This window comes from Streptomyces sp. NPDC032721, assembly GCF_055579625.1.
In genome coordinates, this window is sequence record NZ_JBVIMX010000004.1 from 208,925 (window position 1) to 266,595 (window position 57,671).

At 70.6% G+C, this 57,671-nt stretch carries 47 protein-coding genes and 1 tRNA gene (2 of these 48 running past the window's edge); 19 read left to right on the forward strand and 29 right to left on the reverse strand.

Going from position 1 to position 57,671, the window contains the following annotated elements:
• A protein-coding gene (locus ACZ5PB_RS11190; protein ID WP_468689901.1) for a recombinase family protein crosses the window boundary here: on the reverse strand, positions 1 to 813 show its 5' portion. Its footprint begins 750 nt before the window's first position; the window shows 813 of its 1,563 coding nt (coding positions 1–813); its start codon is at positions 811 to 813; its stop codon lies beyond the left edge, outside the window.
• Positions 814 to 890: 77 nt separating this feature from the next.
• On the opposite strand from ACZ5PB_RS11190, the gene ACZ5PB_RS11195 reads away from it, so the two are divergent.
• Positions 891 to 1,019, forward strand: coding sequence for a hypothetical protein (locus ACZ5PB_RS11195; protein ID WP_468690291.1), 129 nt, complete (start codon positions 891 to 893; stop codon positions 1,017 to 1,019).
• Between the two features lie 153 nt (positions 1,020 to 1,172).
• Here ACZ5PB_RS11195 and ACZ5PB_RS11200 read toward each other — a convergent pair whose 3' ends face one another.
• The 3 genes from ACZ5PB_RS11200 to ACZ5PB_RS11210 all read right to left on the reverse strand — a co-directional run bounded on the left by ACZ5PB_RS11200 (position 1,173) and on the right by ACZ5PB_RS11210 (position 4,944).
• Complete coding sequence (locus ACZ5PB_RS11200) at positions 1,173 to 1,997, reverse strand: hypothetical protein (RefSeq protein WP_468689903.1); 825 nt, start codon at positions 1,995 to 1,997, stop codon at positions 1,173 to 1,175.
• A 182-nt stretch (positions 1,998 to 2,179) separates the two neighbouring features.
• The gene (locus tag ACZ5PB_RS11205) at positions 2,180 to 3,607 is read right to left on the reverse strand and encodes a metallophosphoesterase (protein ID WP_468690280.1); all 1,428 of its coding nucleotides are present in this window, start codon (positions 3,605 to 3,607) and stop codon (positions 2,180 to 2,182) included.
• 215 nt (positions 3,608 to 3,822) lie between these two features.
• Positions 3,823 to 4,944, reverse strand: coding sequence for a LacI family DNA-binding transcriptional regulator (locus ACZ5PB_RS11210; RefSeq protein WP_468689905.1), 1,122 nt, complete (start codon positions 4,942 to 4,944; stop codon positions 3,823 to 3,825).
• Between the two features lie 383 nt (positions 4,945 to 5,327).
• On the opposite strand from ACZ5PB_RS11210, the gene hisC reads away from it, so the two are divergent.
• The 5 genes from hisC to ACZ5PB_RS11235 all read left to right on the forward strand — a co-directional run bounded on the left by hisC (position 5,328) and on the right by ACZ5PB_RS11235 (position 14,564).
• On the forward strand, positions 5,328 to 6,416 hold the full coding sequence (gene hisC, locus ACZ5PB_RS11215) for a histidinol-phosphate transaminase (RefSeq protein WP_468689907.1): 1,089 nt from the start codon (positions 5,328 to 5,330) through the stop codon (positions 6,414 to 6,416).
• A 215-nt stretch (positions 6,417 to 6,631) separates the two neighbouring features.
• Positions 6,632 to 8,140: a cytochrome ubiquinol oxidase subunit I gene (locus tag ACZ5PB_RS11220; protein WP_468689909.1), complete on the forward strand. Its 1,509-nt coding sequence runs from the start codon at positions 6,632 to 6,634 to the stop codon at positions 8,138 to 8,140.
• Positions 8,141 to 8,156: 16 nt separating this feature from the next.
• Entirely contained in the window at positions 8,157 to 9,158 is a 1,002-nt protein-coding gene (cydB, locus tag ACZ5PB_RS11225) for a cytochrome d ubiquinol oxidase subunit II (protein ID WP_468689911.1), read from the forward strand.
• Positions 9,159 to 9,218: 60 nt separating this feature from the next.
• Positions 9,219 to 12,770: a thiol reductant ABC exporter subunit CydD gene (gene cydD / locus ACZ5PB_RS11230; protein WP_468689912.1), complete on the forward strand. Its 3,552-nt coding sequence runs from the start codon at positions 9,219 to 9,221 to the stop codon at positions 12,768 to 12,770.
• Between the two features lie 66 nt (positions 12,771 to 12,836).
• Positions 12,837 to 14,564 (forward strand): GAF domain-containing sensor histidine kinase, encoded by a 1,728-nt coding sequence (locus ACZ5PB_RS11235; protein WP_468689914.1) that lies wholly within the window; start codon positions 12,837 to 12,839, stop codon positions 14,562 to 14,564.
• Positions 14,565 to 14,656: 92 nt separating this feature from the next.
• Here the strand turns inward: ACZ5PB_RS11235 and ACZ5PB_RS11240 are convergent, their stop codons facing one another.
• A complete protein-coding gene (locus tag ACZ5PB_RS11240) occupies positions 14,657 to 15,562 on the reverse strand; it encodes an HAD family hydrolase (RefSeq protein ID WP_468689916.1) in 906 nt (301 codons plus the stop codon).
• Positions 15,563 to 15,830: 268 nt separating this feature from the next.
• Here ACZ5PB_RS11240 and ACZ5PB_RS11245 point away from each other — a divergent pair, with 268 nt between their 5' ends.
• Positions 15,831 to 17,777, forward strand: coding sequence for an HSP90 family protein (locus ACZ5PB_RS11245; protein ID WP_468689919.1), 1,947 nt, complete (start codon positions 15,831 to 15,833; stop codon positions 17,775 to 17,777).
• On the forward strand, positions 17,774 to 20,890 hold the full coding sequence (locus tag ACZ5PB_RS11250; RefSeq protein ID WP_468689921.1) for a tetratricopeptide repeat protein: 3,117 nt from the start codon (positions 17,774 to 17,776) through the stop codon (positions 20,888 to 20,890). The genes ACZ5PB_RS11245 and ACZ5PB_RS11250 overlap by 4 nt, the downstream gene beginning before the upstream one ends.
• A gap of 151 nt (positions 20,891 to 21,041) precedes the next feature.
• Here the strand turns inward: ACZ5PB_RS11250 and ACZ5PB_RS11255 are convergent, their stop codons facing one another.
• The 6 genes from ACZ5PB_RS11255 to ACZ5PB_RS11280 form a co-directional block, all read right to left on the reverse strand.
• Positions 21,042 to 21,947, reverse strand: a complete 906-nt coding sequence (locus ACZ5PB_RS11255) for an LLM class flavin-dependent oxidoreductase (protein ID WP_468689922.1) — start codon at positions 21,945 to 21,947, stop codon at positions 21,042 to 21,044.
• Positions 21,948 to 21,970: 23 nt separating this feature from the next.
• Positions 21,971 to 22,534 (reverse strand): RNA 2'-phosphotransferase, encoded by a 564-nt coding sequence (locus ACZ5PB_RS11260; protein ID WP_468689924.1) that lies wholly within the window; start codon positions 22,532 to 22,534, stop codon positions 21,971 to 21,973.
• Between the two features lie 135 nt (positions 22,535 to 22,669).
• Positions 22,670 to 23,686 (reverse strand): MerR family transcriptional regulator, encoded by a 1,017-nt coding sequence (locus ACZ5PB_RS11265; RefSeq protein WP_468690281.1) that lies wholly within the window; start codon positions 23,684 to 23,686, stop codon positions 22,670 to 22,672.
• 28 nt (positions 23,687 to 23,714) lie between these two features.
• Positions 23,715 to 24,647 carry a metal-dependent hydrolase gene (locus ACZ5PB_RS11270; RefSeq protein ID WP_468690283.1) on the reverse strand — a complete coding sequence of 311 codons (933 nt, stop codon included), beginning with the start codon at positions 24,645 to 24,647 and terminating at the stop codon, positions 23,715 to 23,717.
• Positions 24,648 to 24,664: 17 nt separating this feature from the next.
• Positions 24,665 to 26,446, reverse strand: coding sequence for an SDR family oxidoreductase (locus tag ACZ5PB_RS11275; RefSeq protein ID WP_468690284.1), 1,782 nt, complete (start codon positions 26,444 to 26,446; stop codon positions 24,665 to 24,667).
• A gap of 2 nt (positions 26,447 to 26,448) precedes the next feature.
• Positions 26,449 to 27,297, reverse strand: a complete 849-nt coding sequence (locus tag ACZ5PB_RS11280) for a M24 family metallopeptidase (RefSeq protein WP_468689926.1) — start codon at positions 27,295 to 27,297, stop codon at positions 26,449 to 26,451.
• 274 nt (positions 27,298 to 27,571) lie between these two features.
• Between ACZ5PB_RS11280 and ACZ5PB_RS11285 the strand changes: the two genes are divergently transcribed.
• Genes ACZ5PB_RS11285 through ACZ5PB_RS11300 form a run of 4 tightly spaced genes read left to right on the forward strand, consistent with a single transcriptional unit; the run spans position 27,572 to position 31,126 of the window.
• A complete protein-coding gene (locus tag ACZ5PB_RS11285; protein WP_468689928.1) occupies positions 27,572 to 28,591 on the forward strand; it encodes an ABC transporter ATP-binding protein in 1,020 nt (339 codons plus the stop codon).
• Positions 28,581 to 29,483 (forward strand): ABC transporter permease, encoded by a 903-nt coding sequence (locus ACZ5PB_RS11290; protein WP_468689930.1) that lies wholly within the window; start codon positions 28,581 to 28,583, stop codon positions 29,481 to 29,483. The genes ACZ5PB_RS11285 and ACZ5PB_RS11290 overlap by 11 nt, the downstream gene beginning before the upstream one ends.
• Positions 29,480 to 30,391 carry an ABC transporter ATP-binding protein gene (locus ACZ5PB_RS11295; RefSeq protein WP_468689932.1) on the forward strand — a complete coding sequence of 304 codons (912 nt, stop codon included), beginning with the start codon at positions 29,480 to 29,482 and terminating at the stop codon, positions 30,389 to 30,391. The genes ACZ5PB_RS11290 and ACZ5PB_RS11295 overlap by 4 nt, the downstream gene beginning before the upstream one ends.
• A 15-nt stretch (positions 30,392 to 30,406) precedes the next feature.
• Positions 30,407 to 31,126, forward strand: a complete 720-nt coding sequence (locus ACZ5PB_RS11300; RefSeq protein WP_468689934.1) for an ABC transporter permease — start codon at positions 30,407 to 30,409, stop codon at positions 31,124 to 31,126.
• A gap of 168 nt (positions 31,127 to 31,294) precedes the next feature.
• Here ACZ5PB_RS11300 and ACZ5PB_RS11305 read toward each other — a convergent pair whose 3' ends face one another.
• The 11 genes from ACZ5PB_RS11305 to ACZ5PB_RS11355 all read right to left on the reverse strand — a co-directional run bounded on the left by ACZ5PB_RS11305 (position 31,295) and on the right by ACZ5PB_RS11355 (position 43,556).
• Positions 31,295 to 32,566 (reverse strand): CynX/NimT family MFS transporter, encoded by a 1,272-nt coding sequence (locus ACZ5PB_RS11305; RefSeq protein WP_468689936.1) that lies wholly within the window; start codon positions 32,564 to 32,566, stop codon positions 31,295 to 31,297.
• Between the two features lie 76 nt (positions 32,567 to 32,642).
• Positions 32,643 to 33,317: a FadR/GntR family transcriptional regulator gene (locus ACZ5PB_RS11310; RefSeq protein ID WP_468689938.1), complete on the reverse strand. Its 675-nt coding sequence runs from the start codon at positions 33,315 to 33,317 to the stop codon at positions 32,643 to 32,645.
• A 159-nt stretch (positions 33,318 to 33,476) separates the two neighbouring features.
• Entirely contained in the window at positions 33,477 to 34,328 is an 852-nt protein-coding gene (locus ACZ5PB_RS11315) for an HAD family hydrolase (protein WP_468689939.1), read from the reverse strand.
• Complete coding sequence (gene serS, locus ACZ5PB_RS11320; protein ID WP_468689941.1) at positions 34,325 to 35,602, reverse strand: serine--tRNA ligase; 1,278 nt, start codon at positions 35,600 to 35,602, stop codon at positions 34,325 to 34,327. The genes ACZ5PB_RS11315 and serS overlap by 4 nt, the downstream gene beginning before the upstream one ends.
• 561 nt (positions 35,603 to 36,163) lie before the next feature.
• A complete protein-coding gene (gene pheA / locus ACZ5PB_RS11325; protein WP_468689943.1) occupies positions 36,164 to 37,099 on the reverse strand; it encodes a prephenate dehydratase in 936 nt (311 codons plus the stop codon).
• Positions 37,100 to 37,155: 56 nt separating this feature from the next.
• Complete coding sequence (efeB, locus tag ACZ5PB_RS11330; protein ID WP_468689945.1) at positions 37,156 to 38,472, reverse strand: iron uptake transporter deferrochelatase/peroxidase subunit; 1,317 nt, start codon at positions 38,470 to 38,472, stop codon at positions 37,156 to 37,158.
• Between the two features lie 5 nt (positions 38,473 to 38,477).
• Positions 38,478 to 40,487 (reverse strand): copper resistance CopC/CopD family protein, encoded by a 2,010-nt coding sequence (locus tag ACZ5PB_RS11335; protein WP_468689947.1) that lies wholly within the window; start codon positions 40,485 to 40,487, stop codon positions 38,478 to 38,480.
• Positions 40,488 to 40,504: 17 nt separating this feature from the next.
• The gene (locus ACZ5PB_RS11340; protein ID WP_468689948.1) at positions 40,505 to 41,047 is read right to left on the reverse strand and encodes a copper chaperone PCu(A)C; all 543 of its coding nucleotides are present in this window, start codon (positions 41,045 to 41,047) and stop codon (positions 40,505 to 40,507) included.
• Positions 41,044 to 41,706 (reverse strand): SCO family protein, encoded by a 663-nt coding sequence (locus tag ACZ5PB_RS11345; RefSeq protein WP_468689950.1) that lies wholly within the window; start codon positions 41,704 to 41,706, stop codon positions 41,044 to 41,046. Before ACZ5PB_RS11345 ends, ACZ5PB_RS11340 begins: the two co-directional genes overlap by 4 nt.
• 28 nt (positions 41,707 to 41,734) lie before the next feature.
• Complete coding sequence (locus ACZ5PB_RS11350) at positions 41,735 to 42,538, reverse strand: YcnI family copper-binding membrane protein (RefSeq protein WP_468689951.1); 804 nt, start codon at positions 42,536 to 42,538, stop codon at positions 41,735 to 41,737.
• Positions 42,539 to 42,662: 124 nt separating this feature from the next.
• Entirely contained in the window at positions 42,663 to 43,556 is an 894-nt protein-coding gene (locus tag ACZ5PB_RS11355; protein WP_468689953.1) for a hypothetical protein, read from the reverse strand.
• A 261-nt stretch (positions 43,557 to 43,817) separates the two neighbouring features.
• Here ACZ5PB_RS11355 and ACZ5PB_RS11360 point away from each other — a divergent pair, with 261 nt between their 5' ends.
• Positions 43,818 to 44,279: an ATP-binding protein gene (locus ACZ5PB_RS11360; RefSeq protein WP_468689955.1), complete on the forward strand. Its 462-nt coding sequence runs from the start codon at positions 43,818 to 43,820 to the stop codon at positions 44,277 to 44,279.
• Positions 44,280 to 44,319: 40 nt separating this feature from the next.
• Here ACZ5PB_RS11360 and ACZ5PB_RS11365 read toward each other — a convergent pair whose 3' ends face one another.
• Positions 44,320 to 45,816, reverse strand: coding sequence for an aminopeptidase P family protein (locus ACZ5PB_RS11365; protein ID WP_468689957.1), 1,497 nt, complete (start codon positions 45,814 to 45,816; stop codon positions 44,320 to 44,322).
• Positions 45,817 to 45,978: 162 nt separating this feature from the next.
• Positions 45,979 to 47,442: a PP2C family protein-serine/threonine phosphatase gene (locus ACZ5PB_RS11370; RefSeq protein WP_468689959.1), complete on the reverse strand. Its 1,464-nt coding sequence runs from the start codon at positions 47,440 to 47,442 to the stop codon at positions 45,979 to 45,981.
• 520 nt (positions 47,443 to 47,962) lie between these two features.
• Here ACZ5PB_RS11370 and ACZ5PB_RS11375 point away from each other — a divergent pair.
• Both ACZ5PB_RS11375 and ACZ5PB_RS11380 read left to right on the forward strand, forming a co-directional pair.
• Entirely contained in the window at positions 47,963 to 48,652 is a 690-nt protein-coding gene (locus ACZ5PB_RS11375) for a bifunctional DNA primase/polymerase (RefSeq protein WP_468689961.1), read from the forward strand.
• A 244-nt stretch (positions 48,653 to 48,896) separates the two neighbouring features.
• Positions 48,897 to 49,439 (forward strand): hypothetical protein, encoded by a 543-nt coding sequence (locus ACZ5PB_RS11380; RefSeq protein WP_468689963.1) that lies wholly within the window; start codon positions 48,897 to 48,899, stop codon positions 49,437 to 49,439.
• A gap of 255 nt (positions 49,440 to 49,694) precedes the next feature.
• On the opposite strand, the gene ACZ5PB_RS11385 is transcribed toward ACZ5PB_RS11380, so the two are convergent.
• The 3 genes from ACZ5PB_RS11385 to ACZ5PB_RS11395 form a co-directional block, all read right to left on the reverse strand.
• A complete protein-coding gene (locus ACZ5PB_RS11385; RefSeq protein WP_468689965.1) occupies positions 49,695 to 50,663 on the reverse strand; it encodes a DUF5926 family protein in 969 nt (322 codons plus the stop codon).
• Positions 50,664 to 50,782: 119 nt separating this feature from the next.
• Positions 50,783 to 51,385: an ATP-binding protein gene (locus ACZ5PB_RS11390; protein ID WP_468689966.1), complete on the reverse strand. Its 603-nt coding sequence runs from the start codon at positions 51,383 to 51,385 to the stop codon at positions 50,783 to 50,785.
• 53 nt (positions 51,386 to 51,438) lie between these two features.
• Positions 51,439 to 52,272 (reverse strand): glycerophosphodiester phosphodiesterase, encoded by an 834-nt coding sequence (locus ACZ5PB_RS11395; RefSeq protein ID WP_468689968.1) that lies wholly within the window; start codon positions 52,270 to 52,272, stop codon positions 51,439 to 51,441.
• A 256-nt stretch (positions 52,273 to 52,528) separates the two neighbouring features.
• Here ACZ5PB_RS11395 and ACZ5PB_RS11400 point away from each other — a divergent pair, with 256 nt between their 5' ends.
• Positions 52,529 to 54,118 (forward strand): S1C family serine protease, encoded by a 1,590-nt coding sequence (locus ACZ5PB_RS11400; protein WP_468689970.1) that lies wholly within the window; start codon positions 52,529 to 52,531, stop codon positions 54,116 to 54,118.
• Between the two features lie 139 nt (positions 54,119 to 54,257).
• Positions 54,258 to 54,344: transfer RNA gene (locus tag ACZ5PB_RS11405), tRNA-Ser, on the forward strand.
• Between the two features lie 1,064 nt (positions 54,345 to 55,408).
• Here the strand turns inward: ACZ5PB_RS11405 and ACZ5PB_RS11410 are convergent.
• Positions 55,409 to 56,137, reverse strand: coding sequence for a GntR family transcriptional regulator (locus ACZ5PB_RS11410; RefSeq protein WP_468689972.1), 729 nt, complete (start codon positions 56,135 to 56,137; stop codon positions 55,409 to 55,411).
• A gap of 127 nt (positions 56,138 to 56,264) precedes the next feature.
• Here ACZ5PB_RS11410 and ACZ5PB_RS11415 point away from each other — a divergent pair, with 127 nt between their 5' ends.
• The gene (locus tag ACZ5PB_RS11415; RefSeq protein WP_468689973.1) at positions 56,265 to 56,594 is read left to right on the forward strand and encodes an SCO3933 family regulatory protein; all 330 of its coding nucleotides are present in this window, start codon (positions 56,265 to 56,267) and stop codon (positions 56,592 to 56,594) included.
• Here the strand turns inward: ACZ5PB_RS11415 and ACZ5PB_RS11420 are convergent.
• Entirely contained in the window at positions 56,578 to 56,799 is a 222-nt protein-coding gene (locus ACZ5PB_RS11420) for a hypothetical protein (protein WP_468690292.1), read from the reverse strand. The genes ACZ5PB_RS11415 and ACZ5PB_RS11420 overlap by 17 nt on opposite strands.
• Here ACZ5PB_RS11420 and ACZ5PB_RS11425 point away from each other — a divergent pair.
• Positions 56,705 to 57,671, forward strand: partial view of an FtsK/SpoIIIE domain-containing protein gene (locus ACZ5PB_RS11425; RefSeq protein ID WP_468690285.1) — the 5' portion only. It continues 272 nt past the right edge of the window; the window shows 967 of its 1,239 coding nt (coding positions 1–967); its start codon is at positions 56,705 to 56,707; its stop codon lies off the right edge, out of view. The genes ACZ5PB_RS11420 and ACZ5PB_RS11425 overlap by 95 nt on opposite strands.

Consider the following 57,671-nt stretch of genomic DNA (forward strand, 5'->3'; position numbering starts at 1 on the left):
GATCTCGCGGTATCCGCAGAGTCGGGCGTTCAGCAGGACTTGTTTCACGGTCGCGTACTGGACCGGGTTCCCCTTGGCGGTCACGAACTCCGCCTTCTTCCATTCCGCGGTGACCTCACTGATGGAAGCACCGGCGATCACGTCCGTCACCGCTCGCCTGATGGCGTCTGCTTCCCTGGGCCGGAGGGTGACCTTGTCGTCATCCCAGCCGAACGGTCGCCATGCGGAAACCGACTGTCCTCGGATCGCCCGGTTGTGGTGGCTGGTCCTGCTCCGCCTCTGCTTCTTCCTCGTCTCGGCTAGTGACATGGCGACACCCACCAGTCCCTTCACCTCGAACCCCTCGGCGTAAAGGTCCTGGGGCCCGTTGGAGTCGTAGTAGACGCGGTCAGGGTGCCCCGTGAAGGCTCGGAGGTAGCGTTCCCAGTCGCCTGGGCGTCGGTAAAGCCGGTCGTCGTTGATCGCCATCACGCCATGGACGGGGTATCCCTCGGGTGTGCGTCCTGCGGTGAGGTCCACCAGCATCTGTTCGAAGTCATCCCGGATGACCTCTTCCTTGCTGGCGCTCTTGTCGTTGTCCGTATACCGGTAGACGACAAGCCAGTTCAGGTTCTTGGCCTTCGTGGTCAGCTCGCGGTGCTGGTCCTCGATGCCGTGCGCGTCCTTTGCGCGGCCGTCGAATGAGATACGGGCGTAGCAGACGACGCACTTCAACGTGGGATCGGTGGCAAGCATCGCCTGGACCTCGGCGACGCTTGGCAGTTCGGCCGGCATGCCCCTCAGGCTGCTGACGAGTTCTTCGCGGGTGCCCATGTGTCCCCCTTGGTCGGCTCCCTGACGCAAATCGGGGAGCAACCTAGCATGTGTGTCATCTAGCAATGTTCTGCTCGATGAAGATCTCGCAGGACATCCGGCGCGAACACGGCGGCACCCCGGAGGAGATCGAGGCAGGAATGGCGGAGAAGTCCAAGGAATTCGCCGCAGCCGGAAACCGGGTCTACCTCCCGATCGCGGACTAACGCTGCGAGGACTAGCGCTGCGAGGACTCGCGCTGCGCGGACCAGCACTGCGCGGACTGGCCCTGCGGGGTCCGGCCCCAGGGGCGCCGGGTCCGGCCGACGTACTCATGTCGGCCGGACCCCTCCCAGGTACGTCCGGCCGCCTGCCGCCGTCTACTCCGGCTTGTGCTCCGGGCCGCCGTAGTCGGGGCTGGAGAAGTCCGGGCTGGAGAAGCTGGGGCGGGTGGGGTGGCCGTTGTGGCTGTTGTTTTCGCTGGGGCTGCTGAAGTCCGGGCGGGAGTAGCCGAGGCCGGGGATGCGGCCGGGCTGGGGGCGTGGTTCTGGGGCGGGGGCCGGGGGCTGGGTGAGGGCTTCGCGGAGGAAGGGGAGGATGCCCCGTTCGAGGAGGGCGTGCTTCCAGGCTTCCCTGGCGCGGTCGATCTCCTCGGTGCTGTTGTCGTGGTGGCTGACGGGGACGGCGGTCGAGCCGTTGCGCAGGGCGGTGAAGAGCAGTCCGATCGCCGCGCACAGGAGGCCCGCCGCGGTCAGTGCGCCGAAGACCCAGCCCGCGGTCAACAGGGCTTCGGCCGCCGCCGGTTCGGGCTTGAGCATCCTCAGCAGATAGCCGATGAGCAGCAGCACCACCGCCGCGATGCCGGCCAGTACGGGGGTGAGGACGGCGACGACGGCGACCGCGCCCGCGCCCGTAGTCTCCGCGTTCTCCCCCATGCCCGGCGGGAGCAGGGCTCCGGCCACGGGCAGGGTGGGGGTGCGCAGCTCGCCGCGCACCTTGACGTAGTGGTCGTACTCGGCCGAGGCGTGGCCGGCGATTATCTCTCTGGCGTTAAGCGCGGCGGTGCGCAACTGCTCGCTGTTCAGGCGCTGTTCCAGTACGGCGATATCCGGGCGTTCGTGCGCGGTGCGCAGTGCATCGTCGAGGGTCCGCTCGAACTCCGGGCGGTCCTCGGCCAGCAGGTGCGGAGCGCTGTTCATGTGCATCCCCCGATGCTCCGTAGGGCCGGGTTGCCCGCTTCGGTGGGGCAGTTGGGCGGAAACGGAGGAGAGCCTGCTACGGATAACCCGATGGTAGAGCGCCTACGGCACGGGGTGACAGGGGGTTTCCGGAAATTGGTCCGGCGCTGGGAGCATGTTCGTAGGATGTACCTCTTCCCCTGTCACGCTCAGTCATTCAGGGGCAGTTGAACGACCAGTAGCTTTCCGGCCATGGTCACGCCGCCGTCCATCGCGATCGCCAGCCCGTCCGCGTACACGTGCGGACCCTCGACCACCGGCCCCGAGCTGCCCTCTCCGTCCTCGGAGTCGTCGCCGCCGACCTCGCCGAGCAGGTACGGGATCGGGCTGTGACCATGGACGATGCGCTCGCCGCCATATGCGCCGAGCAGTTCCCGTACGGCATCCGCGCCGCCTTCGTCACGGAAAGCGAAACGCTTGGTGAATTTGCGGAACACGTCCCAGCACTCGTCCGCGTCGTTGCGCGTGAGGATGGCGTGGACCGTGTCGTTGACGTCCTCGATGGTGCTGCCGTAGTCCAGGTAAGCGGTGGTGTCCGAGTGGGTCAGGAGGTGTCCGTCCTCCAGTGCGACCGCGTCAAGCCGGGCCATCCACTGCAGGTGAACGTCCTGGAGGCGCTCCATGTCGTGCTTCTGGCCGCCGTTGAGCAGCCAGGCCGCCTGGAAGGTGGCGGTGCCCGCGCCGGAGCTGACGGCTGTGTCGCCGAAGCGGCGGGCGCCGAGCAGCAGCAGTTCGTGGTTGCCCATGAGGGCCTTGCAGTAGCCGCCGGCCGCTGCGGCCTCCGCGGAGAGCCGCATCACGAGGTCGATGACGCCGATGCCGTCCGGGCCGCGGTCGGTGAAGTCGCCGAGGAACCAGAGCCGGGCGTTGCCCGCGGCCCAGTGGCCCTCGTCGTCGATGAGGCCCTGTTCGTACAGCGCGTCGAACAGCTCCACCAGGTAGCCGTGCACATCGCCGACGACGAACAGCGGGCCGAGGCCCTCGCCGTCCTGCGCGGGCGCGAAGTCCGGCTGCGGGATGCGCTGGGTGTCACCGGGGCCGCCGGCGCCCGCGCGGTCCTCGCGGCTGATCACCGGGAGGTCGCGCTGGGTGGGCGTGTAGCCCTCGGGCTCCTCGTCGGCGCCCGGGTCGGCCTGGCCGTGCTCGCCCTCGACGCCGTACGCACGCACCGGCTCGGGTACGGGTGCGTAGAGGGGTTCGGGTACTGCCTGTGCCGGCTCGGGTACGGGTGCGTAGAGGGGTTCGGGTACTGCCTGCACCGGCTCGGGTACGTGCACGGGCTCGGCGGGCCGTCCCTGCTCGACGGGCCGCCCCTGCTCGGGGACGAGTCCCCGCTCGGGTGCCTGCCCCTGCCCCTGCCCCTGGCCCTGTGCCTGGCCCTGTGCCTGGCCGTCCTGCCCCTGTGTCCTGCCGTACGTCGGTTCCTGACCGTACGCCTGCTCCTGGTCGTACACCTGCTCCGCGTCGTACGTCGCGACGGGAGCCTGGGCGTAAGGAGGCACCCGGAAATCCCGCAACGTCGCCGTACGCACTGCGGGTCCCTGACCGGCCCCCTGAGTCATTGACCCCTCCACCACCGTCGCGCCGCCGTACACCTTGGAATCCCACCTGGTCCCGGTGGTCCGCCGTGTCGTGCGCCCATCATAGGAATGCGGCCCGCACTGTGTGAGGCACCAGGGGTGGTGAATCCGGGTACACCCGCAGTTCACCGGTTGTTTCGTCCGGATTGCGGAGATCGGTACCGGTGCCGATCGTGGGGGCGGTCCCCGCCACCGCCCCCACGAGCCCTCCTTCAGTCCCCCGAGGGCGAACGCGGGGCGCTCACCGTGGTGCGCGGTGGGCGTCGCTGGGAGGAGGTACGGATGATGAGTTCGGTCGGTATCACCTGCTCGATGGGGTGCCCGGTATCGAGTCCCTCGATGGCGTCGATGAGGAGCTGGACGACGGCGGTGCCGATCCGCCGGGGCTTCAGCGAGAGGGTGGTGATGGGCGGCTCGGTCGTCGCGTACACCGTCGACTCCGAGCAGCAGACGAGCAGCAGGTCCTCGGGGACCCGCAGCCCGTAGCGCCGGGCGGCGGCCAGCAGGTCCGTGCCGTTGGGGTCGAAGAGTCCGTAGACGGCGTCCGGGCGGTCCGGGCGGGCGAGCAGCCGGTCGGCCGCGACGGCGCCCGCGCACGGATCGTGCGCCGGGTAGGACTCGTACACCGGATCCTGGCCGACCCGCTCGCACCAGCGCAGGTACGCGGTGGTGGAGAGACGGGTGTACGTGTCGGTGGTGGTGCCGGTGAGCAGGCCGATGCGGCGGGCGCCGGCGTCGGCGAGGTGGTCGAGGAGTTCGAGTACGGCGGCCTCGTGGTCGTTGTCGACCCAGGCGGTGACCGGGAGGGCCCCGGACGGGCGGCCGTCGGAGACGACCGGCAGTCCCTGGCGCATGAGCTCGGTGACGACCTGGTCGTCGTCGGAGGGGTCGATGACGACGGTCCCGTCGAGTGCGACGTTCTGCCACACGTCGAAGGGGCTGTGCCGGGAGGACGCGGGGAGGATGACCAGCGCGTAGCCGCGGGCGAGCGCGGCCGAGGTCGCGGCCCTGGCCATCTCCGCGAAGTACGCGAATTCGGTGAAGGTGAAAGGTTCATCCCCGTACGTGGTCACGGTCAGGCCGATGAGGCCTGACTTGCCGGTACGGAGCGTGCGGGCCGCGGCCGACGGGCGGTAGCCCAGCCGGTCGGCGACCTCGCGGACGTGGCGGCGGGTGGCGTCCGGGAGCCGGCCCTTGCCGTTGAGGGCGTCGGACACGGTCGTGATGGAGACACCGGCTGCTGCGGCGACATCCCGGATGCCCGCACGTTCTGGCCGACTGCCTCGCCGGGGTGTCTCGGTCCGGCTCACCTGATGGTTCCCTGCTGCTGTCATGGCGAGCCGATAGTAGGGCGCCGAGGGCTGGTTGGGCTCCGCGCATATGCGCCGATTGACAGGCACGTTTCTGCATGGGCCCACCTGTTCATCGACCATGGAAGTCAAGGGAGTTGGGCGGAGTAGCGCCCTTGAGGCGCGCGACTGGCGGTGTGCGTGCGGTACCTGCCCGATGTTTCGGGGAGGTCTCAACTCACCACTTCGAGGGACGCGCGCCACGGCGTGAGCCACCGGCGCGCGAGATCGGAGGGGGCGCGCCCCCTTCCCATCGCGCCCTGGCCGGGCAGGGCCGGCGAGCGGCCCCGACAGCCCCTTCGCAGCGCCGCCCAATCCTCATATGGTGAGCAGTATTGGTGGTACGTACGGTCGAGGAGGACCCTGAAGTGAGCGAGACGAGCCCCAAGCTGCGCGCGGTGCTGGACGGCATCCCCACGTACAAGCCCGGGAAGCCTGCCGCGGCCGCGGACGCCGAAGGCCCGGCGGCGTACAAGCTGTCCTCCAACGAGAACCCCTACCCCCCGCTGCCGGGCGTCATGGAGCGCGCGGTCGAGGCGGCGGGCAGCCTGAACCGTTACCCCGACATGGCCTGTACGGAGCTGATGAACGAGCTCGCCGAGCGTTTCGGGGTGCCCGTCTCGCACCTGGCGACCGGCACCGGGTCGGTCGGTGTCGCGCAGTCGCTGCTGCAGGCGACCTCGGGTCCGGGCGACGAAGTCATGTACGCGTGGCGGTCGTTCGAGGCGTACCCGATCATCACGCAGATCAGTGGCGCGACGGCGGTGCCGGTGCCGCTGACCGACGGGGACGTGCACGACCTGGACGCGATGGCGGACGCGATCACCGAGCGGACCCGGCTGATCTTCGTCTGCAACCCCAACAACCCCACCGGCACCGTGGTGCGCAAGGCCGAGCTGGAACGGTTCCTCGACCGGGTGCCGGACGACGTCCTGGTCGTACTGGACGAGGCGTACCGGGAGTTCATCCGCGACGGAGAGGTGCCGGACGGCATCGAGCTGTACCGGGACCGGCCGAACGTCGCCGTGCTGCGGACCTTCTCCAAGGCGTACGGGCTGGCCGGCCTGCGGATCGGCTTCGTGGTGGCGCACGAGCCGGTGGCGGCGGCACTGCGCAAGACGGCCGTGCCCTTCGGTGTGAGCCAGATCGCACAGGACGCGGCGGTCGCCTCGCTGCGCTCCGAGGCGGCGCTGCTGGAACGGGTGGACGCGCTGATCGCCGAGCGGTCGCGGGTGTACGACGCGCTGGTCGGCCAGGGCTGGACGGTGCCCGAGACGCAGGCGAACTTCGTGTGGCTGCGGCTGGGGGAGCGGACCGTGGACTTCGCGGCGGCCTGCGACAAGGCAGGTGTGGTGGTGCGGCCGTTCGCCGGTGAGGGTGTCCGGGTGACGATCGGTGAGGTCGAGGCGAGCGACCTGTTCCTCAAGACGGCGGAGGCGTTCCGCAAGGAGCTGTGAGCGCTCCGAGGCGGGTGGTGCCCCTGCGAGCCGTGTGCGGCTTGTGGGGGCACCTCGCGTTTTAGGGGGTACCCCCCTTGGAGGTCCCGAATGGGCGTGCGACATAATGCTTGTGAATGTGAACGCGTTCACAAGCGTGTCCCCGTTCGTCCCAAGATTTGTGGGATTTAAGGGGCAAACTGCCGATGAAAACGGCGACGTAAGGAGAGGACGACGTGGACCTGGCTCTGGCGCCGGAGACCCTGGCGCGATGGCAGTTCGGTATCACCACCGTCTATCACTTCCTTTTCGTCCCTCTGACGATCTCGCTCGCGGCGCTGGTCGCCGGACTGGAGACGGCGTGGGTACGGACGGGCAAAGAGAAGTACCTCAAGGCGACGAAGTTCTGGGGCAAGCTCTTCCTGATCAACATCGCGATGGGCGTCGCGACGGGCATCGTGCAGGAATTCCAGTTCGGCATGAACTGGTCCGACTACTCGCGGTTCGTCGGTGACATCTTCGGAGCGCCACTGGCCTTCGAGGCCCTGATCGCGTTCTTCTTCGAGTCCACCTTCATCGGACTGTGGATCTTCGGCTGGGACAAGCTGCCCAAGAAGATCCACTGCGCCTGCATGTGGCTGGTCTCGATCGGCACGATCCTCTCCGCGTACTTCATCCTGGCGGCCAACTCCTGGATGCAGCACCCGACCGGCTACCGGATCAACGAGGAGCGCGGCCGGGCCGAGCTCACCGACTTCTGGAAGGTCCTCACCCAGGACACCGCGCTCACCCAGTTCTTCCACACCATCACCGCGGCCTTCCTGGTCGGCGGCGCGTTCCTGGTCGGGATCGCCGCCTTCCACCTGGCGCGCAAGAAGCACATCCCGGTGATGCGCACCTCGCTGCGGCTCGGCCTGGTCACCGTGGTGATCGCCGGTCTGATGACCGCGGTCAGCGGGGACACGCTCGGCAAGGTCATGTACGAGCAGCAGCCGATGAAGATGTCGGCCGCCGAAGCCCTCTGGGAGGGCGAGGCACCCGCACCGTTCTCGGTGTTCGCGGTCGGCGACGTCGACAAGGGCCACAACCGGGTCGCCATCGAGATCCCCGGAATACTGTCCTTCCTCGCCCACAACAACTTCACCGAGTACGTCCCGGGCATCAACGAGCTCAACAAGGCCGCGCAGGAGAAGTACGGGCCCGGCGACTACCGGCCCAACATCCCGGTCGCCTACTGGAGCTTCCGCTGGATGATCGGCTTCGGCATGGCGTCCTTCGGGCTCGGGCTCCTCGGCCTGTGGCTGACCCGGAAGAAGTTCCTGCTGCCACCGGGGCTGCGGACCGGTGAGGACGAAGTGCCGAACCTGGTGCTGTTCCGGAAGAAGGCACTCAGTCCGCGACTCGCCTCGGCGTACTGGATCGTCGCGCTGTGGACCATGCTCTTCCCGCTGATCGCCAACTCGTGGGGCTGGATCTTCACCGAGATGGGCCGTCAGCCCTGGGTCGTCTTCGGTGTTCTGAAGACCTCCGCCGCCGTCTCCCCCGGTGTCTCGCAGGGTGAGGTACTCACCTCGATGATCGCCTTCACCTCGCTGTACGCGATCCTCGCCGTGGTCGAGGTCAGGCTGCTGGTGAAGTACGTCAAGGCCGGTCCGCCGGAACTCGACGAGAACGACCTCAACCCGCCCACCAAGATCGGCGGGGACGGCAAGGACGCCGACCGCCCCATGGCCTTCTCGTACTGAGGGAGGAGAGATCACCATGCAACTCCACGACGTCTGGTTCGTCCTGATCGCCGTTCTGTGGATCGGCTACTTCTTCCTCGAAGGCTTCGACTTCGGGGTCGGCGTTCTCACCAAGCTGCTCGCGCGCGACCGCAAGGAGCGCCGGGTTCTCATCAACACCATCGGCCCGGTCTGGGACGGCAACGAGGTCTGGCTGCTCACCGCGGGCGGTGCGACCTTCGCGGCCTTCCCCGAGTGGTACGCCACCCTGTTCAGCGGCTTCTACCTGCCGCTGCTGATCATCCTGCTCTGCCTGATCGTCCGGGTGGTCGCCTTCGAGTACCGGCACAAGCGCTCCGGGGAACGCTGGCAGACCAACTGGGAGCACGTGCTCTTCTGGAGCTCCCTGGTGCCGGCCTTCCTGTGGGGCGTGGCCTTCGCGAACATCGTGCGGGGCGTGAAGATCGACCGGGACATGGAGTACGTCGGGAACTTCTTCGACCTGCTCAACCCGTACGCCCTGCTGGGCGGTCTGGTCACGCTCACCCTGTTCACCTTCCACGGCACGGTCTTCACCGCGCTCAAGACGGTGGGTGACATCCGGGTGCGGGCAAGGAAGCTGGCGGTGGTGCTGGGCGCCGTGACCGCCGTCCTGGCACTCGTCTTCCTGATCTGGACCCAGATCGAGAACGGTGACGTCACCAGCCTGATCGCGATGATCGTCGCGGCACTCGCGCTGGTCGCGGCCATCGCGCTGATCGCGGCGGGCCGCGAGGGCTGGTCGTTCGCGCTGTCGGGTGTGACCATCGCGGCCGCGGTCGCCATGCTCTTCCTGACGCTCTTCCCGAACGTCATGCCGTCCTCGCTGAACGAGGCCTGGAACCTCACGGTCACCAACGCCTCGTCCAGCCCGTACACACTGAAGATCATGACCTGGTGCGCCGGGATCGCGACTCCGGTGGTGCTGCTGTACCAGGGGTGGACGTACTGGGTCTTCAGGAAGCGGATCGGCACACAGCACATCGCCGATGCGCACTGAGGAGACGCACTGAGATAGTGCGTTGAGGTCCTGCCCGTCCTGTAGTGGGGGATGTTTCACGTGAAACCGATCGACCCGCGTCTGCTCCGGTACGCCCGGGCCACCCGCTTCTTCCTCGGAGCGGTGGTGGTCCTCGGATTCGCAGGCGCGGGTCTGGTCGTCGCCCAGGCGATGCTCATCGCCGAGGTGGTGGTCGGGGCCTTCCAGAAGGGGATGGACTCCGGCGGGCTGCGGACGCCGCTGCTCCTGCTGGTGGCGGTGGCGGCCGGCCGGGCCCTGGTGGCCTGGCTGACCGAACTGGCCGCCCACCGGGCGAGCGCGGCGGTCAAGTCCGAACTGCGGGGGCGGCTGCTGGAGCGGGCGGCCGGGCTGGGACCCGGCTGGCTCGGCGGGCAGCGGGTCGGTTCGCTGATCGCGCTGGCCACCCGGGGCGTCGATGCGCTGGACGACTACTTCTCGCGCTATCTGCCGCAGTTGGGGCTCGCGATCGTCGTCCCCGTGGCAGTGCTCGCGCGGATCGTGACCGAGGACTGGGTGTCCGCGGCGATCATCGTGGTGACCCTGCCGCTGATCCCCGTCTTCATGATCCTCATCGGGTGGGCCACCCAGGCCCGGATGGACCGCCAGTGGAAGCTGCTGTCGCGGCTGTCCGGGCACTTCCTCGACGTGGTCGCAGGGCTGCCGACGCTCAAGGTGTTCGGCAGGGCCAAGGCGCAGGCCGAGTCGATCCGGGCCATCACCGCCGAGTACCGGCAGGCCACCATGCGGACGCTGCGGATCGCGTTCCTGTCCTCGTTCGCGCTGGAACTGCTGGCGACGCTTTCGGTGGCGCTCGTCGCGGTCACCATCGGCATGCGGCTCGTGCACGGCGAACTCGACCTGTACACCGGACTGGTCATCCTGATCCTGGCCCCGGAGGCATATCTGCCGCTGCGCCAGGTCGGGGCGCAGTACCACGCGGCGGCCGAGGGACTGTCGGCCGCCGAGGAGATCTTCGAGGTGCTGGAGACCGGGCTGCCCGAGGGCGGTTCGGGGGAGCTGCCCGACTCCTGCGCGCTGCGCGTGGAGCGGGTGACCGTACGGCACGAAGGGCGTACCGCTGCCTCGTTGGAAGCGGCCTCGCTGGAGGTCGCGGAGGGCGAGACGGTCGCCCTGGTCGGACCGAGCGGGGTCGGGAAGTCGACGCTGCTGAACGCCCTGCTGGGGTTCGTGCCGCTGGCCGAGGGGCGGGTGCTGGTCGGGGACACCGACCTGGCGGACGTGTCCCTGGAGAAGTGGCGGGAGCGCGTGGCGTGGGTGCCGCAGCGGCCGCACCTGTTCGCCGGGTCGGTCGCCGAGAACGTACGGCTGGCGCGGCCCGAGGCCGATGACGCGGCGGTGCTGGAGGCACTGCGGGACGCCGGGGCGTACGACTTCGTGGCGGCGCTGCCGCAGGGCGTGGAGACCCTGCTCGGGGAGGACGGGGCCGGGATCTCCGCCGGACAGCGGCAACGGCTGGCGCTGGCACGGGCGTTCCTCGCCGACCGTCCCGTGCTGCTGCTCGACGAGCCGACGGCCTCGCTGGACGGCGAGACCGAGGCGGGAATCGTCGAGGCGGTACGGAGGCTGGCGGTGGGGCGGACCGTGGTGCTGGTCGTGCACCGGCCGGCACTGCTGGCGGTGGCGGACCGGGTGGTGCGGCTGAACGAGGCCGGGGCTGCTCCTGGAACCGCGGTGCCTTCGCAGGGCGGAGAGGCGCCGGTCTCCGGGCTGCGGGAGTCCGAGGTGCTGGATGCCGAGGTGCTGGACGCCGGGGAGCTGGGCGCCGAGGTGCCTTTGGCCGGGACGCCGGGCGCCGAGGTGCGGGCCGACGGTGTTTCACGTGAAACACGCGGCGGGGTGCTGGGCCGGGTGCGGCAGGACGCGGGAAGCCAGCGCGGGCGGCTCGGTCTGGCGCTGCTGCTGGGGAGTCTGGCGCTGGCGTCGGCCGTGGGGCTCATGGCGGTGTCCGGCTGGCTGATCTCCCGGGCCTCGGAGCAGCCGCCGGTGCTCTATCTGATGGTGGCGGTCACTGCGACCAGGGCCTTCGGTATCGGGCGGGCCGTGTTCCGGTACGCGGAGCGGCTCGTCTCGCACGATGCGGTGCTGCGGATGCTCGCCGATATGCGCGTCGCCGTCTACCGGCGGCTGGAGCGCATCGCGCCCGCCGGACTGCGCCGGACCAGGCGCGGAGACCTGCTGTCCCGGCTGGTCGCCGATGTGGACGCGTTGCAGGACTACTGGCTGCGGTGGGCGCTTCCGGCGGGAGCGGCCGTCGTGGTGAGCGTGGCTTCCGTCGGGTTCACGGCCTGGATGCTGCCCGAGGCCGGGGCGGTACTGGCCGTGGGGCTGTTCCTCGCCGGGGTGGCGGTGCCGCTGGTGAGCGGTGCCGCGTCGCGGCGGGCGGAGCGGCAACTGGCTCCGGCGCGCGGTGAGCTGGCCGTACGGGTGGCGGACCTGCTCGGCGGGGTGGGCGAGCTGACGGTGGCGGGGGCGCTCCGGCGCCGTATCGCTGCCGTACGGGAGGCGGACGGCGTGCTGACCGGGATCGCCTCGCGGGGTGCGTCGGCGACCGCGCTCGGCGGTGGGCTGTCGGCGCTGGTGTGCGGGCTGACCGTGGTCGGGGCCGCGTGGGCCGGGGCGCAGGCGGTGGCCGACGGGCGGCTGGCCGGGGTGCAGTTGGCCGTGGTGGTGCTGACGCCGCTGGCCGCTTTCGAGGCGGTGACCGGGATGACGTTGGCGGTCCAGTACCGGCAGCGGGTCCGGCGCAGTGCGGAGCGGGTGTACGAGGTGCTGGACGCGCCGCTTCCCGTACGGGAGCCGGAGACGCCGGGGCAGCTGCCCGAGGTGCTCTTCCCGGTGGAGGTACGGGGGCTGTCCGCGCGGTACGCGGGGCAGGAGCGGGATGCCCTGGCCGGGGTCGACCTGACGCTGGAGGCGGGCAAGCGGATCGCGGTCGTCGGGACGAGCGGGGCGGGCAAGACCACCCTCGCGCAGGTGCTGCTGCGGTTCCTGGACGCGGGAGCGGGCACCTACACGATCGGTGGGGTGGCCGCCGATTCGCTCGACGGTGACGACGTGCGCCGGGCGGTCGGGCTGTGCGCGCAGGACGCGCACCTCTTCGACAGTTCCGTACGGGAGAACCTGCGGCTGGCCAGGACCGGTGCGCAGGACGACGAACTGCTGGAGGCACTGGGCCGGGCCCGGCTGCGCGAGTGGGTCGAGGCGCTGCCGGACGGACTGGACACGCTCGTGGGTGAGCACGCGGTGCGGCTGTCCGGTGGGCAGCGCCAGCGGCTCGCGCTGGCCAGGGCGCTGCTGGCCGACTTCCCCGTACTCGTACTGGACGAACCGGCCGAGCACCTGGACCTGGCGACCGCGGACGCCCTGACGGCCGATCTCCTCGCCGCCACCGAGGGACGGACGACGGTGCTGATCACACACCGGTTGCAGGGGCTGGGAGCGGTGGACGAGGTAGTAGTGCTCGACGGGGGAAGGGTCGTGCAGCGCGGGGCGTTCGCGGCGCTGGCCTCGGAGGACGGGGCGCTGCGGCGGATGCTGGAGCGGGAGAGGGCGGCGGAACCGGTCGGGTAGCGTAAAACGGGCAAACGCCAGCTGGTCGACTTTCCCCTTTAAATAGGACTTACTAGTCTCAAGGGCATGTCAGTGCAGCAGGACCCGGCCTCCCCCGATTCACCACAGGACGCTCTCGTCGCCGCGACCGAGGCCACCCGCAGCCTCCAGGGTCTGTCGACCGAGCTCACCGCGCGCGTGCCGCAGCTGCTGGAGGCCATGCGGTCGGTGGGCACCGGTCTTGAGCTGCACTCCACCCTGGACCGGATCTGCGAGACCGCGGCCGAGCTCGCCGGTGCCCGGTTCGCCGCCATCGGGGTCGTCGACGACGAGGGCGACGGGCTCTCCGACTTCGTGACGTACGGCGTGACCAAGACGGAGGCAGCGGCCATCGGGAAGCTGCCGGGAGGGCACAAGGGTCTGCTCGGGGCGCTGATCCAGAACCCCGAACCGGTGCGGCTCGCGGATCTGACAGCGGACGCCAGATTCGAGGGCTTTCCGCCGCACCATCCGCCGATGCGCACCTTCCTCGGTGTACCGATCAAGGTGCAGGGCAAGATCTTCGGCAATCTCTATCTCGCCGAGAAGCGCGGCGGGGAGGAGTTCAACGACTACGACCTGCACATGCTGCGAGTGCTGGCCACCGAGGCCGGCATCGCCATCGGCAACGCCCGGCTGTACGAGGCCGCGCGCCAGCGCGAGCGGTGGATCGACGGGTCGGTGGCGGTGACCACCGCGCTGCTCTCCGGCGGCGATGTGGACGATGCCCTCTCCGTGGTCGCCGAGCAGGCCAGGCGGCTGGCGGACTCGGCGGCCGGGATGGTGCTCCTGCCCGCCGACGAGGGCGGTCTGGAGATCGCGGCGGTCTCCGCGGACAATCCCGGGGATTCGCTGGGCAAGATCGTTCCGGCGGAGAGCCCGATCGTGGGCCTGCTGCTCGGGGGCGAATCGGTGTTCGTGAGCGACTCCGCCACCGATCCGCGCATGATCACGGACATGTCCGGTCAGTACGGGCCGAGCATGCTGCTGCCGCTGCACAGCGGCGGCCGGGTGATGGGTGCACTCGCCACCCCTCGGGAGCGCGGCAGCAAGCCCTTCACCGAGGCCGAGCGGACCCTGGCCACCCAGTTCGCCTCGCAGGCGGCACTGGCGCTGATGATGGCCGAGTCGCAGCGCGACCGGGAACGCCTCGCGGTCTACGAGGACCGCGACCGGATCGCCCGTGACCTGCACGACCTCGTCATCCAGCGGCTGTTCGCGACGGGGATGATGCTGGAGAGCGCCCAGCGCAGGTCGGTGGTGCCGGAGGTGCAGACGGGCGTCGGCAAGGCGGTCGACGAGCTGGACGTGACGATCCAGGAGATCCGCACGGCGATCTTCGCGCTCCAGCAGGGGCCCGCCGAGGCCCCGTCCGGGCTACGGACCCGGGTGCTGCGGGAGATCAACATGGCGGCGGTGCCGCTGGGCTTCAAGCCCGCGCACCGCTTCGTCGGTCCGGTGGACGCGCTCGTCGGCGAACTGACCGGCAAGAACCTGATCGCAGCGCTGCGCGAGGCGCTGTCGAACGCCTTCCGGCACGCGGAGGCCACCCGGATCGAGGTCGTCGTGGACGCCACCGTGGCCCTGCCCGACGGGGAACGCGCGGTCCGGCTCACCGTCGCGGACGACGGGGTGGGCATTCCCGAGGGCGGCCGGCGCAGCGGGCTGCGGAACCTGCGCCGGAGGGCGGAGGCGCTGGGCGGTTCCAGCGCGTACGGGCCGGGGCTGGACGAGGGGGGCGGCGGGACGACGGTGGTGTGGGAGGCGCCGTTGTAGCCGGGTGCGGGCATCAGGAGGTGCCAGGTGAGTAAGGGGTGGGCTCCGGGAGGCCACCCCTTACCGGGCCGGGTTGCTGTGCGCCTGCCCGCCTATTCGCCGGCGAGGATGCGCTCGATGACGACCGCGACGCCGTCCTCGTTGTTGGCGACCGTACGTCCGGAGGCGGCGGCCACGACCGCCGGGTGGGCGTTGCCCATCGCGTACGAGCGGCCTGCCCAGGCCAGCATCTCGATGTCGTTCGGCATGTCACCGAAGGCGACGACCTCCTCCGACGCGATGCCGCGCTCGGCGCAGCAGCGGGCCAGGGTGCTCGCCTTGGAGACTCCGGTGCCGCTGATCTCCAGGAGGGCGGTCGGGCTGGAGCGGGTGACCGAGCCGAGGTCGCCGACGGCGGACCTGGCCAGGTCCAGGAAGTCGTCCGGGGTGATCGTCGGGTGGTGCGCCAGCAGCTTGAGCACCGGGTCGCTGCTGCCCGGGTTCTCCTCCTGCAGCAGTTCCTCGGCGGTGCCGATACCCGCGGCCGGGTCGAACTGGAAGGGCGGGTACTCCGGCTCGTAGTGGATGCCGGTGGTCAGCTCCACGGCGAAGGAGGTGCCGGGCACGGCGGCACGCAGTGCGGCCACTGCGGCTGCGGCGGACGCGCGCTCCAGGGGGTACACCTCGATCAGCCGGCCGCCCGCGTGCAGGTCGACGACGGCGGCTCCGTTCGCACAGATCGCCAGGCCGTGGCCGTGCACGTGCTCGCTGACCACGTCCATCCAGCGGGCCGGGCGGCCGGTGACGAAGAAGACCTCGATGCCGGCCTTCTCGGCGGCGGCCAGGGCGGCGACGGTGCGCGCCGAGACGGACTTGTCGTCCCGCAGGAGGGTGCCGTCCAGGTCCGTGGCGATCAGCCGGGGTGCGACGGCGGTACCGGGGGCCGTGCCGAGGCCGGTGTCGGGGACGGTGCCGGAGGCCGCGGCCGGGCGGGAGCGAGGGTCGGTAGCTGAGGTCATCGACTCATCTTCCCGTATGAAGTGCACGGACGTGCGAAAGGGTGCACATCTGTGGAGTGAGGTGTTCCGGCTGATGGGGAGGCCCGGGGTCGGGCGGAATTCCCTGGGGGATTGTCAGTGCCCCGACCTACGATGTGAATCAATTCCGGGTCCTGCCCCGCGTGTTGCGGCCGGCGGCATGGGCCGGACGGCCGTCGCGATTCGTCAGGGGGGACCCAGCGATTCGTCCGAGCCCACGCAGCCGCCCACACACGCGAGGTGATTCTTGGTGAACCCGAATTCGCATCCCCGTACGCCGACGGACCAGCCCAGGGAGGAGGGCCTCGATCCCGAGGTCAACACCTTCCAGGTCGACCTCCGCGGTCTCGTCGACCTGCTCTCCCACCACCTCTACTCCAGCCCCCGCGTCTACGTCCGCGAGCTCCTGCAGAACGCGGTGGACGCCTCCACCGCCCGCCGGGGCCACGACCCCGAGGCCCCCGTCCGCATCCGGCTGCGCGCCACCGCCGAAGGCGCCGTGACCATCGAGGACAGCGGCATCGGCCTCACCTCCGACGAGGTGCACACCCTCCTCGCCACCATCGGTCGCAGCTCCAAGCGGGACGGGCTGGAGGGCGCCCGCCGGGAGTTCCTCGGCCAGTTCGGCATCGGGCTGCTCGCCTGCTTCGTGGTGGCCCGGCAGATCCGCGTCGTCTCCCGTTCGGCCCGCACGCCGGACGCGCCGCCCGTGGAGTGGCTGGCCACCGACGACGGTTCGTACACCGTACGCACGCTGCCCGACGACGCCCGTGCCGAGCCCGGCACCACCGTCCACCTGGAGCCGCGCCCCGGCGCCGAGGAGTGGACGGCCGCCGCGCGCGTCGAGGAACTGGCGCGGGACTTCGGCTCGTTGCTGCCGTACGACGTCACCTTCAGCGGCCCCGACGGTACGGAGCGCCCGGTCACGGACCGGCCCGCCGTCTGGGACCGGGCGCACCCGACGCCGACCGCCCGCCGGGTCGCGCTGGCCGGGCACTGTGCGCAGACCTTCGGTTTCACCCCGCTCGACAGCATCGACCTGGACCTGCCGGTGGCGGGTGTGCGCGGGGTGGCGTACGTCCTGCCGACGGCCACCAGCCCGGCCCATCACGCCGCCCACCGGGTCTACCTCAAGGGCATGCTGCTCACCGACAGGGCGGACAACCTCCTCCCCGACTGGGCGTTCTTCGTCCGCGCCGTCCTCGACACCGACACCCTGCGGCCCACCGCGTCCCGCGAGAACCTGTACGACGACGAGACCCTGGACGCCGTACGGGAAGCGCTGGGCGTGCGCGTACGGGAGTGGCTGGCGGAGCTGGCGGCGGGGGACCCGGACCGGCTCGCGGCGTTCCTGGCCGTGCACCACCTGGGCGTGAAGTCCCTCGCCCGGCACGACGCCGAGCTGCTGGAACTGATGCTGCCCTGGCTGCCGTTCGAGACCAGCGACGGCCGGCTCACGCTGGACGAGTTCGCCCGCGCCCACCCCGAGATCCACTTCACGCGCACCGTCGAGGAGTTCCGCCAGGTCGCCCCGATCGCCGCCGCGCACGGCCTGGGAGTGGTCAACGGCGGCTACACGTACGACGCCGAACTGGTTGAGATGCTGCCCCGGATACGGGCGGGAGTGCGGGTCGCCGAGCTCGATGCCGGGGCGGTCACCGCGCACCTGGACCCGGTGGCGCCCCAGCAGGAGCTGGCGCTCGCGTCCTTCCTGGCCACCGCCAGGACCCGCCTCGACCCGCTCGGCTGCGACGTCGTACTGCGCGGGTTCCAGCCGGTGACGCTGCCCGCACTGTTCCTCGACGACAGGCAGGCCCGGCACGAGCGGGATCGGGCGGACGCCGAGGCCGGGGCGGACGACCTGTGGACCGGCATCCTCGGCGCGCTGCGCGGTTCGGTGCCGCGCGCCCGGCTCGTCCTCAACCACAACAACCCCCTCGTCAGGAAAGTTTCGGCGATACCCGACGCCGAGCTGGCGGGCACGGCGGTGGAGTCGCTGTACGGGCAGGCACTGCTGATGTCGCAGCGCCCGCTGCGCCCGGTCGACACCTCGCTGCTCAACCGCGCCTTCCTGGGGCTGCTGGAGTGGGCGACCCACCCGGTCGTCGGTACGGACGCGAAGAAGAACACCGACAAGAGCAGCGACAAGAGCAGCGACAAGAACACCGACAAGAGCGCCGAGGAGGACGGCAAGTGAGCACCCCCGCGACCTCTCCCGAGGAGATCCGGCAGGCGATCTGGGAGAACCGCCAGTCCCCGAACGGGGCCGTCCGCAACTCCCGCGCCGAGGAACTCCTCGCCGCCGCCGAGCAGTTGCACGATGCCGAGCTGGTCCGGCTCGCCCTGTTCAACCTCATCGACGCGTACGAGTTCAGCACCGAGCGCGGCAAGCTGATCGTGCCCTTCGCGCGGCTGCTCCAGGAGTGGGACCGCGACCCGTCCGGCTTCGACCAGTGGGACGTGCAGAGCCTGCACTGGCGGTTCAAGTGGGTCAGCAGCGGCATGCTCGACCTGCCGGACATCCCCCTGTCGTCGATCCGGCAGTGGGTCGAGGAGATGGGCCGCAGGTACGCGGTGGCCGGGTACAGCGCGCGTGCGGTGCGCCAGTCCGAGTACTACCTGGCGTACGAGATCGGCGACGACGAGGCCGCCGACCGTGCGCTGAAGGCCTGGACGTCGGCGGACCGCGACGAGATGAGCGACTGCCACGCCTGCGAGCTCAACGAGCAGGGCGGCTACTGGGCGCGCCGGGAGCAGGACGAGAAGGCGCTCGCCGCCTGGGCACCCGTACTCGGCGGCGAGCACGTCTGCGCGGAGGAGCCGCACCGGGTCCTCGCGGAGGCACTGGTTCCGCTGGTCCGGCTCGGGCGCCTCGACGAGGCCAGGGCGTACCACCTGCGCGGCTACCGGATGGCGAAGGGCAACGAGAGCCTGCTGCGCAGCATCGGGCACCACATCGAGTTCTGCGCGCTGACCGGCAACGAGGCGCGGGGCCTGGAGATCCTCGCCGAGCATGCGCGGCACCTCGGTCCGCTCAACGACTCGGACGCCCAGCTGGGCTTCGGCGGCGGTGCTCTGGTGCTGCTGGGACGGCTGATGGAGCGGGGGTACGGGGCGCTTCCCGCGGCCCCGTACCAGGGCGCGTCCCGTACGGTCGGTGAGCTGCACGGGATGCTGCTCGCCGAGGTGACCGCGCTCACCGCCCGCTTCGACGCGCGCAACGGGACCGGGGCCAGCTCGGCGCGGCTGGCCTCGCGGCTCGGGCAGCGGCCGCTGGTGGAGGCGTTGCCGCTGGGGGTACGGGTGGGGGTTGTAGCCCCTGTGGCTCCTGCGACCCCTGCTGCTTCGGTGGCTGTGGAGGGTGTGGTTCCTGCGGAGCATGCGAGTGTCGACGTACGAGAACTGGCGGTGAAGGCGCGTGAGTTGAGGTCGGGCGGGCATCCGTCGGCCGACGCGCTGTGGGACCGGATCGGAGTTCTGGCCGGGGAGAGCGGTGGGGCGGGGGATCCGCTGCTGGATGCCGAACTGCTGGAGCACCGGGCGATCGGGATCGGCAGGGCGGGCGGGGAGCAGGTCGCGGACGGTACCGCGCGGGCGCTCTTCGGGTCGGTCGTGGCCGCTTTCGTCGCGGTGGGCGACCCCGGCAGGGCCGCGCTCAACGGGACCCGGATCGCCGTCGCCGCCGCGCAGGAGGGTGCGCCGGACGAGGACATCCGGGCCGCGCTCGACGCGGCGGAGGCGCTGGTGGAGGAGATACCCGACGGCGACCCGCTGGAGGGGCGGCGACGGGCGACGCTGGAGCTGACGCGGATCAAGCTGGAGGCGTTCGCGGCGCAGCGGGCCCATGCGCACGGGCCTGGGTCCGGGGCTGGGTCCGGGGCTGGGGCTGCGAGCGGGCACGGCGCCGGGCACGATGTGGAGGCCGAGGAGCGGTTCCTGGCGGCGATGGCGGACTTCGTCGCGCGGTACGGAGCGGGTGGTTCCGTGACGGGCGCGGGGGACCCGCAGCAGGTGTCCGACCTGCTCGCGGAGGCCGAGGAGGCCCTCGCGCAGGCGGCGACGCAGGCGCAGGAGTGGGACCGCGCGGACTCGCTGCTCGCCTCCGCGGCCCGCCGCAACCAGGACGGGGGCCGGCCGTGGCACGCGGTGGACCCCCTGACCCGGCTGGCCAGGCTGCGCATGATGCTCGGCCGGCTCCCGGAGGCGGAGGAGACCGCCCGTACGGCGCTCGAATGCTCCGCCGAGGTCACCGACGCCGACGAACTGGGCGGCGTGCGGCTGGCGTTGGCGGAGGCGCTGTACCGGCAGGACGGCAAGGAGGTCGAGGCCGCGACGTACGCGCTGGAGGCGGCGCACTGGTTCGACGCGGCGGGCGACAGCGCTGGGGCGGGGGCGTACGCGCGGCTGATCCTGGCCCAGGCGTACGGCGAGAGCGACCGGGTGGCGGAAGCGGCCGAGATCCTTGAGTCGGCGCTGCCCGACCTGCTGGAGCACGGCGAGGAACAGGCCGTACGCGCCCGCGACGTGCTCGGGCACCTGCTGCGGCAGCTCGGTGACGGAAAGGCGGCGGCCGAGCAGTACCTGCTTGCCGCCGAGACCGCCAAGGACTGGGAGAACGCGGCGGCGAAGGCCCGGCTGGCGATGCTGGCCGGGGAGTGTCTGGCGGGCGAGGAGGGGCTGGAGCAGCAGGCCGAGCAGGCATACGTGCGGGCCGCCGAGCTCTGGCAGGAGGCCGGTGACACCTTCGGCCACGTACGGGCGCTGCGCGCCCTGGCCTGGCTGGCGGCCGAGGAGGAGTACGACGACGAGGGCGAAGAGATCGGCCAGGACCTCGACAGGGCGCGGGAGTTGATGGAACGGGCCCTCGCCGTACTCGTCGACGACGATCCCGAGCACCGGCTGGAGCGGGCCCGCACCTGGTCGCAGCAGGCGCAGTTGTTCTACAACAGCGACGCGGACGACGACAGGGACGACGACAGGGACGGCGATGCGGACAGCGGTGCGGAACAGGTCGTCGGGCTGAGCCGGCGGGCAGCGGAGGCGCTGCGCGAGTTCGGCGTCGCGGAGCTGAACGAGCGGTCGGCCTGCGTGCTGCGGGCAGCCTGGACCCTGAAGGGGCTCGACCGGGTGGACGAGGGGCGGATGGTGCTCGCTGACTACGTAGCGGAGCTGGCGGTCCTGGTGAAGGAGTCGGCGGCAGCCGAGTCGGGGTCGGGGTCGGAGCCGGGGCCGGAGTCGATGTCGGCGGAGTCGCAGGCGGCGGCGGGCGTGCTGGCCCAGATGGAACAGCGACTGGAGCAGTACGGCTGAGACGGCCGCTGACGCTGACGGGTCCGGCGGGGAGGGGCCGGGGCGAAGGGGGGAGACGGGAGAGAAGGGGGAGAGGGGGAGAAAGGGTCATCGCACCCGTCTCCCCCACGCCGGATCCCCAGCGCCCCCTACGCCCCTCCCCCACCACCCGTCACTTCAACTGCGCGAGCCCCTCCTGCGCGATCTGCTCGAAGACCTTCTCGTCCGCCGCGAACTGGGTGTCCGCGATCGGCCAGTGCAGTACGACCTCGTCGATGCCCAGCTCCGCGTGGCGGCCCGCGAAGTCCACGAACGCGTCGAGGGACTCCAGCGGCCGGTCCGGGGTGAACCCGGTCAGCAGGGTCTTGCCCAGCTCCCGGGGGTCGCGGCCGATCGCCTCACATGCCGTACCCAGCTTGGCGATCTGCCCGCGGATCGCCTCCAGGGACTGGTCGGGGGTGCCGTCGGCGAACAGCTTGGGGTCGCCGGTGGTGACCCAGGCCTGCCCGTGCGCCGCGGCCAGCTTGAGCCCGCGCGGCCCGGTCGCCGCCACCGCGAACGGCAGCCTCGGCCGCTGCACGCAGCCGGGGATGTTCCGTACGTCGCCCGCCGACCAGAACTTCCCGTCGTACGAGACGGCGTCCTCGCTCAGCAGCCGGTCGAGCAGGGGGACGAACTCGGCGAACCGGTCCGCCCGCTCGCGCGGCGTCCACGGCTCGGCGCCCTGCGGCGCCAGCGCCGTCGCGTCGAACCCGCCCGCGCTGCCCGCGCCGATGCCCAGGGTGACGCGCCCGTTGCTGATGTCGTCGAGCGAGATCAGTTCCTTGGCGAGGGTCACGGGGTGGCGGAAGTTGGGGGAGGTGACCAGGGTGCCCAGTCGCAGCCGCTCGGTGGCGGACGCGGCGGCCGTCAGGGTCGGCAGCGCCCCGAACCAGGGGCCCTCGCGGAACGGCACCCGCCACGAGAGGTGGTCGTAGGTGTACGCGGTGTGGAAGCCCAGCTCCTCTGCGCGCTGCCACACCTCCTTGCCGCCCTCGTGCCAGCGGCGGACGGGCAGAATCACAGTGCTCAGACGCATGGGGCCGACTCTACGGGGCCTGCTCAGGCTCCCGGGAACCGCACGAACGGCACCGGGACGTGCGCCGTGAGCCACACCCCGTTGGCGCTGACCCGGAAGACATGGCCGGCCCGGTGCATCGCCCCGGCGTCCACGGACAGGATCACCGGGCGGCCCCGGCGGGCCCCGACCCGGCTGGCGGTCTCCCGGTCGGGCGACAGATGGACGTCGTGTCGGTTCATCGGGCGCAGCCCTTCGGCGCGGATCGCCGCCACGGCGCGGGGGTGGGTGCCGTGGAAGAGGTACGCGGGCGGCTCGGCCGGCGGCAGGGCCAGGTCGACGTCGACGGAGTGGCCCTGGCTGGCGCGGATCAGGGCGCCCCGGTCGGGGTCGTCGTCCCGTACGGCGAAGCGCTTCTTGTCGTTGGTGGCGACGACGTGGTCCAGCTCGTCGCGGCTGATGCGGAAGCCGTGCTCCCCGGCGGCCCGGAGCAGGGTGTCGATCTCGACCCAGCCGTTCTCGTCGAGGGTGATGCCGAGGCGCTCGGGCTGATGTCGCAGATGTTTCGAGAGGTACTTCGACACCTTCACGATGCGGTGTTCATTCATTCCGCCAGGGTCGCGGAATCCGGGCGCACACCGCATCTGAATTCCCGCTCGCAGCCGGGCAGTTCGCCGTCATCCACAGCCAAGATCCCTTTTCCACAGGGGAAATGAATGACCTGTGGATAACTCCCGCCCGATTTAGGGTAGTTCGTCAACTTTCTCACGATTGAGTTCTGTTGGAACAAGGGAGTCCAAGGTCCTTGCTTGGACCTCCCGTTCGGCAGCCGCAGCGATGAAAGCCGCGACATTCTCTTCCCCAACCAACGCCCTGACAGCGGAAGTCGTTCCTGTCGGAAGTGCGACCGATTCCGAAGAGCCCGAAGCGCCCGAAGTACGCCGCTCCGGTTCCGGCTCCGCCACGGGCCCCGAAACGACCTCTTCGACCTCCGCCGCAGGTCCGTGCACCGCCACCGCGCCGAGGTGCTGCTGCAAATGCCGGGTCGCGAACAGCCGCATCGCCCGCGCGAGTTCGGCGTCCACACTCTGCTGCGCGAGCGGGCGCAGCCGTCGTACGAGAGCTGCCGCCTCCGCCGCGTCCGAGTCGGTCGGCGGCCGGTGTTCCAGATAACGGGCGAAGACGTGTTCCGTGGTGAATTCCAGGAATCGCGCGGCGATGTGCTCGACCTGCCCGCGCAGTTCCCACAGATGGCCCGAGATCGCCTTCAGCGGAACCCCGGCCGCGTACAGCTCGGCGGCCACCGCCAGTTCCTGCGGCGAAGGCACCAGGAATTCGTCCTCCCGGCCCGGAACCCTTTCCAGCACGCCCAGTTCGACGGCGTCCGCCACCGCCGCGTCGTCGGACCGGCCGCCGAACCGCTCGTCCAGTTCGGTACGGGAGATCCGGCCGGGCTCCTCGTCGGTCCACGGTCCGCCCACCTCCGCGGCCAGGCCCAGCACCCCGCCGAGCCCCCGGCCCGCGTCCCACGCCTCCAGCAGCTCCTTGATGCTGGCCAGGGTGTAGCCGCGCTCCAGGAGGTCGGCGATCTGCCGCAGCCGGGCCAGGTGCGGGTCCCCGTACACATTGGACCGGCCGCGCCGCTCGGGTTTCGGGAGCAGCCCGCGGTCCTGGTAGGCGCGGATCGTACGGACCGTGGCGCCGCTGAGATGCGCCAGGTCCTCGATCCGGTACTCGGCGTCCGCGGGCCGACCGGACATGCTCATTGGCTCCCCACCTTCCACGGGCTCAGGGCCGCAGTGCCGCCCTGCCCACCGCCCCCGCCGCGGCGCGCGCCGCTGGAGAGGTCGACAGGTACTCGACTGCCCGGCGCAGCGAGCCTTCCTGCGAGGGATGGTACGACCGCCGGAAGTAGCGGGGTATCGCCGCGCCCAGCTCGCGCCAGGTGGGCAACAGTCCCTTCGCGACCGCCTTGTTGTGCTCCCGCAAGGAGTAGCGCAGCCGCCCCGCGAGCTGCGGGTCGTGCCGTATCAGGTACGAGGCGCCCCACGCCCACAGCCACAGCATCACCGGGGCGACCACGACCATGCCCTCGATCCGGCGGGCGTACCGGGGCAGGCCCTCGCCGCCGCAGTGCTGGTACATGTCGAAGGCCACCGCCCGGTGTTCGACCTCCTCCGCGCCGTGCCAGCGCAGCAGATCGAGCATCACCGCGTCCGGCTCCGCCTGGTCCAGGCCCTCCGCGCCCAGCACCCAGTCCCCGAGCACCGCCGTGAACTGCTCGATCGCCGCCACCACGGACAGCCGGAACCGCAGCCACTCCTGGGCCGGGACCGGCGCCCCGAACGGCGGGCTCTCGCCGAGGAGTTTCTCGAAGAGGAAGTCCACGTGCCGGGTGTACGCGGCGGTGTCCAGCTCCTGGTCGGCCAGGTGGTCCAGCACATAACTGTGCTGCACGCTGTGCGTGGCCTCCTGCCCCATGAACCCCTTGACCTGCTTGAGAAGTTCGGGGTCGCGGACCAGCGGCAGCGCCTCCTTGAAGACCCGTACGAACCAGCGCTCACCGGCAGGCAGCAGCAGGTGCAGCACATTGATCACATGGGTGGCGGTCGGCTCCTCCGGTATCCAGTGCAACGGCGTCCCGTGCCAGTCGAAGGAGACCCGGCGGGGTGCGATGACGTAACCCTGCTCGTAGCTCCGCTCGTTCTCCGATCCGCTCACCTCGTCCTCCGTACCGCTCACAACGGCGGCTCCAATCGGGCGATCGCGCGCAGTGCCTTCGGTGTGAACCGGGACATCAGGTGGGCGCCGCGCGCCTCCGGCGTCACCGGAACCACCGCCTGGTTCTTCACCACGGAGCGCAGTACGGCCTCGGCGACCTTCTCCGGTGGGTAGTTGCGCAGCCCGTACAGCCGTGACGACCGCTTCTGCTTGCGCTTCTCCTCCTCCTCCGACACCCCGGTGAAGCGGGAGGTGGCGGTGATGTTGGTGTTGATCAGGCCGGGGCAGATGGCGCTGACGCCGATGCCCTGTCCGGCCAGTTCGGCGCGCAGGCACTCGCTGAGCATCAGTACCGCCGCCTTCGAGGTGCCGTACGCGGGGAGCGCCTTCGACGGCTGGTACGCGGCGGCCGAGGCGGTGTTGACGATGTGGCCGCCCTGCCCGCGCTCGGCCATCTGACGGCCGAAGGTGCGGCAGCCGTGGATGACGCCCCACAGATTGACGTCGAGGACCTTCTTCCAGTCCTCCGGCGAGGTGTTCATGAACGAACCGGACATGCCGATCCCGGCGTTGTTGACCAGGACGTCCACGATGCCGTAGTCGGCGGCCACCTTCTCCGCCAGCTTCTCCATCGCCTCGCCGTCACTGACGTCGACGACCTCCGGCCAGGCGTCCGGCGCCCCGATCAGCCGGGCCAGTTCGGCGGTCCGCGACGCCCCCTCCGCGTCCCGGTCCACGGCGACGATCCGCGCGCCCGCCTCGGCGAACGCGAAGGCGGTCGCCCGGCCGATCCCGCTGGCCGCCCCGGTCACCAGCACCAGCTGCCCGCCGAACCGGTCGGCGTACTTCCCCGAAGCCGCCGACGCGCGCGGCGCCACCCCGGCCGCACTGTCCTCGTTCGCCGTGACGAACTCGGAGATCCACGCGGCGAGCTGGTCGGGACGGGTGCGCGGCACCCAGTGCTTGGCGGGCAGGGTGCGGCGTATCAGCTGCGGGGCCCACTGCTCCAGGTCGTCGTACAGCCGCTGGGAGAGGAAGACGTCGCCGGTCGGCGTGATCAGCTGCACGGGTACGTGGGCGTACGCGTCGGCCCTGGGCCTGCCCAGCCGGGCGCGTACGTTGTCCCGGTAGAGCCAGGCGCCGTGCGCGGCGTCCTGCGGCAGTGACGGGGTCGGGTAGTCGCCGCCGGCCGGGATCTTCTCGACCCGCTGGAGCAGCTTCGGCCACCGCTTGCCGAGCGGCCCGCGCCAGGCCAGCTCCGGCAGCACCGGCGTGTGCAGCATGTACACGTACCAGGACTTGATGCCCTGGTCGATGAGCTGGGCGGTGCGCCGAGGGGTCGGCCGGGACATCCGCTTCTTGATCCAGTGCCCGAAGTGGTCGAGCGAGGGACCCGACATGGTGGTGAAGGACGCGATCCGCCCCTCCGTCCGCCGGACCGTCGCGAACTCCCAGCCCTGCACCGAACCCCAGTCGTGCCCCACCAAGTGCACGGGACGGTCCGGACTGACCGCGTCCGCCACCGCCAGGAAGTCGTCGGTCAGCTTCTCCAGCGTGAACCCGCCGCGCAATGGCCTGGGCGCCGACGACCTGCCGTGCCCGCGCACGTCGTACAGCACCACGTGGAAGCGCTCCGCCAGCCGCCGCGCGACCTCGGACCACACCTCCTTGCTGTCCGGATAGCCGTGCACGAGCAGTACGGTCGGCTGCGCCTCGTCGCCCAGCTCGGCGACGCACAGCTCGATCCCGCCGGTCCGCACCCGGCGCTCACGCGCCCCTTCCAGCCCGGTCGTCCCCATCGTCATGCCGCCTTCTCCTCGGCCCAGCGCCGCACGTGCGGCAGATCGTCGTCCAGCCAGAACGCGCTCTGTTCGGGGTCCTTGGAGTCGGTGACCACCAGGATCTCCTCGAACTTCGCGCCCGTACCCCGGAATCCGAGGTGCGGTTCCACCGCCCACAGGCCCGGCTTCGGCGGATGGTCGGAGAACTTGTACGGGCTCCACAGCGGCGACCAGCCGTCCCGGTGCCCGTGCAGCGCGTCCGACGCCAGCCCCTTCAGTGCCTGGGTCCCGAACCCGAACACCTTGGGCGACCAGGCCCGCTCCTTCACCCGGTCGATCTTGTGGGCGATGACGCCGAAGGGGTACGCGCGGTGCCGGTTGGCGTACCCCTGGCGCACCATCAGCCGCTCGACGCTCTCGTACGTCTCCCGCAGCGGCCGGCGCTCGCGCACCTCGGTGAGGATCAGCGTCCGGTGCGCCTCCAGGTCGGCCAGCAGCTTGTCGTGCACCGGGTTGAGCCCCAGGCACCCCGAGTACCCGACGTCGGCCGTGAAGCCCTGGTGGACCGGCGCCATGTCGAGGATGAAGGGCATCCCCGCCTCCAGCCGCCGGTTGGTCGGGAAGAACTGGAGCGGTATCCGGAAGTCCGTGAAGGCCGTGCGGTCCCCGAACCACGCGAACGGCAGGTGGAACCAGTCGCGCACCCCGCGCTCCCGCAGCCACACCCGCTGCATCCGGGCCGCCTCGCGCTCGGTCACACCCGGCTTGAGCTGCGCCGCGACAGCTTCGGCGCACTCGTACGCCAGTCGCTGCACTTCTCTGAACCCCCGCAGTTCCGCGGTGAGTTCGCCCATCACTGCTGAGGTCATGCCACCCGTCCGTCCCGTGTAGCGGTACGCGTCCGTAACTTGACACTGATGAATGTGACAATGCTCGGCGGCTGCGTCAAGGGGTGTGGACAACACCCTGTGGATAACTCCGCGCAATCCACCCACGGGCGGACCGCGGCCGTCCGCTCCACCCCTGCGCTCAACCTCTGGTACGGGTCTCCCCTACGGGCTCGTACGACCAGAGACGTAGGCAGGAACAACCGCCTGGGCTGACGTCCGATGTGGTCTGCGCCACTACCTTCGAGGTGTGACTGTGATCGCGACTGAAAGCCTCTCGAAGCGGTTCCCCCGGGTGACCGCGCTTGACCGGCTCTCGCTGGACATCGGACCCGGAGTAACGGGCCTGGTGGGTGCCAACGGAGCCGGCAAGTCCACCTTGATCAAGATCCTGCTGGGTCTGTCCCCCGCCACGGAGGGCCGGGCCGCGGTGCTCGGCCTCGACGTCGCCACGAGCGGCGGCGAGATCCGCGAGCGCGTGGGGTACATGCCCGAGCACGACTGCCTGCCACCGGACGTCTCGGCCACCGAGTTCGTCGTCCACATGGCACGGATGTCCGGGCTGCCGCCCACCGCCGCGCGCGAGCGCACCGCGGACACGCTGCGCCACGTCGGCCTCTACGAGGAGCGCTACCGGCCCATCGGCGGCTACTCGACCGGTATGAAGCAGCGGGTGAAGCTGGCCCAGGCGCTGGTCCACGACCCGCAGCTGGTCCTCCTCGACGAGCCGACCAACGGCCTCGACCCGGTCGGCCGTGACGAGATGCTCGGCCTGATCCGCCGCGTCTACACCGACTTCGGGATCTCGGTCCTGGTCACCTCGCACCTCCTGGGCGAGCTGGAGCGCACCTGCGACCACGTCGTCGTCATCGACGGCGGCGCGCTGCTGCGGTCCAGTTCGACCAGTGACTTCACCCAGACCACCACGACCCTCGCGGTCGAGGTCACCGACTCCGACACCCACCCCGACGGCACGCGCGCGTTGCGCGAGGCGCTCACCGCGGCGGGCGCGAAGCTGCAGGCCGCCGAGGAGGAGGGGCTGCCGGGCGCCGGCCACATCCTCCTCGTCGAGGGCGAGGGCGAAGCGACGTACGACCTGGTCCGTGACACCGTCGCCGACCTCGGCATCGGCCTGGTCCGGATGGAACAGCGCCGCCACCACATCGCCGAGGTCTTCCGTACGGACCAGCAGCAACAGGACCAGCAGCAACAGGTACAGCAGCCGCCACAGGCACAGCTCGCACAGCAGAAGGGAGGCGGCCACGATGGCAACTGAACTCACCCCGCCGGGCGCCGACCCGACGCGTATCCACAACATCGGCTACCGCAAGTACGACGGCCCCAGGCTCGGCCGCGCCTACGCCCGCCGGTCGCTCTACTCGCAGTCCCTGCGCGGCGCCTTCGGCCTCGGCCGCAGCGCCAAGTCCAAGGTGCTGCCGATGATCCTCTTCGCGGTGATGTGCCTGCCCGCGGGCATCATCGTCGCGGTCGCCGTCGCGACCAAGATGCAGAACCTCCCCCTGGAGTACACCCGCTACGCGATCGTCACGCAGGGCATCATCGGACTGTTCCTCGCCGCCCAGGCACCGCAGTCCGTCTCCCGTGACCTGCGCTTCAAGACGGTGCCGCTGTACTTCTCCCGCCCCATCGAGCGCGGCGACTACGTACTGGCGAAGTACGCGGCGATGGCCTCCGCGCTCTTCGTCCTCACGGCGATCCCGGTGACGGTCCTCTACATCGGGTCGCTGCTGGCGGAGCTCGACTTCGCCACCCAGAGCAAGGGCTACCTCCAGGGGATGGTGTCCGTGGCACTGCTGTCCGTCCTGTTCGCCGGCCTCGGCCTGGTGATGGCCGCGCTCACCCCGCGCCGGGGCTTCGGCGTCGCCGCCGTGATCGCCCTGCTGACCATCACGTACGGTGCCGTCTCCACCGTCCAGGCCATCGCCTGGGACCAGGGCGCGCAGGGCGCGGTCTCCTGGCTCGGCCTCTTCTCGCCCATCACCCTCATCGACGGCGTCCAGACCGCGTTCCTCGGCGCCACCTCCGCCTTCCCCGGCGCGAGCGGACCGGGCGCGGGAGCCGGCGTTGTCTATCTGCTGGTCGTCCTTACGCTCATCGCCGGTTCGTACGCCGTCCTGATGCGCCGCTACCGGAAGGTCGGGCTGTGACCACGATCGACATCACCAAGGCGTCCCGCTGGTTCGGGAACGTGGTCGCGGTCAACGACGTGACCATGAGCATCGGCCCCGGCGTGACCGGCCTCCTCGGCCCCAACGGCGCCGGGAAGTCCACCCTGATCAACATGATGGGCGGCTTCCTCGCCCCCTCCAACGGCACCGTCACCCTCGACGGCCGGCAGATCTGGCGCAACGAGGGCATCTACAAGGACGTCGGTGTCGTCCCCGAGCGGGAGGCGATGTACGACTTCCTCACCGGCCGCGAATTCGTCGTCGCCAACGCCGAGCTGCACGGCCTGGACGCGGCCGCCGCACAGAAGGCGCTCGCCACGGTCGAGATGGAGTACGCCCAGGACCGCAAGATCTCCACGTACAGCAAGGGCATGCGCCAGCGCGTGAAGATGGCGTCCGCCCTGGTCCACAACCCGTCGGTGCTCCTGCTCGACGAGCCGTTCAACGGCATGGACCCGCGTCAGCGCATGCAGCTGATGGAGCTGCTGCGGCGGATGGGCGACGAGGGCCGCACGGTGCTCTTCTCCTCGCACATCCTGGAGGAGGTCGAGCAGCTCGCCTCGCACATCGAGGTGATCGTGGCCGGACGGCACGCGGCCTCCGGCGACTTCCGCAAGATCCGCCGGCTGATGACGGACCGACCGCACCGCTACCTCGTACGCTCCAGCGACGACCGCGCCCTGGCCGCCGCCCTGATCGCCGACGGCTCCACAGCCGGCATCGAACTGGACTACACGGAGCGGGCACTGCGCATCCAGGCCGTCGACTTCGGCCGCTTCACCGAGCTGCTCCCGAAGGTCGCCCGCGAGCACGGCATCCGCCTGCTCACGGTGCAGCCCTCCGACGAGTCCCTCGAATCGGTCTTCTCCTACCTCGTCACGGCCTGAAAGGAGCTTGCTGCGATGTACGAACCCACAGTCGCCCGGCTCACCTACCGGGCCCTCCTCGGCCGCCGCCGGGCAGCCATCCTCTTCGTACTGCCCGCCCTGCTCATCCTCATCGCGGTCGCGGTGCGGGTGCTCGTCGGTGCGGACGACGGCGTCACCAACGGAGTGCTGGGCGGCTTCGCGCTGGCCACGATGGTGCCGCTGATCGGTGTCATCGCCGGTACGGGCGCGATCGGCCCGGAGATCGACGACGGCTCGATCGTCTATCTGCTGGCGAAGCCGGTGAAGCGCCCCACGATCATCTTCACCAAGCTGATCGTGGCCATCGCCGTCACCATGGCGTTCTCCGCCATCCCCACCCTGATCGCGGGGCTGATCCTCAACGGCAACGGCGGCCAGATCGCCGTCGCCTACACGATCGCCGCTCTGGTCGCCTCCATCGCCTACAGCGCGGTCTTCCTCCTCCTCGGCACGATCTCCCGGCACGCGGTGGTCTTCGGGCTGGTGTACGCGCTGGTGTGGGAGGCCCTGTTCGGCAGCCTGGTGCCGGGGGCGCGGACGCTGAGTGTCCAGCAGTGGTCGCTGGCGCTGGCCGAGAAGGTCAGCGGGCCGGGAGCCGTCACCTCGGAGGTCGGCCTGCCGATGGCGGTCGTCCTGCTGGTCGCGGTCACGGGTCTGGCCACCTGGTACGCGGGCCAGAAGCTGCGGTCGCTCACTCTTGCGGGTGATGAATAGCCGTTCGCGGCTTTTGCGGGAACAGGGAGCGCCCCCGATTCGTATGTCAGATACGAGCCGGGGGCGCTTCCGGTTCCGGTGAACGGGCCCTGAGTCCTTGGATCTTGAAACCTGGACAGTGAAGAGCGATCGACCAGCGGGAACGCGCGAGGGCCAGACCTTACGAGGTCAGACCTTGCGGTCCCGGGCCGCGAACAGGCCCACCACCAGCGCCGCCGCGCACACGCCCAGCATCAGGGCGATCGGCACCGTCCAACTGCCGGTCACCTGGTACACGGCGCCCGCCGCCAACGGGCCCACCGCGGCCAGCAGATAGCCGATCGTCTGCGCCATCCCGGAGAGCCGGGCCGCCGTCACCGCATCGCCGGAGCGCAGCACGATCAGCGTCAGCGCCAGACCCACGGCACCGCCCTGCCCGATGCCGAGGATCCCCGACCACAGCCATGCGCCCGACACCGGCGCGACCATCAGGCCGACGTAACCGGCCGCGACCAGAGAGGTGACCAGCACGATCAGCGGGCGCTGACTGCGCATCCGCCCCGCGAGCAGCGGCACACCGAAGGCGCCCGCGACCTGGATCAGGTTGTTGAAGGCGAAGACCACACCGGCCGTGGAGCGGCTCATCCCGTGATCGGTGAAGATCGTCGGCATCCAGGCGATCAGGACGTACGACCACAGCGACTGCAGACCCATGAAGAGGGTGACCTGCCAGGCCAGTCGCGACCGCCACACGCTCCTGGGAGCGGCGCCGCCGGCCGCGACCGGGGCGACGCGGTGCTCGTGTCCGGTACGGCCGCGGGCGATCAGCACCTGGGGTAGCCAGGCCACCGCCGCCACGGCGGCCAGCAGCGACCAGAACGCCATGGACGCCTCCCAGCTCCCGCCGAACGCCTTCTCCAGCGGTACGGAGGTGGCGGCCACGAGGGTGGCGCCCGTGATCATCGAGCCGGTGTAGACCGAGGTCATCGACGCGGCCCTGTCGGGGAAGTCCCGCTTGATGAGCCCCGGCATCAGCACGTTGAGCAGGGCTATCGCGACACCGATCAGCAGACCGCCGCCGTACAGCGTGGGGGCGGCGGGCAGGACCCGCACCAGGATGCCGACGGCGAGCAGCAACAGGGCGGCGAACAGCACCCGTTCGGTGCCGAAGCGGCGGCCGAGCCACGGGGCGATCATCGCTCCGACACCGAGGAAGAGCACCGGCACGGAGGTCACGAGGCTGGTGGCCGTCGACGACAGATCGAAGGTCTCGCTGATCTCACCGACCAGCGGGGACACGCTGGCCAGGGCGGCCCGCATGTTGAGGGAGGCCAGCACGATGCCGACCAGCAGCAGTACCGGATGCGCCAGCAACGCCCGCCGTGCGGCGACCCCTTGTGGGGAAGGCCGGACGTCGGCCTTGGCATCCAGCAGGAGTTGATCGGCATCCGGGCGTGACAAAGCAGGCACCTTTCGGGGAGGGAAGGAGGAAGTGAGGGGAGAAGAAGAAGTGAGGGGAGGGAAGGGGGGAGCGGAGTCAGCGGCCGACGAGTGCGCGGATCACGTCGATCGGCACCTGGAGAAGGGCGCGGGCGGCCTGTTCCGCCGCCGCCGGGTCGCCGCTCTCGACGGCGTCGACCAGGGCGGTGTGCGCGGCCAGGTCGATGGGCGGCATCTCGTGGTCGCCGAGCGCGGTGACCAGGGACTCGTGCACCTGGGCGGAGAAGAACCGGTAGACCTCGGTGAACGCCGAGTTGTGGGTGGCCGCGACGACGCCGCGGTGGAAGTCGAGGTCGGCGTCGGCGGCCCGGTCGCCCTGCTCGTGCAGTGTGGCGAGCACTTCGCGCAGGGCGCGCAGGTCGTCCTCGTCCCGGCGTACGGCGGCCAGCCGGGCGGCCTCCGCCTCCAGGGCCACCCGGAGTTCGAGTACGTCCAGGACACCCGCGTGCTGCATGCCGCGCAGCACCGCCGCGGGGTCGGCGGTCGAGCGGACGAAGGTGCCGTTGCCCTGCCGCGACTCCAGGAGTCCGGCGTGCACCAGCACCCGTACCGCCTCACGCACGGTGTTGCGGCCGACGCCGAGCTGCTCGGCCAGGACGTGCTCGGTGGGGATGCGGTCGCCGACGGACCACTCGCCGTCGGTGAGCTGGTCGCGGAGTTGCTCCACGACCGTGTCCACCAGGGACTTCCGCCCTGCTGCCTGGAGTGCCACGGAGTTGGACCCGCTTCCCTGTGGGGTTTCTGGGCCGGACGAGGCCATTCGCCCGGTTGCCCAGTCATCCTACGACTGAATCGGGGATAGATGTAAGCGGCCCCTAAATGGGAAGCCCTAAAGGGGAGGGGGCCGCACCTCGGTGCGGCCCCCTGAGCCCTACGGCTGCTTGAGCAGGTTCTCCAGGACCACGGCGATGCCGTCGTCCTCGTTGGAGGCGGTGATCTCGTCCGCGACGGACTTCAGCGTGTCGTGCGCGTTCGCCATCGCCACGCCGTGCCCGGCCCAGCCGAACATCGGAATGTCGTTCGGCATGTCACCGAAGGCGATCGTCTCGGCGGCCTTGATCTTCAGCCGGCGGGCCGCCAGGGACAGGCCGGTCGCCTTGCTCAGGCCCAGCGGAAGGAGTTCCACCACGCCCTCGCCCGCCATGACCACGTCCACCAGGTTGCCGACCGTCTCCCGGGCGACCTTCGCGAGGTCGTCGTCGGACAGTCCGGGGTGCTGGATGTACAGCTTGGTCAGCGGTGCCGCCCACACCTCGGCCGGGTCGGTGAACGGCACGTACGGCAGCGGGCCCTCCTGCACCCGGTAGCCGGGTCCGATCAGTACCGCACCGTCCATGCCGTCCCGGCTGGCGGCCAGCGCCAGCGGACCGATCTCCGCCTCGATCTTGGACAGTGCGAGCCCGGCCAGCTGGCGGTCCAGCGTGACCGAGGTCAGCAGCCGCTGCTCGCCCGCGTGGTAGACCTGCGCGCCCTGCCCGCACACCGCGAGGCCCTCGTAGCCGAGGTCCTCGAAGATGTGCTTCGTCCAGGCCACGGACCGTCCGGTCACCACGATGTGGGCGGCACCCGCGGCGGTGGCCGCGAGGAGTGCCTCGCGGGTGCGCCGGGAGACCGTCTCGTCGCCGCGCAGCAGCGTGCCGTCGAGGTCCGTCGCGATCAGCCGGTACGGGAACGGAGCGGGCGAGCCCGTACCGCCGGAGGTGTCGGGGGCGATGGTGCTCACTTGGCGATCGGCTCCAGGACTTCTCGGCCGCCGAGGTACGGGCGCAGCATCTCGGGAACGCGTACCGAACCGTCCGGCAGCTGGTGGTTCTCCAGGATGGCCACGATCGTGCGCGGTACGGCGCACAGGGTGCCGTTCAGCGTCGCGAGGGGCTGGACCTTCTTGCCGTCGCGCATCCGGACCGAGAGGCGGCGGGCCTGGAAGCCGTTGCAGTTGGAGGCCGACGTCAGCTCGCGGTACTTGCCCTGGGTCGGGATCCACGCCTCGCAGTCGAACTTCCGCGAAGCCGAGGAGCCCAGGTCGCCGGTGGCCACGTCGATCACCTGGAACGGCAGCTCAAGACCGGTCAGCCACTGCTTCTCCCACTCCAGCAGACGCAGGTGCTCGGCATCCGCGTCCTCCGGGTTCACGTAGGAGAACATCTCGACCTTGTCGAACTGGTGCACCCGGAAGATGCCCCGGGTGTCCTTGCCGTACGTGCCGGCCTCGCGGCGGAAGCACGGCGAGAAGCCCGCGTACCGGAGCGGCAGCTTGTCCGCGTCGATGATCTCGTCCATGTGGTACGCGGCGAGCGGGACCTCGGAGGTGCCGACCAGGTAGTAGTCGTCCTTCTCCAGGTGGTACACGTTCTCCGCGGCCTGACCGAGGAAGCCGGTGCCCTCCATGGCGCGCGGGCGCACCAGCGCGGGAGTGAGCATCGGGATGAAGCCGGCCTCGGTGGCCTGCGCGATGGCCGCGTTGACCAGGGCGAGCTCCAGCAGTGCGCCGACACCGGTGAGGTAGTAGAAGCGCGAGCCCGACACCTTGGCGCCGCGCTCGACGTCGATGGCGCCGAGCGCCTCGCCGAGCTCCAGGTGGTCCTTGGGCTCGAAGCCCTCGGCACCGAAGTCGCGGATCGTGCCGTGCGTCTCCAGGACGACGAAGTCCTCCTCGCCGCCCACCGGGACGTCGGGGTGGACGATGTTGCCGAGCTGGAGCAGCAGGCGCTGCGCTTCCTCGGCGGCCTCGTTCTGCTCGGCGTCCGCGGCCTTCACGGCGGCGGAGAGCTCGCCGGTGCGCTTCAGCAGCTCGGCCTTCTCGTCGCCGGAGGCCTTGGGGATGAGCTTGCCGAGCGTCTTCTGCTCGTTGCGGAGCTCGTCGAAGCGGACGGCGGACGACCTGCGCCGCTCGTCGGCGGAGAGCAGGGCGTCGACGAGCGCGACGTCCTCTCCACGGGCGCGCTGGGAGGCGCGAACACGGTCGGGGTCCTCACGGAGCAGGCGAAGGTCAATCACCCCACCAGGCTACCGGTGACTGCTTCGGGGACTCGACCTGATATCCCGGCGCGCTCTCTTTTGACCGTATTGCCGGAATTGGGAATACGGTGCGGGGGTGGCGCTAGGGGTTCGCCGAGGATGCTTCGGTGCGTCAATGAAATCGGGCACATTACCCCGGAACGGGGCAGTGTGACGGCGTCGCCTTGACTCTTCTCCCTTGCGCGGGGCGGGAGTTGAGACCCCTTGTCCACAGGGTTGTGCGGTTCCGAAAAGTTATCCACAGGGTGTGCGAAAGAACTGTGGATGCCGGAATGGAACATTCCGAAAGGTGCATCTGGGGCGAAGGATTCCCTCGCCAAACCGCCTCCACGCACTCGTTCGAGTGGGAATTGCCCTCTCGAAAGAGTTGATCGAGGCGATTGGGCTGACGTGGCGGGACCTGTCGCCCTGTGGAGGGATGAGTGGCCTTGAGGGCGATTTGTCGACCATGTCGCAATACGTTGTCGACTTGTCCCCAAGTGGAGACGGCCCCCTGTGGATAACTCTGTGGAAACCTGTGGGGGCCGCTTCGCGGGCGGCTCAGGCCCGACCGTCCTGGCACCGCGTCAGCCAGTCCGACGCCTCGACGAACTCCCGGTCCGACGTCCCGTGCCGCAGCTCCGGCACGTCCTCCACCGCCACCCCGGCCCGCGGGTAGGACCCCAGGAACCGCACCTTCGGCGCGATCCGCTTCAGCCCCATGAGGGCCTCGCCCACCCGCCGGTCCGAGATGTGCCCCTCCGCGTCCACCGCGAAGCAGTAGTTGCCGATCCCCGCGCCGGTCGGCCGCGACTGGATGAGCATCAGGTTCACCCCGCGTACCGCGAACTCCTGGAGCAGTTCGAGCAGCGCGCCCGGGCGGTCGGGGCCCAGCCAGATCACCACCGAGGTCTTGTCCGCACCCGTCGGCGCGGCCGGCCTGGCGGGCCGGCCCACCAGGACGAAGCGGGTCTGCGCGTTCACCGCGTCGTGGATGTCGGTGACCAGCGGCTCCAGACCGTACGTCGCCGCCGCGAACTCCCCCGCGAAAGCCGCGTCGTACCGGCCCTCCTGCACCTGCCGGGCACCGTCCGCGTTGGACGCGGACGACTCCCACACCACGTCCGGCAGGTTCGTCTTGATCCAGTTGCGCACCTGCGGCTGAGCGGCCGGGTGCGCGGTGACCGTCTTGATGTCGGTGAGCTTCGTCCCCGGCCGCACCAGCAGCGCGAAGCGGATCGACAGCAGCACCTCGCGGTAGATCATCAGCGGTTCGCCCGAGGTCAGCGCGTCGAGCGTGGCGGTGATGCCGCCCTCGACCGAGTTCTCGATCGGGACCAGGGCAGCCGCCGCCTCCCCGCTGCGGACGGCGTCCAGCGCGGCCGGCACCGACACCATCGGGGCGAGCTCACGGGTGGCTGCTTCGGGGAGAGTGCGGAGGGCGACCTCGGTGAAGGTGCCCTCGGGGCCGAGATAGGCGTAGCGCGTCGCTGACATACGGTCACCCTAGTAGCCCGTACGAGCGGCCTGCCCGACCGTCTCAGGACTCCCGCCTATCCCTCCAGCAGCCGCTGTCCCACGTACTCGCCCTTCGACGCTCCGCCCGGTACCGCGAACAGTCCGCTCGCCTCGTGCCGGATGAACTTCGACAGCGCGTCTCCCCGGTCCAGCTTGCGCTGTACGGGCACGAAGCCGCGCATCGGGTCCGCCTGCCAGCAGATGAACAGCAGCCCCGCGTCGGGGACCCCTTCCGCCGACATCCCGTCGTGGTACGAGAACGGGCGGCGCAGCATCGCGGCCCCGCTGTTCTGCTCGGGTGCCGAGATCCGGGAGTGCGCGTCGGCGGCGATGACCAGCCGGCCGTTGGGGGAGACCTTGTCGAGGGCGAGTTCGGTGTGCTCGTCGCCGCCGGTCAGCGGGGCACCGTCCTTCTTGCGCCGCCCGATCACCTGCTCCTGGGCGTCCCTGGACAGCTGCTCCCAGTCGTCGAGGAGCATGCGGATGCGTCGTACGACCGCGTACGAACCGCCCGCCATCCACGCCGGGTCGCCGTTCTCCGGCACGAAGATCCGCCGGTCGAAGTCGGGCTCCGAGGGCTTCGGGTTGCCCGTGCCGTCGACCTGGCCCATCAGGTTGCGGGCGGTCATCGGGGAGGCGGTCGCGCCGGGCGAACGGTTGAAGCCGTTCATCTGCCAGCGCACCCTGGCCGCGTCACCGGCCTCCTTCTGCACGGCGCGCAGCGCGTGGAAGGCGACCAGCGCGTCGTCCGCGCCGATCTGCACCCACAGATCACCGTTGCTGCGGCGGGCGTCGAGGTGGTCGGAGGAGAAGTCCGGCAGCGGGTCCAGGGCCGTGGGGCGCTTGGAGGTCAGGCCTGTGCGGTCGAAGAAGGTCCGGCCGAACCCGAAGGTGAGGGTGAGCGAGGACGGGCCCGCGTCGTATGCGACGCCGGTGTCCGCCCCGGCCAGCGGCCTGCCCGCCATCAGCTCCGCGGCCAGCGCCGACCAGCGGCGCAGCAGCGTCATGGCCTCCTTGCGGCCGGAGCCGGGAGCCAGGTCGAAGGCGATGAGGTGGCCGCGCGCCTGGAGGGGCGTGGTGATGCCGGCCTGATGTTTCCCGTGAAACATCGCTGCGGTCGAGCCGACCGTCGACAGGGCGGCGGGTCCCTCGTCGTCCGAGGAGACCGCGGCGGAGACGCCGGCGCCGCCCGCCGCACCCAGGACGAGCCCGGCGGCACCGGCGGCACCGGCCGTGCCGAGCAGCCGCCGCCGCGAGATCCCGGCCGAGGCGTCGTCCGGCCCGGCCGCTCCGGGAGACGAGGCGGATGCCGGGGACGAGGGGGAAGGGGAGGAGGTAGGGGTCTCGGTCACGCCGGTCAGCCGATCTTCACGTTCTTGTTCACGGTCACTTGGTCGATGTCGGAGGTACGGATCGTCACGTCCAGCTTCCAGGTCCCGGCCATCGGGATCTGGACCCCGTTCGCACTCCAGTGTCCGGGCGCCAGCCTGTCGGGCACGACGGGCAGCGGGCCGATCTGCTTCTCCTCGTTGGTGAGGGCGACCTTCAGCTCGGGCGCGTCCACCGGCTTGCGCGCGGTCGACTCGGCCCAGACGTGCAGGGCGTTGCTGCCGGTGCGTCCCGGGGTGATCTGGACGCGGAGGGTGCCCTGTCCGCCCTCGCCGCCGGTGTCGAACGGGATGCTGAGGTCGACCGGCCGGTCGGGCACCGCGGGTGCGGCGCTGGTGCCCCGGCCCGCCTCCTTGAGTTCGGTGCGGCCCGGCTCGGTGCTGGTCAGGACGGTGGTGACGGCGAGCAGGACCACCGCGACCCCGGCCTCCACGAAGACCGAGCGGCGCAGTCCCGACCGCTCCGGGTCGGCGTCGCGGACGCGCTTGGCGAGCGCGGTGCTCATGGCGGCCTGCTGCCGGGCGAGCTGCGCGGCCCGCTTCGGGTCCTCGGGCACGGTCACCGGCTCGGGCTCCGGCTCCGCCTTCGGTCCGGCCTGGGCGGCCCGCGCTTCCAGCACGGCGGCGGCCTCGGCCTCCGGGGCCGGGCCCTCCGCCAGCCGCGCGGTCCACCGGCGCGAGTACCAGGCGCCGCCGACCATGACCGCGACCAGCGCGATCTTCGCCAGCAGCAGCTGTCCGTACGTCGTGTCGAAGAGCGCGGCCCAGGAGCCGACCTGACGCCAGGACTGGTAGACGCCGGTCACGACGAGTACGGCGACGCAGCTGAAGGCGAACCGGGAGAAGTTCCGTACGGCGGTACGTTCCAGCGACGGCGAGCGGTAGAGCGCGACGAGCAGTGCGGCGAGCCCGCCCAGCCAGCCGGCCACCGCCAGCATGTGGAGCACGTCGACGGGCATCGCGATCCCCGGCTGCAGACCGGTCGAGGCGTGCTCGGACATGGCCCAGGTCGCGGCGATGCCCGCCGCGACGACCCCGCCGCCGAGGGCGAGGCCGAAGGTGAGGTCCTTGTGGGAGGAGTCCTCGTCCTCCTGGTCGGCGTCGCCTGCCTGATCGCCGTCGCCCGCCTGACCGCCGTCCGCATCGCCGTCGGCCGCCTTGCGCGCGTACGCCCCGAAGAGCACCGCCACGAAGAGCGCGGCCGCACCGAGGAGCAGCAGCCGCGACACCAGCGCGGCCCCGGTCTTCGTCGTCAGTACGGTCTTGAGCGCGGCCAGGTCGAAGACGTCCGACAGCTGGCCCGAGCCGGTGTACGGGGCCCTGAGCAGCAGCATCAGGAGGGTGGACGCCGCCAGCACCAGCCAGCCGCGCACCACCAGACGCTGCATCGGCCGCTCGGCCGCACCCCGCCGCCAGCAGGCCAGCACGAAGGCGGCACCGCCGACCAGCACGATGAACCCGGCGTAGGCGGCGTACCGCGCGATCCCGTAGAGCGCGCCGACCACACCGCCGCCCGCCTCCTGGGAGGGCAGGTCGACGCTGCTCTTCGAGGGGGCGCCGATGGAGAAGGTGAAGGCACCCGAGATGGGGTGGCTGTCGGCGGAGACGGCCTGGTAGGCGACGGTGTACGTGCCGTTGGGCAGGCCGTCGCGCAGCGCGATGCCGTACTTGATGACGCTCGCGCTGCACAGGTCGAGCGTCTCGCCGGTGTCGGCGCGCTTGCCGGTGGGGTCCAGGACCCGGATGGCGTCGTCGCCGAGCGCGATCTGCTCGGAGAAGTTGAGAGTGACGTTCTTGGGGGCGGTGGCGAGCACCGCCCCGTCCTTCGGGTTGCTGTCGGTGAGCGCGGCGTGCGCGCTCGCGGGGGTGGCCCCCGCGAGCAGTGCCAGCAGTGCGCCGAGCAGCAGGGTGGCGGCGAGCAGTGCGCGCGCGGCCGGGGTCCGGACCGGTGTCCGAAGGCTCGGGGCGGTGTCCGTCATGGTGTGCGCTCAGCCCCTCAGTGGTGCTGCTGCGGGTTGTGGGTGGCGGCCTCGACCGGCATCTCGACCTTGAGCGTGCCGGACTTCTCGAAGTGCAGCTCGACGGCGATCCTGTCGCCCTTCTTCGGCTTCTTCTTCACGTCGAGGAACATGATGTGGTTGCCGCCGCGCTTGAGGTCGAGCGAGCCGTTCGCGGGGACGTCGAAGGACTTCACCTCGCGCATCTTCCCGCCCGTCGTCTCGTGGATCTCCGCCTTGCCGGCGAAGCCGGTGGCAGTGACCTTTGTCAGCTTGTCGGCGACCGCACCGCTGTTCTTCACGGTGAGGAAGCCGCCGGCCATGTCGGCCATCGCGGGTTCCGGGATGAAGGCTCCGGCGACCGCGAGGTGCGGCTTGGCGTCGGCGGGCCGGGGCACGTCGGTGGTCTTCGTCGTCGGCTTGTCGCCTGTGTCGCCGCCGCAGCCGGTGAGGGCGAGCGAGCCGGCGAGGGCTATGGCGGCGAGACCGGCGACGCGGGTGGTGCGAGCGGTGCGGGTGGTGAGGGTGGTGCGGCGGTTCACGGGTTTTCTCCCTTGACGATCTTCGGGAGATCGGCGGTGTAGTCCTCGGGGGTGGCTTCGTCGGTGTACAGCAGATAGCCCGCGTCCGTCTTCGGCGAGAACGCGATGACCTGCTTGCTGTGCATGGACGTGACGTTGCCCTGCTTGTCGGTCGTGGACGGCTCGATGCTGACGCCGATCTGGCGTGCGCCGGCCTGGATGGTCGGGAAGTCGCCGGTCAGCCCGATGAACTTCGGGTCGCCCGCGCCCTTGAGCCACTTGCCGAGTTCCTTCGGAGTGTCCCGCTTCGGGTCGGTGGTGACGAAGATGACCTGGAGTTTCTCCTGGTCGGCCTTCGAGAGCTTCTTGAACGCGACGGCGATGTTGCTCATCGTCAGCGGGCACACGTCGGGGCACTTGGTGTAGCCGAAGTAGATGAGCGTCGGCTTGCCCTTGGTGGCCTCGCGGAGGTCGTAGCTCTTGCCGTGGGTGTCGGTGAGCACGAGGTTGGGCTTGGTGTACGGCCGGTCGAGGACCGTTCCGGCCTTGGCCTTGGTGGGCGTGGAGACCTCGGCGGCGGACTGACTGCCGTCCTTGGAGGTGTCGCCGCCGCACGCGGACAGGGTGAGTGTGGCCGCGGCGACGAGCGCCGCCGCGACCAGCACGTTCTTCTTGCGCATGGAAATCCTGATGCTTCGAGGGGGTGGGTCAGGCGGCGCGGCGGCGGCCGGCGAGAACGCCGAAAGCCACACCCGCGACACCCACGATGATGCCTACGACGCCGAGCACCCTGGCGGTGGTGTCGCTGCTGTCGGCCGCGGCGGTCGTCTTCGTGTCCTTCTCCGCGGACTTGGCGGACTTGTCGGCCGCCGACTTGTCGTCGCCCGAGGCCGCCGCGTCCTTGGCGGCACCGTGGCCGTCGCCCGCGGGTGCCGTGAGCTTGAGGACGGGAGCGGGGGACTCCGGCTCAGGTGCGCCTTCCTTGGGCGCCTCGATCCAGCGCACGACTTCCTTGTTGTCGTACGTCTGGATCGCCTTGAGCACGAGCTCGTCGGTGTCCTCGGGGAGCTGGCCGAGCGAGAGCGGGAACTGCTGGAACTCGCCGGGGCCGATCTTCCCGCCGGTCCAGGTGATCTTCTCGACGGCTTCCTTGATCTCCTTGCCGTGCACCTTCAGCGGCTTGTCCAGCTTGGCCTTCTCGACCTTCACGGTCCAGCCGGGCACGGCCTGCGGCATCACCGAGGTGAGCGGGTGGTCCTTGACCGGGAAGGTCACTTCGAGCTGCACGGTCGAGGCGTTGTCGCGCTCGTTGGGGACCTTGACGTTGACGGTGGCGTAACCGCCCTTGGCGGCAGGGCCGACGGGCTGCACGCTGACGTGCGCGAAGGCGGGCCCGGCCAGCAGCGCCACGGAGGCGGCGGAAGCGGCCCCGACGACGGCGACCCGGGACAGGCGAGTGGCGCGAGGCGTACGAGAGGTACGGGAGGCGCGGGAGATACGTGAAGCGTTCATGGTTGTGAACCCCACAGAGGCAGGAGCGAATTGGGTGAGGGGCGCGCCCGCGCACGGCGGGGCGCGCCGGATCCGCGACCCGCTCCGTGCCCGCGTCCGAGAGGAACGGGTGGTGGGGGTCGCGTCAGGCGGCGAGGGAGTACGCCGGCGCGGGCGGCCCGCGCCTGATCACCGAATGCTGCAGACCGTCCTCGTCCGTCCGTACGGGGACGAGGAAGGGGGCGGGCACCGGCCGGGGACCGCACGCGGGCGCCCCGGGAAGACCCGCCAGGAGGGCGCGTACGAGGGAGAGTGCGGCGCGCAGGGATCCCATGAGCGCCCCCGCCGCGACCTCCTGGGCGCGGAACGCCGAGAGCACGCCGAGGCGCCGCAGCGCGAGATCACCGCGGCGCAGCAGCCACCCGGTGGCGAGCGCCGCGAGCAGATGGCCGAGCAGCATGGGGAGGCTGGGGACCAGCGAGTGCAGACAGTCGGCCGCTGCGGCGGCACCGTCCTGTCCACCGCCCGTCCCCAGGGCGCCGTAGCCGTCGTACGACCCGGAAGCCGATGCTCCGGTCGAGCCGGTGCCCAGCGCGTGCCCCGAGTGGCCGCCCGCTGCCGGGCCGATTCCGCTCGTGGCCACGACGTCGCGGGCCTCGGCCGCGCTCATTCCCGTGTTGCCGCCGCACATCAGCTGGGCGGCGAGCGGGCCCAGCGGGCTCTGTTCGCCGCCGGACACGGCAGCCGAGTGCTGCTGGCCGAGGCCGAACACCGCGTGCAGACCGAGCTGTCCCGCGGTCAGCGCGAAGGTGATCGAGGACAGCGAACGGGTGCGTCCGGCCAACGGCGCGGCCAGTGCGAACACTCCGGTGAAGGCCACCGCGAGCGTCCACCACGGCACGGTCGCCGTCGAGCCCAGCACGTGCCCGGTCGCGGACAGCACGACGCAGACCGCGGTGAACACCGCGGCCCTCGCGAGCCGCGAGGCGGCTCGGTGGCGTGCGTCGCGCGGGGCGACGGGCAGGACGGGCTGGGACATGGCGGAGCCATCATCGCACTGCGCCCCCCTCCCCGGCCCGGCAGGTCCACAAGCTCCCGATCGTCCCTTACGTCGCGGAAGTCGCCCTGCTCCGCCGCCCGCCGCGAAACCCGGAACGGGACCGGACGGAACTCCCCGTACACCGGCGTGCGGGGTGCGTACAGCCGCCGAACGAGCGCTCTCACCCCGATTGTTGGCTTACCGACCACCCGGAGCGGCAATACGTAGTCGTATGTCGAGCCGCAGCCAGGAGGCTGGAGCATGAGCATCTGGTGGTCACTCCACTTGCGGCGCGAAGCCGCGAGCGTTCCGCTCGCCCGCCGCCTACTGCTCGGCGCCATGGAGACCGCGGGAGTGGACCCGGACATCTCCTACGACCTGTCGGTCGCGCTCACCGAGGCCTGTGCGAACGCGGTCGAGCACGGCGGGGACGACACCTCGGACACGCCCGCCGCGGAGTACCGGGTGACCGCGTACCTGGACGGCGAGAAGTGCCGCATCGAGGTCACCGACTCCGGTCCCGGCTTTCCTCCGGTACGCCGCCGGGGCGCGCCACCGTCCCGGGTCCCGCACACCCGCGAGAACGGCAGGGGCCTCTGCCTGATCGAGCAGCTCGCCGACCACGTCCACTTCCGCAACCGGCCCCGGCCGGGGCGGGGCGCGGTGGTGACGTTCGACAAGATCCTGAAATGGCGCGAGGGCGCGCTGCTCCAGGCGTCCTGAAGGACCCCGGGCAACGCGCCCCCGGTACTGCGGGTGGCTATCAGGCGGCCTTGGCGGCCTTGGTGGCGGCCATCCACGCCTCGACCTCGTCGGAGCGGCGCGGCAGCGCGGCCGACAGGTTCCGGTTGCCGTCCTCGGTGACCAGGATGTCGTCCTCGATCCGGACGCCGATGCCCCGGTACTCCTCGGGCACGGTCAGGTCGTCCGCCTGGAAGTACAGGCCGGGCTCGACGGTCAGGCAGACGCCCGGCTCCAGCGTGCCGTTGACGTACGCCTCGGTGCGCGCGGCGGCGCAGTCGTGGACGTCCAGGCCGAGCATGTGGCCGGTGCCGTGCAGGGTCCAGCGGCGCTGCAGGCCGAGCTCCAGGACGCGGTCGACCGGGCCCTCGACGAGGCCCCACTCGACGAGCTTCTCGGCGAGCACGCGCTGCGAGGCGTCGTGGAAGTCGCGGAACGCGGCACCCGGCTTGACCGCGGCGATACCGGCCTCCTGGGCCTCGTACACCGCGTCGTAGATCTTCTTCTGGAGCGGCGTGAACGTGCCGTTGATCGGCAGCGTGCGCGTGACGTCGGCGGTGTAGAGGGAGTGGGTCTCCACACCGGCGTCGAGCAGCAGCAGTTCGCCGGAGCGGACGTCGCCGTCGTTGCGCACCCAGTGCAGGGTGGTGGCGTGCGGGCCGGCGGCGCAGATCGAGCCGTAGCCCAGGTCGTTGCCCTCGACGCGGGCGCGCAGGAAGAACGTGCCCTCGATGTAGCGCTCGCTGGTGGCCTCGGCCTTGTCCAGGACCTTCACGACGTCCTCGAAGCCGCGCACGGTCGAGTCGACGGCCTTCTGCAGCTCGCCGATCTCGAACTCGTCCTTCACCGTGCGTGCCTCGGAGAGGTAGACGCGCAGTTCCTCGTCGGTCTCGGCGGTGACCTTGTCGGCGAGGGCGGCCTCGATGCCCGCGTCGTGCCCGCGCACGGTGCGCACCCGGCCGGTGGCCTCGCGCAGCGCCCCGGGCAGCTCGCGGACGTCCTTGGCGGGCAGGCCGAGCAGCAGCTCGGCCTCGGACAGAGAGTTGCGGCGGCCGACCCACAGCTCGCCCTGGCCGCTCAGCCAGAACTCGCCGTTCTCCCGGTTGGAGCGCGGCAGCAGGTAGATCGTCGCGTCGTGCCCGGTCTCGGTCGGCTCCAGGACCAGGACGCCGTCCTCGGTCTGGTTGCCGGTCAGGTACACGTACTCGGTGGAGGCGCGGAAGGAGTACTCGGTGTCGTTCGAGCGGGTCTTGAGGTTGCCCGCGGGAACGACCAGGCGCTCGCCGGGGAAGCGCGCGGAGAGCGCGGCGCGGCGGGCGGCGGTGAACGGCGCCTGGGCGATCGGCTTCAGGTCGCGCAGTTCGGTGTCGGCCCAGCCGGACTTCATGTTCTCGGCGAGCTCGTCGGACACGCCCCCGTACAGCCCGTTCTTGCGCTGCTTGGGAGTCTCCTCCTCCGCATCTTCTGCGGACTCGGCATCCACGGCTTCCGGGTTCTCCGGCTTGAGCTCCTCAGACACGACACGTCTCCTCATACGACACAGGGCCAGGGGTTTCCCGCCTCCTGGCCCTCCATCGTATGTCCGTGCGGACAAAGGGTCCCCAGCCTGTGGATAACTGTGAGAAAACAGTCGCACGCGACGACCGGCCCAAAGCGGCCACAGGGTACGGATCGCCGCCGGTCAGTCGAATCGGGCCGCGAGCAGCACGATGTCCGAGGCCGAGTCCACCGCGTCGAGCCCGTCCGGCAGCACCGTCCGCAGGACGTGGTCGGCGATCGCCCCGGGATCCTCGCGGATCGTCCTGGGCACGCTCGCCGCCGCCGCGTGCAGCCGTGCGAAGGCCCGGTCCATGGGGTCGCCGGTGCGGTGCAGCAGTCCTTCGGTGTAGAGCAGCACGGTCTCGCCCGGCTCCGGCGAGATGTCCACGCTGGGCGCCTCCCAGCAGGACAGCATCCCCAGCGGCGCGGACAGCGAGGTCTCCGCGAACTCGGTCCTGCGCTCGCCGACGATCAGCGGCGGGCAGTGCCCGGCGCCCGAGAGGACGATCTTCCGCTTGGCCGGTTCGCAGTACGCGAGCAGTGCCGTGGCCGATCTGGCCGGTTCGGTCAGCCGCATCAGCAGCTCCAGATCGGACAGTACGGCGACCGGGTCCTCGCCCTCCATGACGGCGTACGCCCGCAGACTCGCCCGCAGCCGGCCCATGGCGGCCGTCACGCCGGGGCCCGTGCCGGTGACCGAGCCGACGACCAGGCCGAGCGCCCCTTCGGGCAGCGGCAGCGCGTCGAACCAGTCGCCGCCGCCGCGCGGCCCCGTGCGGTGCCGGACCGCCATCCGTACGCCGGAGACCCGGGGCAGCCGGCTGGGCAGCAGCTCCTCGGTCAGGATCGCCACACGCGCGCGTGCCCGCTCCAGCTCGACGAGACGGGCCAGGTGCTCGGCGGCGTACCGGATGTAGAGGCCGGCCAGATGGCGTTGGCGCTCCACCGGCTCGGCCGGTTCGTCGTACAGCCAGACGACCGACCCGAGGGTGCCCGAAGGGCCGGTCAGTGCCAGGGCGTGGCTGGCGGCGTAGCCGAGGCGGGCGGCGACCTCGCGGTGCAGCGGGTCGAGCCCCTCCTCGCGGAACAGATCGGGGCTGGAACGGAACAGATCCGGCCCCGGGGCGGTGCCCTCGGGCGCGCCCTCGGCGGCGGCCCTGCGCGGCACCGTCTCGATGTGGCCGAGTTCGGCGTGCGACAGACCCAGTCCGACGGTGCTCACGGGGCCGAGTCCGTCGGCGGGTTCGAGGACGACGAGGCCCCGGCGGGCCCCGACCAGGGTGGCTCCGGCACGCACCACGGCGTGCAGCGCTTCGTCCAGCGCACCGGTGCCCACCAGGCGTTCGGTGAGTTCGTGCAGGGTGGTGAGGTCGGAGACCCAGCCGGCCAGCCGGTCCTGGATCACGGCTCCCGCAGGCGCGGGAGTCTGCGCGGGGGGCGGAACCATGGGATCGATTCCGGCCACTTTCGGCACGTTCGGGGCGCTCATGTCAGCCGGCTTTCCGCCTGGTGCGTTTCGCTCAATAGCATCGCAAACCCCCATGTCATTCTGCGCCGCTATTAATGGATCCACATCTACACGCACATGTGAGTGGATGTCCAGCATTGTCCTGGGGGGATTCATGGTGTCCCTGAGGAATCAGAGGAATACCAACTTGGCGTAAAAATGCAGTCCCCGACGGGTATTTGGGGTCGACTGAGGGGGATCGACAGCGCGTCATATCGGCGGTGCTGGGTATCTGACTCGGTGATGACCGGGGGACTGCGGCCGTGCCGCCGTCGGCCCGGAACCCGGCGGCGGGCGCAGGCGTCCTATCCGCTGTGGGCCCGGCACGGTCCCCGAGTCAGCGGGGAAGCACCAGGGAAAGTGCGACGGGTAAGTCCAAGCACGACCAAAAGCTCCGGCGACGTCCCGCGGGACGGGTAAGCGCCCAGTGCGCGCCACCCTCCGCCACGTTCCACGCCCGGCCCTCGAAGGCTGCCGTACCGCAGTCTGTTCAGTGCTTGTCCTGTTCGGTGCTCGTCCGTTCTGCTCAGTGGCTCGGCACGTCTTTTTGTACGCGCAGTGAAGTGATGCACATGGTGCGATGTGGACCTCGGCGTTCAACGGAAAGGAACGAGCGCTCATGCGCGAGATCCTCGGAAGGCGACGCAGGCTCCGGTTCCGGCGAAGCGAGCGGCCAGCCCCACCCGGTACGGCGCTGAACTGCGCCACCGCGTGGCAGTGGCCGGTGCTTCCCGGCGTGGGCCTGGCGACGGCAGCCGACGGCCGCTCCGGCACGGGCCGGAGCTGTGCCTGTCCCGACCCCGAGTGCGCGGTGCCCGGCGCGCACCCCTTCGACCCGGGGCTGCTCGCGGCCACCACCGACGCGCGCATGGTGCGCTGGTGGTGGGAGTCCCGTCCGGCGGCACCGGTACTGCTGGCCACCGGGGGCGACGCCCCCTGCGCGCTCAGCCTGCCGGCGCTGGCCGGTGCGCGGGCACTGGTCGCGCTGGACCGGATGGGGGTGCGGCTCGGGCCCGTCGTGGCGACACCCACCCGGTGGTCGCTCATGGTGGCCCCGTACTCCCTGGAGAGGCTCGGCGAACTGCTGTACGCCAAGGACCGGGTGCCCTCCTCGCTCAGGTTCCACGGGGACGGGGGCTACCTGGTGCTGCCGACCTCGGAGACGGGCGTGGGGAAGGTGCGGTGGGAGCGGGAACCCACCCTGGCCAGGGACGGTCGGCCGTGGCTGCCGGACGTCGAGACGGTGCTGGACGCCCTGGTCGTGGCGAGCAGCGGTGCGCCGGGCGGCGGGAGCAGGCTCGCGTACTGAATGAGGTTTGTGCGGGCGCACTCGCGCATAGGGCGCGAGTGGGCCCCAGGGGGTTCGCCGGGCCCGGGCGGACCCCTGTGGTGTTAACCGTCCCGTGGCTCTCACTCGTAAGGGTGTGAGACGCCGCGAGTTCAGCGGAATTGGGCGCGCGGCCGACAAGGCGCGCGCCATCCGTGGATATCTTCGGCCCACCGTCACGAATTTCCCGGCAGATGACAGGTGGGCGCTCCCCTTGAATATCCGCATGATCGGGCTTTCGGCCGTCGTCGTGTTCACCGTTCTCCTGCCGTTCGCGGGTGCGTCGGCCGGACCTGCGGATTCGGAGGGGGCCGCACCCGGCCCTGCGGAGGCCGCGCCGGGCTCCGTGGCGAAGGAGGCTGTGGGCGGCGCCCCGGAGGACGATCCCAAGGCGCTCCACGGGCGCGCGCACGCGCGGTGCGGACCCGAAGTGGTCTCCCCCGAGGGCGTGGAGGCCCAGACCTGCGTACTCACGGAGGGGCGTGAAACCTGGGCGCGTACGTACTACCGGAACGCGACGGGCGCGGAACTGGACGCCCTGCTCAGCCTCATGGGGCCGGCCGGGCGCACCGTACGGATGCGGTGCGCTGTGGGCGCGGAGGACGAGCCGGGGCTGTGCGAGACGCCCCGCGAGCCGGCGCGCGGGACCGCGCCGGAGGGGTACACGGGGTACACGGGGTACACGGCGGTTTCGGAATTCGCGGGCCCGAAGGACGGTCCACTGCTCTTGAGGTCCGGCAGCAACTCGGTTGACCCGGACACCCGTTGATCGGCGAGTCTTCAGCCGTACGGGGCGGGAGAAATGAAAGGCCCGATCGCTGGCGACGGGGGATGCACCAGCGACCGGGCTCCTAGAACGGTAACAAGAGATCTGCTGTTCGCAAATTCGATCTCGTGTATTCAGACAGCGATTTACCGGCCAGTACGGGGAGTTGTGACCGGGGTCACCATGTCCCGTCCGTCCCGTTGTGCGCTGTGCAACGGACGGGTCGGCCGAGGGGCCGGGCGACTCCTCGGCCGGGGGTCAGCTCAGGGTCACCTGGCGGTTGGTGAGGCCGCCGCGCGCGCGGCGCTCCTCGGACGTCAGCGGGGCGTCCGAGGCGAGCGCCCCGGCCAGCCGCTCGGCGAACTCGGCGGCGGGCTTCTCGCACTGCTCGGCCGTCATCGCGCTCGGCAGGTCCCAGACCGGGACGATGATGCCGTGCGCGCGGAACGAGCCGACCAGACGGGTGTCCTCGCCGAGCGAGGACTCACCGGCCGCGTGCAGCCTGGCGAGCGCGTCGAGGAGCTTCTCCTCGGGGTGCGGCATGGCCCACCGCAGGTGGTTCTTCTCCGGCGTCTCGCACCAGTACGCGGCGTCCACGCCGGTCAGCCGTACGGTCGGGATCGCGGCGGCGTTGGCCCGCTCCAGGGAGGCGGTCACCTCGGCGGAGGCGTTCTCGCTGTCCGGCACCCAGAACTCGAAGCCGGTGTGGACGTTCGGCTCGAAACCGGCGTCCGCGTCCAGCAGGTCCTGGAGGCGCGGGCCGTCGGCGGCGGGCTTGCCGGCGGCGACCGGGTTGCCCGGCTCGGCCGTCAGCGCACGCTGCAGGGTGTCGGCCATGCCACGGCTCAGGTCGCCGGACAGGGTGTCGTTCTGCAGGCCCAGGAGTACGGAGCCGTCCTCGCGGCGCAGCGCGGGCCACGCCATCGGAAGCACGGTCGCGAGCGTCACCGACGGAACGCCCTCCGGCAGCCCGCCCTTGAGGGAGAGCTCGACGGTCGCCGCCGGGACCAGCTCGCGCAGCGCGACCCAGTCGCACTCGCCGGCCAGGCCCTCGAAGGGGCGCTGGACCACTTCGGTGACGGCGTGCGAGGCGGCACGGCCGTGGCACGCCTTGTAGCGGCGGCCGGAACCGCACGGGCAGGGCTCGCGCGCCCCGACCACCGGCACGGGCTCGTTGCTGGCGGTCTGCGGCTTGGCGGACTTGGTCTGCGGGCGCTTCTTGGCCATGCGTGCTTCTCCCATTGCGGCAGTGCGGTGTCGGCGCGAGCCTAGCCGCAATGGGGAGCACTGCCCTTCGGACGGCCCTGCGGGGGCCGCCCGGGTCTTCTGGTGGGGCCGCCTTGGACTCAGCCCAGTTCGTCGAACGGGACCGCGAAGTCCAGGGCCGGTGGTGCGACGCGCGTAGCGAAGTCGCTGTGCCGGGGGCTGCCGTCGAGGATCACCCACACCGTCACCTCGCCCGACGCCCGGTCGTCCCGTACGCCCCAGGTCTTGGCGAGCGCGCTGATGATGGTCAGCCCACGACCGCCCCGGGCGGTGACCGACGGAGTGGCCGGAACCGGGCGGGTCGGACCGCCACCGTCCGTCACTTCCACGGTCAGCCGTCCCGTCGGATCGACCCCCCACGCGGCGCGGACGTCACCGTCGCCGACCTCTGCCGCGCCCAGTGGCCTGCCGTGCCGGCAGGCATTGCTCAGTAGTTCGGAAAGGACCAGTACCGCATCATCAACGACCGATTCGGACACCCCTTTTGTGCGCAACTCTGCACGCATCTGGTGTCTGGCCGTTCCCACGCCAGCAGGACCATGCGGAATGGCCATGCACGACGACGTGGGCACCTCCTGTGCCTCCATCAACGCCACCCCCGAGACCTCCTTCGCCCCCACGCGAGGTGTGAATTCCCCAATGGCCTGGACCGGAAACCGGCCAAGCCTTGGCCAGTGATGCACTCGGCACGATCGAATACGGTACGGATGCGCCGGGGCACTCCCCGTAACGGGTCTCAAAGGCGCCCGAGTTGGGCGAGTACCTGTTTGGGGCGGTTGGTGATGATTGCCTCTACTCCGAGGCGTACGCACAGATCGACGTCCTCCGGCTCGTTCACCGTCCACACGTGCACCCGGTGTCCCGCGCGGTGCAGCCGGGCGATGTACCCGGGGTGGTTGCGCACGATGCGCATGCCGGGGCCCGCGATGCGCGCGCCCGCCGGGAGCCGTCCGTCGCGCAGCCGGGGCGTCACGAACTGCATCAGGTAGACCGTCGGGATGGCCGGGGCGGCGAGGCTGACGCGGTGCAGCGAGCGGGCCGAGAAGCTCATGATCCGGACCGGCGGCGGCGCGCCCTGCTCCTTCGGGGGGCCGTCGAGCCCGAACCGCTTCAGCATCTCCAGGAGCTTCTCCTCGACCTGGCCCGCCCATCGGGTGGGGTGCTTGGTCTCGATGGCCAGCTGGAGCGGACGGCCCGCGTCCGCGACCAGTTCGAGGAGCCGCTCCAGCGTCAGTACGGAGGTGAGCTCGCCGGGGCCCGAGCCCCGGCCCGGATCCCAGTCGGGGCTCTCGGCGCTCTCCTCGCGGCCCTTCCAGGAGCCGAAGTCGAGGGCGGCGAGGTCGGCCAGTTCGAGTGCGGAGACCGCGCCGCGGCCGTTGGACGTACGGTTCACCCGCCGGTCGTGGACACAGACGAGATGCCCGTCGGCGGTCAGCCGCACATCGCACTCCAGGGCGTCCGCCCCGTCCTCGATCGCCTTCCGGTACGCGGCGAGGGTGTGCTCGGGAGCGTCCTCGGAGGCTCCGCGGTGGGCGACTACCTGGATGCGCTGCTGTCGTGCGTGGGTCACCGCGACATGGTGTCACCGACACGGGGCAGGTGTAGGCGAAAGGCCGTCGCCAGGACCTCGGAGGTGGGCATTCCGGAGCCGTTCGGCCGCCACCCGAGGGCCAGCGGATGCGTCCCATTGGTCCGGAATAAAGGATGACGTGCGGACGCACAGGTCCCGCTTACAGTGCTCTGACGTGCTGTGGGAAAAGCTGACGGCACACACTTGCACAGCGGGACATAGAGACACAGGACGACGTGGAACCGAGGAGAGAGCTGTGAGCACCGAGAACGAGGGCACTGCGGTACCGGCCGCCCCGTCCGACCCGCCACCGCCTCCTGCCCCCGACAACGCCCCCGGGGCTCCGGCGGGTGCTGATCCGGTACGGGCGGCCGCCGAGCCGACGGGCGCTCAGACCCCGGCCCCTGCCCCTGCCCCTGAGTCTGCCCCTGCCCCTGCTCCCGTGCACGAGGCCCATCCGCACGCTCCCTACGGGACCACGCAGGCCGCGCAGCACACGGCGGAGCTCCCGGTCACCGGTGCCGCCCCCGGTCCGCAGCCGCCCGCGGCTCCTGCGGCCCCCGTGACCCCGCCCGCCGCCCACACGTCTCACACGCCCCACGCGGCCCCCGGTGGGGCCTGGCCGCCCGCGCCGCCGCCCGCGTACCCCTCGTACGGCGGCGGCAACGGCGGCGACCCCTGGGGTGCGCCCCTGAGCGCCGACTCCCCCGAGCCGAAGCCGCGCAAGGGCCGTGGCGGGCTGATCGCCGCCGTCCTGGTCGCCGCACTGGTCGCGGGCGGTGTCGGCAGTGGCCTCGGCTACTGGGCGGCGAACCGCGGCGACAACGGACCCGGCGGTTCCACCACCATCTCGGCGGCGGGCAACCCGCAGGACTTCAAGCGCGACCCGGACAGCGTCGCGGGCGTGGCGGCCAAGGCGCTCCCCTCCGTCGTCACGATCGACGCGCAGAGCGGCAGCGGCGAGGGCGGCACCGGCACCGGCTTCGTCTACGACAAGCAGGGCCACATCCTCACCAACAACCACGTGGTCGCCTCGGCGGCCGGGGGCGGCGAGCTCTCGGTGACGTTCTCCGACGGCAAGAAGTACGCCGCCGAAGTCGTCGGCCGGGCACAGGGTTACGACGTCGCGGTCATCAAGCTCAAGAACGCGGGCGACCTCAACCCGCTCCCCCTGGGCGACTCGGACAAGGTCGTCGTGGGCGACTCGACGATCGCCATCGGCGCCCCCTTCGGTCTGTCCAACACCGTCACCACCGGCATCGTCAGCGCCAAGGACCGCCCGGTCGCCTCGGGCGATGGCCAGGGCAGCAAGGCCTCGTACATGAGTGCCCTGCAGACCGACGCGTCGATCAACCCGGGCAACTCCGGCGGCCCGCTGCTCGATTCGCGTGGTGCGGTCATCGGCATCAACTCCGCGATCCAGTCGGTGCCGAGCGGCGGGCTCGGCGGCGGAAGCGGCCAGTCCGGCTCGATCGGCCTCGGTTTCGCGATCCCGATCAACCAGGCCAAGACGGTCGCCCAGCAACTCATCAAGACCGGCAAGCCGGTCTACCCGATGATCGGTGCGACGGTCTCGATGGAGCAGAAGGGCGACGGCGCCAAGATCGCGGAGAAGGGCGTGAACAACACCCCCGCGGTCTCCGCCGGCGGCCCCGCCGCCGCGGCCGGTCTCAAGCCCGGTGACGTCATCACCAAGCTGGACGACCGCGTCATCGACAGCGGCCCCACCCTGATCAGCGAGATCTGGACCCACAAGCCCGGCGACAAGGTCAAGCTGACCTACACGCGCGACGGCAAGCAGTCCACTGCCGAAGTCACCCTCCAGGCGCGCGAGGGCGACGACTAGAGGCTGTCGGCCGCGCGGCTCGGGAGGGGTCCGAAGAGGGCGGATTCCCGGCCGCGCGGGCCAGGCTTGGGCCAACGGCCCGCCCCGACCTCGGCAACCGCTAGGCTGTAGGCGCTCCGCCGCAGGTCGGCGGGGCTGAGGTGGGTTGCCCGAGCGGCCTAAGGGAACGGTCTTGAAAACCGTCGTGGCAGCGATGTCACCGTGGGTTCAAATCCCACACCCACCGCAGAAGAACGGCCCCTGACCAGGTAACTCGGTTGGGGGCCGCTGCTGTTGGTGTACCCCGTGAGTACCTGGTCCTCCCCGTGGTTCCCCGGTCCTTCGGGCACGCAAGGGGCACGGTCCCGCCTAGGTCGGTGGAGCGGCTTTGGGCGGGAGCTGCTTTGGGGCGAGTGATCAGGGCCCCTTACGCTGGCCGCGATTCGGGCAGCACCTAGCCTGCCCGCAACAGCCCGAATCGGGGCCCTGATCGTAGAGGCTCGCCCCAAAGTGGCTGCCTAAAGCCGTGGAACCGACCGCCCCGGCCACCCACGTACTCCACCACCCACTTCGCCCTTCGCCCCGCGTCCTTCGTAGGCCACCTGACCGTGGGGGCCCATCAGCTTCTGTGCCGCTTGGCACGGACTCCTGCGAGTCGGCTGAGGGGAGGGGCCTGCCCGTTCAAGGGCTCGGTGGTCGGGTGCTGGGGGCAGGGACGGGAAGCAGTGCTCGGTCCGGTGTATCGGCCCCTTGGCTGGCCTAAGCGTGAAGCGGGATCACCTCGGGGCAACCTTGGGTGGCGCGGGGCCGGGGCCGGGGCGGCGCGGGCCGAAGGCAGGAGCGAAGCCCCGAGCTCCGAGCCCGCGCTGGCCCGCAGTGCGGGCCGGTGTGGTGTGTTCCCGTAGCGGCGCCTGGCCAAGCTCGTTGGCCAGCACGCCGGAAGCCCGAAAGGGCAGAGCCCCCGTCCCGTACCCCAAGCCCGCAGGGCGAACGCCCCGGCCCGTGGCCGGTGTCCCGATCACGTAAGTCGGTGAAGCGCGAGAGGCTGTGGTGCCTCGCGTGGTCACTTCGGGTGCGTCGGGGGCCCAAGAGCGGTTGAGGTACGTCCGCGCCTGCATGCCCTCGCGGGATTTCTCCGGAGGGAGCCCTACCCCCCCTCCCCGCCCGAAGGGTGGGGCTTGATGAAGTAGAGAAACCTGTAACAGGCCATTGGCGGTGCATCAAAGGCGGTCGGGTCCGCCCGTGTGACCTGCGGTGACGGGGCCGGTTTTGCTGGCAAACCCTCAGCAGATCGCGAGGATGCTTCTTCGATCAGGCTGTGGACTCTTGCCAGAAGCCGGGAGTGTAGACATCCTCCCAAAGCTCGATGGGCCCGTCTTCGTCATAGAACGTGGTGTGGAGCACAAGGACCGGCACCGCAGCGTTAGGGGGGTAGGGCACCTCAAGCGCTTCGAGCTCATAGTCAGCCGCAAGGCGTGCGGTGCGCCGTTCTGGAGATCGGGTGATCTCCCGCCCGGTACGCGCTGTATAGGTCTCTTGCCAGAACGGCAGGAGCTGGCCATTTTGCGCAACCTCTGGCACGTCTCGTAGTACCCGTGGGTGGATGAACGACAGTCCGAGCGCGTACGGAACGCCGTTGCGCCGGAAGGTTCGCTTGCGGATAACGATCTCTTCGAACGGTTCGATGAGGAGCTGTTCGATGATCTCGTTGTCATTGCATCCCCGAATCACCGCCGAGTGATCGGTGGACGACTCTTCTCCCGCGTAGGGGCTGCCCGTCGCGCTGAGACGGTCCAACCTTGCTGCGCCGGTCACGGCGGTACGGGGCCGGGCAGCAACTACGGTGCCTACTCCCGGTTTGGCGTAGGTGAGTCCTTCGGCCTTGAGCTGTTTGAACGCTCGGTTCGCAGTGGTGACAGTGACTCCGTACTGCTCCTGAATCTCATTGAGCGACGGAATTTTATCTCCGGGGTTGAGCACGCCGTTCTGCATCTGCTTCCGCAGCTCAGCGGCAATATGCGCGTATCCGATCTTCGCCATGTTGTCCCGACCGCCCTTCGGATTTGAGACCTCATAGGTAGAGTACCTTGTGTAGTGCTACATGAAGTGCTCTACTTAAGTCAGCAAGGGGCCCAACGGGCCTTGGTCCTCGCTGACTGGAGTTGACATGCCGTCCTTCAAGATCGATCTCTCGACCGCTGTGGTGTTCGTGGCGACTGCGCCGGAGCCGAAGATGGTCAACAAGAAGACCGGGGAGCGGGCCGTGGACCGGGAGACCGGTGCGGACCTGTTCACGGTGGGCCTGCTGGTCTCGGACGAGGGGGAGGGCAACCTCTACCAGGTGACGGTGCCGGAGACGGGTATCCCGTCCAGCCTGACGCCGGGCATGCCGGTGTCGGTGATCAGCCTGAAGGCGCGCGACTGGGAGAACGAGTTCAACGGCCAGAAGCGGCACGGGATCTCGTTCCGCGCAGTTGCGATCACGGCGGGGTCCTGATCATGCCGGAGCCGAAGACCTGCTTACTGCTGGCTGCTGTGGTGGCGGTCGTGGTCGGGCTGGCGGTGGCGAAGGTGCGGGCTCCGCGCCTGTACTGGTCGCTGATCGGGATGCCGCTGGCCTGGGGCCGGTTCACGCTGACGTACCGGTCCACGATGGAGGTGTGCGGGCTGACGGTGCAGCCGTCGGTGCTGCGGGCGTTCATGACGCGCAACGTGGTGCGTAAGGAGGTGAGGCCCCAGCCGCCGAAGGTCCGCCGGGTGCGGCCTACCTCGACTGGTTTGCGGGTCACCCTGCGGCTTACCGCTGGTCTGGAACCTGCGGACGTGAGCGCGGCCTCGGAACGGTTGCGGCACGCCTGGGGAGTCCGCTCGGTGACCGTGCGCGAAACCAAGCCCGGCATCGTCGAACTGCGGATGACCGGGTACGACGTCCTCAACCGGGTACGCATGCCACGCCGTTCCAAGCTCAAGGGCCCGCTAGTCGTTCCGGTTGCCCTGCGGGAGGACGGGTCGGTGTTCGCCCGGGAGTACGCGAAGGTGCCGCACTCGCTGACCCTGGGCGCGAATCAGTCGGGCAAGTCGATGTATCAGCGCAACCTGGTGGCCGGTCTGGCGAAGCTGCCGGTGGGCCTGGTCGGGATCGACTGCAAGCGAGGTGTGGAGCAAGGCCGGTACGCACCACGGCTGTCGGCGCTGGCGACCACCCCGGAGGAGGCCGGACGCCTTCTCGATGTGCTGGTCACCGAGATGGAAGACCGCTTCGACGTCCTAAGCCTGCACGGCGTCTCGGACCTGTGGGAACTTCCCGACCAGTTTCGGCCGGTGCCGCTGGTGGTTTTGGTCGACGAGGTGGCGGAACTGTTCCTGGTGGCCGCGAAGAAGGACGAGGAACGCCGGGACCGCATGGTCATGCAGATGGTCCGGCTCGCGCAGATGGCCCGCGCGGTCGGGATCTATCTGGAGATCTGCGGGCAGCGCTTCGGCTCCGAACTCGGCAAGGGCGCAACGACGTTGCGTGCGCAGCTCACCGGCCGGGTCGTGCACCGGGTCAATGACAAGCAGACCGGCGAAATGG

Coding starts and splice junctions, on each gene's coding strand:
- ACZ5PB_RS11335 (WP_468689947.1), bottom strand. CDS start 40,487: ATGACGGACACCGCCCCGAGCCTTCGGACACCGGTCCGGACCCCGGCC.
- ACZ5PB_RS11240 (WP_468689916.1), bottom strand. CDS start 15,562: ATGACCTCAGCTACCGACCCTCGCTCCCGCCCGGCCGCGGCCTCCGGC.
- ACZ5PB_RS11290 (WP_468689930.1), top strand. CDS start 28,581: ATGGCAACTGAACTCACCCCGCCGGGCGCCGACCCGACGCGTATCCAC.
- ACZ5PB_RS11255 (WP_468689922.1), bottom strand. CDS start 21,947: ATGCGTCTGAGCACTGTGATTCTGCCCGTCCGCCGCTGGCACGAGGGC.
- ACZ5PB_RS11260 (WP_468689924.1), bottom strand. CDS start 22,534: ATGAATGAACACCGCATCGTGAAGGTGTCGAAGTACCTCTCGAAACAT.
- ACZ5PB_RS11265 (WP_468690281.1), bottom strand. CDS start 23,686: ATGTCCGGTCGGCCCGCGGACGCCGAGTACCGGATCGAGGACCTGGCG.
- ACZ5PB_RS11300 (WP_468689934.1), top strand. CDS start 30,407: ATGTACGAACCCACAGTCGCCCGGCTCACCTACCGGGCCCTCCTCGGC.
- ACZ5PB_RS11420 (WP_468690292.1), bottom strand. CDS start 56,799: ATGAACGCCCGCAGCACCGACGGCTGCACCGTCAGCCCGCACACCTCC.
- ACZ5PB_RS11275 (WP_468690284.1), bottom strand. CDS start 26,446: ATGGGGACGACCGGGCTGGAAGGGGCGCGTGAGCGCCGGGTGCGGACC.
- ACZ5PB_RS11415 (WP_468689973.1), top strand. CDS start 56,265: ATGCCGTCCTTCAAGATCGATCTCTCGACCGCTGTGGTGTTCGTGGCG.
- ACZ5PB_RS11410 (WP_468689972.1), bottom strand. CDS start 56,137: ATGGCGAAGATCGGATACGCGCATATTGCCGCTGAGCTGCGGAAGCAG.
- ACZ5PB_RS11195 (WP_468690291.1), top strand. CDS start 891: ATGAAGATCTCGCAGGACATCCGGCGCGAACACGGCGGCACCCCGGAG.
- ACZ5PB_RS11210 (WP_468689905.1), bottom strand. CDS start 4,944: ATGACAGCAGCAGGGAACCATCAGGTGAGCCGGACCGAGACACCCCGG.
- pheA (WP_468689943.1), bottom strand. CDS start 37,099: ATGTCAGCGACGCGCTACGCCTATCTCGGCCCCGAGGGCACCTTCACC.
- ACZ5PB_RS11385 (WP_468689965.1), bottom strand. CDS start 50,663: ATGGCCAAGAAGCGCCCGCAGACCAAGTCCGCCAAGCCGCAGACCGCC.
- ACZ5PB_RS11350 (WP_468689951.1), bottom strand. CDS start 42,538: ATGAACGCTTCACGTATCTCCCGCGCCTCCCGTACCTCTCGTACGCCT.
- ACZ5PB_RS11380 (WP_468689963.1), top strand. CDS start 48,897: ATGATCGGGCTTTCGGCCGTCGTCGTGTTCACCGTTCTCCTGCCGTTC.
- ACZ5PB_RS11370 (WP_468689959.1), bottom strand. CDS start 47,442: ATGCTGGACATCCACTCACATGTGCGTGTAGATGTGGATCCATTAATA.
- ACZ5PB_RS11375 (WP_468689961.1), top strand. CDS start 47,963: ATGCGCGAGATCCTCGGAAGGCGACGCAGGCTCCGGTTCCGGCGAAGC.
- ACZ5PB_RS11280 (WP_468689926.1), bottom strand. CDS start 27,297: ATGACCTCAGCAGTGATGGGCGAACTCACCGCGGAACTGCGGGGGTTC.
- cydB (WP_468689911.1), top strand. CDS start 8,157: ATGCAACTCCACGACGTCTGGTTCGTCCTGATCGCCGTTCTGTGGATC.
- ACZ5PB_RS11345 (WP_468689950.1), bottom strand. CDS start 41,706: ATGCGCAAGAAGAACGTGCTGGTCGCGGCGGCGCTCGTCGCCGCGGCC.
- ACZ5PB_RS11355 (WP_468689953.1), bottom strand. CDS start 43,556: ATGTCCCAGCCCGTCCTGCCCGTCGCCCCGCGCGACGCACGCCACCGA.
- ACZ5PB_RS11360 (WP_468689955.1), top strand. CDS start 43,818: ATGAGCATCTGGTGGTCACTCCACTTGCGGCGCGAAGCCGCGAGCGTT.
- ACZ5PB_RS11200 (WP_468689903.1), bottom strand. CDS start 1,997: ATGCACATGAACAGCGCTCCGCACCTGCTGGCCGAGGACCGCCCGGAG.
- ACZ5PB_RS11235 (WP_468689914.1), top strand. CDS start 12,837: ATGTCAGTGCAGCAGGACCCGGCCTCCCCCGATTCACCACAGGACGCT.